46 protein-coding genes are annotated in these 49,596 nt (G+C 71.9%); 20 read left to right on the forward strand and 26 right to left on the reverse strand.

Translation table 11 applies throughout. From position 1 onward, the window contains the following. Together AB0O21_RS34975 and AB0O21_RS34980 are read left to right on the forward strand one after the other, a co-directional pair. Positions 1-831: aminotransferase class I/II-fold pyridoxal phosphate-dependent enzyme (locus AB0O21_RS34975; RefSeq protein ID WP_365178203.1), on the forward strand; the 831-nt coding region annotated here is incomplete at its 5' end. A gap of 106 nt (positions 832-937) precedes the next feature. Then, positions 938-1,339, forward strand: coding sequence for a hypothetical protein (locus AB0O21_RS34980; RefSeq protein WP_365178206.1), 402 nt, complete (start codon positions 938-940; stop codon positions 1,337-1,339). Positions 1,340-1,397: 58 nt separating this feature from the next. On the opposite strand, the gene AB0O21_RS34985 is transcribed toward AB0O21_RS34980, so the two are convergent. Continuing rightward, on the reverse strand, positions 1,398-2,453 hold the full coding sequence (locus AB0O21_RS34985) for a MerR family transcriptional regulator (protein WP_365178209.1): 1,056 nt from the start codon (positions 2,451-2,453) through the stop codon (positions 1,398-1,400). 63 nt (positions 2,454-2,516) lie between these two features. Further along, positions 2,517-2,951, reverse strand: coding sequence for a hypothetical protein (locus AB0O21_RS34990; protein WP_365178212.1), 435 nt, complete (start codon positions 2,949-2,951; stop codon positions 2,517-2,519). Between the two features lie 137 nt (positions 2,952-3,088). Here AB0O21_RS34990 and AB0O21_RS34995 point away from each other — a divergent pair, with 137 nt between their 5' ends. From AB0O21_RS34995 to AB0O21_RS35010, 4 genes are read left to right on the forward strand one after another with little or no spacing between them, the layout of a single operon-like run. Next, the gene (locus AB0O21_RS34995; RefSeq protein WP_365178215.1) at positions 3,089-4,165 is read left to right on the forward strand and encodes a substrate-binding domain-containing protein; all 1,077 of its coding nucleotides are present in this window, start codon (positions 3,089-3,091) and stop codon (positions 4,163-4,165) included. Between the two features lie 20 nt (positions 4,166-4,185). Continuing rightward, positions 4,186-5,373, forward strand: a complete 1,188-nt coding sequence (locus AB0O21_RS35000) for a toxic anion resistance protein (protein WP_365178218.1) — start codon at positions 4,186-4,188, stop codon at positions 5,371-5,373. Beyond that, on the forward strand, positions 5,370-7,112 hold the full coding sequence (locus AB0O21_RS35005) for a substrate-binding and VWA domain-containing protein (protein WP_365178221.1): 1,743 nt from the start codon (positions 5,370-5,372) through the stop codon (positions 7,110-7,112). The genes AB0O21_RS35000 and AB0O21_RS35005 overlap by 4 nt, the downstream gene beginning before the upstream one ends. Beyond that, positions 7,099-7,716, forward strand: coding sequence for a hypothetical protein (locus AB0O21_RS35010; protein ID WP_365178224.1), 618 nt, complete (start codon positions 7,099-7,101; stop codon positions 7,714-7,716). Before AB0O21_RS35005 ends, AB0O21_RS35010 begins: the two co-directional genes overlap by 14 nt. 112 nt (positions 7,717-7,828) lie before the next feature. On the opposite strand, the gene AB0O21_RS35015 is transcribed toward AB0O21_RS35010, so the two are convergent. After that, positions 7,829-9,658, reverse strand: coding sequence for a phosphoenolpyruvate carboxykinase (GTP) (locus AB0O21_RS35015; RefSeq protein WP_365178227.1), 1,830 nt, complete (start codon positions 9,656-9,658; stop codon positions 7,829-7,831). Between the two features lie 211 nt (positions 9,659-9,869). On the opposite strand from AB0O21_RS35015, the gene AB0O21_RS35020 reads away from it, so the two are divergent. Continuing rightward, positions 9,870-10,547, forward strand: a complete 678-nt coding sequence (locus AB0O21_RS35020) for a hemolysin III family protein (protein WP_365178230.1) — start codon at positions 9,870-9,872, stop codon at positions 10,545-10,547. Positions 10,548-10,565: 18 nt separating this feature from the next. Here the strand turns inward: AB0O21_RS35020 and AB0O21_RS35025 are convergent, their stop codons facing one another. The 11 genes from AB0O21_RS35025 to AB0O21_RS35075 all read right to left on the reverse strand — a co-directional run bounded on the left by AB0O21_RS35025 (position 10,566) and on the right by AB0O21_RS35075 (position 24,005). Next, the gene (locus AB0O21_RS35025; RefSeq protein ID WP_365178233.1) at positions 10,566-11,330 is read right to left on the reverse strand and encodes a hypothetical protein; all 765 of its coding nucleotides are present in this window, start codon (positions 11,328-11,330) and stop codon (positions 10,566-10,568) included. A gap of 72 nt (positions 11,331-11,402) precedes the next feature. Next, the gene (locus tag AB0O21_RS35030) at positions 11,403-11,669 is read right to left on the reverse strand and encodes a protealysin inhibitor emfourin (RefSeq protein ID WP_365178235.1); all 267 of its coding nucleotides are present in this window, start codon (positions 11,667-11,669) and stop codon (positions 11,403-11,405) included. A gap of 12 nt (positions 11,670-11,681) precedes the next feature. Beyond that, positions 11,682-12,782: a M4 family metallopeptidase gene (locus AB0O21_RS35035; protein WP_365178238.1), complete on the reverse strand. Its 1,101-nt coding sequence runs from the start codon at positions 12,780-12,782 to the stop codon at positions 11,682-11,684. Positions 12,783-12,928: 146 nt separating this feature from the next. Next, positions 12,929-15,346 (reverse strand): galactose oxidase-like domain-containing protein, encoded by a 2,418-nt coding sequence (locus AB0O21_RS35040; protein ID WP_365178241.1) that lies wholly within the window; start codon positions 15,344-15,346, stop codon positions 12,929-12,931. 22 nt (positions 15,347-15,368) lie between these two features. Beyond that, positions 15,369-16,553: a glycosyltransferase family 2 protein gene (locus AB0O21_RS35045; protein ID WP_365178243.1), complete on the reverse strand. Its 1,185-nt coding sequence runs from the start codon at positions 16,551-16,553 to the stop codon at positions 15,369-15,371. Positions 16,554-16,559: 6 nt separating this feature from the next. After that, complete coding sequence (locus AB0O21_RS35050; RefSeq protein ID WP_365178324.1) at positions 16,560-18,143, reverse strand: phospholipid carrier-dependent glycosyltransferase; 1,584 nt, start codon at positions 18,141-18,143, stop codon at positions 16,560-16,562. A 92-nt stretch (positions 18,144-18,235) separates the two neighbouring features. Next, entirely contained in the window at positions 18,236-19,618 is a 1,383-nt protein-coding gene (locus AB0O21_RS35055; RefSeq protein WP_365178246.1) for a glycosyltransferase, read from the reverse strand. A gap of 271 nt (positions 19,619-19,889) precedes the next feature. Next, the gene (locus tag AB0O21_RS35060) at positions 19,890-21,944 is read right to left on the reverse strand and encodes a thioredoxin domain-containing protein (protein WP_365178248.1); all 2,055 of its coding nucleotides are present in this window, start codon (positions 21,942-21,944) and stop codon (positions 19,890-19,892) included. Between the two features lie 47 nt (positions 21,945-21,991). Further along, positions 21,992-22,339 carry a hypothetical protein gene (locus tag AB0O21_RS35065; RefSeq protein ID WP_365178251.1) on the reverse strand — a complete coding sequence of 116 codons (348 nt, stop codon included), beginning with the start codon at positions 22,337-22,339 and terminating at the stop codon, positions 21,992-21,994. Continuing rightward, positions 22,339-23,205, reverse strand: coding sequence for a recombinase family protein (locus AB0O21_RS35070; RefSeq protein ID WP_365178254.1), 867 nt, complete (start codon positions 23,203-23,205; stop codon positions 22,339-22,341). The genes AB0O21_RS35065 and AB0O21_RS35070 overlap by 1 nt, the downstream gene beginning before the upstream one ends. A 47-nt stretch (positions 23,206-23,252) precedes the next feature. Further along, positions 23,253-24,005, reverse strand: coding sequence for a DUF4344 domain-containing metallopeptidase (locus AB0O21_RS35075; RefSeq protein ID WP_365178257.1), 753 nt, complete (start codon positions 24,003-24,005; stop codon positions 23,253-23,255). Between the two features lie 162 nt (positions 24,006-24,167). On the opposite strand from AB0O21_RS35075, the gene AB0O21_RS35080 reads away from it, so the two are divergent. Next, positions 24,168-27,404 (forward strand): tetratricopeptide repeat protein, encoded by a 3,237-nt coding sequence (locus AB0O21_RS35080; RefSeq protein ID WP_365178260.1) that lies wholly within the window; start codon positions 24,168-24,170, stop codon positions 27,402-27,404. Positions 27,405-27,955: 551 nt separating this feature from the next. Here the strand turns inward: AB0O21_RS35080 and AB0O21_RS35085 are convergent. Then, entirely contained in the window at positions 27,956-28,180 is a 225-nt protein-coding gene (locus AB0O21_RS35085) for a hypothetical protein (RefSeq protein WP_365178263.1), read from the reverse strand. Between the two features lie 2 nt (positions 28,181-28,182). Continuing rightward, positions 28,183-29,064 carry a mycothiol conjugate amidase Mca gene (gene mca / locus AB0O21_RS35090; protein ID WP_365178266.1) on the reverse strand — a complete coding sequence of 294 codons (882 nt, stop codon included), beginning with the start codon at positions 29,062-29,064 and terminating at the stop codon, positions 28,183-28,185. A 109-nt stretch (positions 29,065-29,173) separates the two neighbouring features. On the opposite strand from mca, the gene AB0O21_RS35095 reads away from it, so the two are divergent. Both AB0O21_RS35095 and greA read left to right on the forward strand, forming a co-directional pair. Beyond that, positions 29,174-29,581: a DUF4307 domain-containing protein gene (locus AB0O21_RS35095; protein ID WP_365178268.1), complete on the forward strand. Its 408-nt coding sequence runs from the start codon at positions 29,174-29,176 to the stop codon at positions 29,579-29,581. A 209-nt stretch (positions 29,582-29,790) separates the two neighbouring features. Next, positions 29,791-30,288 (forward strand): transcription elongation factor GreA, encoded by a 498-nt coding sequence (gene greA, locus AB0O21_RS35100; RefSeq protein ID WP_365178271.1) that lies wholly within the window; start codon positions 29,791-29,793, stop codon positions 30,286-30,288. Positions 30,289-30,368: 80 nt separating this feature from the next. Here greA and AB0O21_RS35105 read toward each other — a convergent pair whose 3' ends face one another. The 3 genes from AB0O21_RS35105 to ilvA form a co-directional block, all read right to left on the reverse strand. Beyond that, positions 30,369-31,226 carry an ABC transporter permease gene (locus AB0O21_RS35105; protein ID WP_365178273.1) on the reverse strand — a complete coding sequence of 286 codons (858 nt, stop codon included), beginning with the start codon at positions 31,224-31,226 and terminating at the stop codon, positions 30,369-30,371. Continuing rightward, positions 31,223-32,251 carry an ATP-binding cassette domain-containing protein gene (locus AB0O21_RS35110; protein ID WP_365178276.1) on the reverse strand — a complete coding sequence of 343 codons (1,029 nt, stop codon included), beginning with the start codon at positions 32,249-32,251 and terminating at the stop codon, positions 31,223-31,225. The genes AB0O21_RS35105 and AB0O21_RS35110 overlap by 4 nt, the downstream gene beginning before the upstream one ends. 98 nt (positions 32,252-32,349) lie before the next feature. Next, complete coding sequence (gene ilvA, locus AB0O21_RS35115) at positions 32,350-33,582, reverse strand: threonine ammonia-lyase (protein WP_365178279.1); 1,233 nt, start codon at positions 33,580-33,582, stop codon at positions 32,350-32,352. Between the two features lie 234 nt (positions 33,583-33,816). Here ilvA and AB0O21_RS35120 point away from each other — a divergent pair, with 234 nt between their 5' ends. The 3 genes from AB0O21_RS35120 (at position 33,817) to AB0O21_RS35130 (ending at position 35,102) form a co-directional block, all read left to right on the forward strand. Continuing rightward, positions 33,817-34,338 carry a MarR family transcriptional regulator gene (locus AB0O21_RS35120; protein ID WP_365178282.1) on the forward strand — a complete coding sequence of 174 codons (522 nt, stop codon included), beginning with the start codon at positions 33,817-33,819 and terminating at the stop codon, positions 34,336-34,338. Positions 34,339-34,443: 105 nt separating this feature from the next. Continuing rightward, the gene (locus AB0O21_RS35125) at positions 34,444-34,851 is read left to right on the forward strand and encodes a sigma factor-like helix-turn-helix DNA-binding protein (protein WP_365178284.1); all 408 of its coding nucleotides are present in this window, start codon (positions 34,444-34,446) and stop codon (positions 34,849-34,851) included. Continuing rightward, positions 34,848-35,102 (forward strand): hypothetical protein, encoded by a 255-nt coding sequence (locus AB0O21_RS35130; RefSeq protein WP_365178287.1) that lies wholly within the window; start codon positions 34,848-34,850, stop codon positions 35,100-35,102. Before AB0O21_RS35125 ends, AB0O21_RS35130 begins: the two co-directional genes overlap by 4 nt. A gap of 16 nt (positions 35,103-35,118) precedes the next feature. Here the strand turns inward: AB0O21_RS35130 and AB0O21_RS35135 are convergent, their stop codons facing one another. Next, positions 35,119-35,586 carry a hypothetical protein gene (locus AB0O21_RS35135; RefSeq protein WP_365178290.1) on the reverse strand — a complete coding sequence of 156 codons (468 nt, stop codon included), beginning with the start codon at positions 35,584-35,586 and terminating at the stop codon, positions 35,119-35,121. A 163-nt stretch (positions 35,587-35,749) separates the two neighbouring features. After that, positions 35,750-36,907 (reverse strand): cystathionine gamma-synthase, encoded by a 1,158-nt coding sequence (locus AB0O21_RS35140; protein WP_365178292.1) that lies wholly within the window; start codon positions 36,905-36,907, stop codon positions 35,750-35,752. 76 nt (positions 36,908-36,983) lie between these two features. Between AB0O21_RS35140 and AB0O21_RS35145 the strand changes: the two genes are divergently transcribed. From AB0O21_RS35145 to AB0O21_RS35165, 5 genes are all read left to right on the forward strand, one after another. Then, on the forward strand, positions 36,984-38,093 hold the full coding sequence (locus AB0O21_RS35145; RefSeq protein WP_365178295.1) for a hypothetical protein: 1,110 nt from the start codon (positions 36,984-36,986) through the stop codon (positions 38,091-38,093). A 269-nt stretch (positions 38,094-38,362) separates the two neighbouring features. Further along, entirely contained in the window at positions 38,363-39,964 is a 1,602-nt protein-coding gene (locus AB0O21_RS35150) for a M48 family metallopeptidase (RefSeq protein WP_365178298.1), read from the forward strand. Next, positions 39,961-41,112, forward strand: a complete 1,152-nt coding sequence (locus AB0O21_RS35155; RefSeq protein WP_365178301.1) for a hypothetical protein — start codon at positions 39,961-39,963, stop codon at positions 41,110-41,112. Before AB0O21_RS35150 ends, AB0O21_RS35155 begins: the two co-directional genes overlap by 4 nt. Positions 41,113-41,186: 74 nt before the next feature. After that, positions 41,187-41,849 (forward strand): peptide-methionine (S)-S-oxide reductase MsrA, encoded by a 663-nt coding sequence (msrA, locus tag AB0O21_RS35160; protein WP_365178303.1) that lies wholly within the window; start codon positions 41,187-41,189, stop codon positions 41,847-41,849. A 65-nt stretch (positions 41,850-41,914) separates the two neighbouring features. After that, the gene (locus AB0O21_RS35165) at positions 41,915-42,412 is read left to right on the forward strand and encodes an SRPBCC family protein (protein ID WP_365178306.1); all 498 of its coding nucleotides are present in this window, start codon (positions 41,915-41,917) and stop codon (positions 42,410-42,412) included. A 16-nt stretch (positions 42,413-42,428) separates the two neighbouring features. Here the strand turns inward: AB0O21_RS35165 and AB0O21_RS35170 are convergent, their stop codons facing one another. Next, the gene (locus AB0O21_RS35170) at positions 42,429-43,484 is read right to left on the reverse strand and encodes an NAD(P)-dependent alcohol dehydrogenase (protein WP_365178308.1); all 1,056 of its coding nucleotides are present in this window, start codon (positions 43,482-43,484) and stop codon (positions 42,429-42,431) included. Positions 43,485-43,662: 178 nt separating this feature from the next. On the opposite strand from AB0O21_RS35170, the gene AB0O21_RS35175 reads away from it, so the two are divergent. Further along, positions 43,663-44,583, forward strand: coding sequence for a helix-turn-helix transcriptional regulator (locus AB0O21_RS35175; protein ID WP_365178310.1), 921 nt, complete (start codon positions 43,663-43,665; stop codon positions 44,581-44,583). On the opposite strand, the gene AB0O21_RS35180 is transcribed toward AB0O21_RS35175, so the two are convergent. From AB0O21_RS35180 to AB0O21_RS35190, 3 genes are all read right to left on the reverse strand, one after another. Continuing rightward, positions 44,573-45,529, reverse strand: a complete 957-nt coding sequence (locus AB0O21_RS35180) for a GNAT family N-acetyltransferase (protein WP_365178313.1) — start codon at positions 45,527-45,529, stop codon at positions 44,573-44,575. The two genes, AB0O21_RS35175 and AB0O21_RS35180, sit on opposite strands and share 11 nt — an antisense overlap. Before the next feature lie 133 nt (positions 45,530-45,662). Further along, positions 45,663-46,934, reverse strand: a complete 1,272-nt coding sequence (locus AB0O21_RS35185; RefSeq protein ID WP_365178316.1) for an Ig-like domain-containing protein — start codon at positions 46,932-46,934, stop codon at positions 45,663-45,665. Positions 46,935-47,066: 132 nt separating this feature from the next. Next, positions 47,067-47,360, reverse strand: coding sequence for a hypothetical protein (locus AB0O21_RS35190; protein WP_365178319.1), 294 nt, complete (start codon positions 47,358-47,360; stop codon positions 47,067-47,069). Positions 47,361-47,515: 155 nt separating this feature from the next. Here AB0O21_RS35190 and AB0O21_RS35195 point away from each other — a divergent pair, with 155 nt between their 5' ends. Further along, positions 47,516-47,833, forward strand: coding sequence for a hypothetical protein (locus AB0O21_RS35195; RefSeq protein WP_365178321.1), 318 nt, complete (start codon positions 47,516-47,518; stop codon positions 47,831-47,833). A gap of 66 nt (positions 47,834-47,899) precedes the next feature. Here AB0O21_RS35195 and hutH read toward each other — a convergent pair whose 3' ends face one another. Then, positions 47,900-49,441, reverse strand: coding sequence for a histidine ammonia-lyase (gene hutH, locus AB0O21_RS35200; RefSeq protein ID WP_365178327.1), 1,542 nt, complete (start codon positions 49,439-49,441; stop codon positions 47,900-47,902). Between the last annotated feature and the right edge of the window lie 155 nt (positions 49,442-49,596).

Genomic DNA, 49,596 nt, shown 5'->3' on the forward strand with positions numbered 1-49,596 from the left:
CCGCTGTGGACCGCCTCCGTCTCGCTCGCCGGCGGCACCGCCGTGCACTACCGCTGCGACGAGCAGTCCGACTGGATGCCGGACCTCGCCGACATTGAGCGCAAGATCACCGACCGCACCCGCGCGATCGTGATCATCAACCCGAACAACCCGACCGGCGCCGTCTACGACGACGAGATGCTGCGCGGGCTCACGGACATCGCGCGCCGCCACAACCTGGTCGTCTGCTCGGACGAGATCTACGACCGGATCCTCTACGACGGAGCCACGCACACCAACACGGCCGCCATCGCGCCGGACCTGCTGTGCCTGACCTTCAACGGCCTCTCGAAGAACTACCGCGTCGCCGGCTACCGGGCCGGCTGGATGGCGGTCTGCGGCCCGAAGAAGAACGCGTCCTCGTACATCGAGGGCCTCACGATCCTGGCGAACATGCGCCTGTGCGCGAACATGCCCTCGCAGCACGCCATCGCCACCGCGCTCGGCGGCCGCCAGTCGATCAACGACCTGGTCCTGCCGGGCGGGCGGATCCTGGAGCAGCGCGACACGGCGTACGACCTGCTCACCCAGATCCCGGGCGTGACCTGCGTGAAGCCGAAGGGCGCGCTGTACGCGTTCCCGAAGCTCGACCCGTCCGTCTACAAGATCAAGGACGACCGGCAGATGGTCCTGGACCTGCTGCGGGCCGAGAAGATCATGGTCGTGCACGGTACGGGCTTCAACTGGCCCGAGCCCGACCACTTCCGGATCGTGACGCTGCCGAACGCGGCGGACCTGGCCGATGCGGTGACGCGGATCGGAAGGTTCCTGGACGGCTACAGCCAGCCGTAACGGCGCGGCAAGGGCCGTGACACGCCCAAGCGATCAACAGGATTGAGCTCAACTTTAGAACGGATCCAATGTAGGATGGTCTCCTGACCACGCAGGAGGCCACCTCATGTACGAGCCGATCCGCACGAAGTCGGTCGTCCACCGCGTGGGCGCCGCCGCCGAGACCAGCGACTACCCGCAGCGGAGCCGCGTCGAGGCGCTCGACATCCAGCTCGCCGGACACCTGGCGGCGCTGCTCGCCGTGACCGACGAGCTCGGCCTCGCCGAGAGCGCCGCCGAGATCGCCGGCCAGGTCGAGCGGCTGCGCGGATCCGCCCCGGCGCGGGCCGCGCAGGCCGGCGAGGCCCCGAACGCCGAGGCCCTGCACCAGCGCGCGCACGACCTCGCCGCCCGCGCGCTCCTCGTCGCCGCGTCCCGCGCCGACACCACCGTCGCGATCCTCGCCGCCGAGCGCATGGACGCCCACGCCGCCGCCCTGGAGTCCCAGGACCTGGCCGGCGCCCTCTGACGGCCCCGGTCCGGGGCCGCGGAGGCTCCGGACCGGGTGCCACACCCCTGCGGGGAGCTCAGCTCTCCAGACGGACGGGCATCAGCAGCGAGAAGGCCTCGTCCGTGTCGGTACGGCGGATCGCCAGCGGCGCCGTGGGGGCGGCGAACTCCAGGACCAGCTCGTCCCGGGCCCCGGCGGCCAGGGCCTCCAGCAGGAACTCCCGGTTGACACCGATACGGTCCCGACCCCCTTCACCGTCCGTGCAGACGGTCACCGCACCGTCGGCCGCCACCTCCAGCACGCTGAGGTCATGGGACACGCCGTCCTCCTCGCGCGCCACCGCTTCCCGGAACGCCGCGACGTCGACGAGCGCGCGGCGCCCCTCCGGCAGGCGGACCAGGCGGCGGTAGTCGGGGAAGTCGTGGTCGAGGCACTGGCCGGCCACCTGCCGGTCCCCCGCCTCCAGGGCCACGCGGCCGCCCTCCACCGAGAGCAGCACGCTCCCGTCCCCGCCCAGCACCGCCCGCATCGCGTCGGCGAGCGGGGACGGCACGATGACCTGGACCCGGGGCCCGCCGTACCCGGCCGTGCCGGCGTGCCCGACGGCCATCCGGTACCGGTCGGTGGCCACGACGCGCAGCTCGTCCCCCTCGATGTCGAACAGGACGCCGCCGAGCATCGGCAGCTCCGGGTCGGCACTGACGGCGAAGCGCACCGCGTCGAGCGCCTCGGCCAGCCCGGGGGCGGAAACGGTCGACCGGAGGGTCGTGTCACGGAGCGAAGTCATGGGGTTCTCCCTGTGTTCGAGTAGCGCTCGGACCGCGGAGAACTCGCTGCGGGCATCGGACAGCCCCCGTTCGAGCCGGCGCAGGTGCGCCTGGAGCAGCTGCCGCACCAGATCGGTGTCGGAACCCGACCAGCCGGCCAGCACCAGCCGGATGTCCGCCAGCGGCATACCGGACCGGCGCAGCCGGGCCAGCAGCCGCGACTCCTCCAGCTGCTCGGGGCCGTACCAGCGGTAGCCGCTCACCGGGTCCACCCACGCCGGGACCAGCACCCCCGCGCGGTCGTAGAACCGCAGGGCGCTCACACCCAGCCCGCTGTCCCGGGCCATCTCACCGATACTGCGCATCTCGCTCTCCACACCCAGGACTCTGGCCCCTCCACCATGTCGAGGGTCAACAGCAGTCCGAACCTACGGCGCGGCCGTGAAGTCCGCGGCGACCACCCCGCACCACGGGGTCGTCGCCGCCGGCCAGACCGGGCCCAGGGCTTCGGCGTACTCCGTCGCGCCCGGGGCCACGCCCGGGACGCCGACCAGGGAGCGGGCCGAACGGCCCGCCGGGTCGGGGGTCGCGGAGTCGCGGAACTCCACGGTGACCACGTACGCGCCCCGCCCCTCGGCCCGGCCCGTCGCCTCCACCGCGGCCAGCACGCGACGGCTCGCCGGATCGACCCGGCACGCGGTGACCCGTACGTCCTCCAGCGCCGCCCGCGGCGCGGCCTCCCGCTGTCCGCCGCCGCTCGCCCACACGTACAGGCCCAGCGGGGCGAACACCAGCAGCCCCGCCAGCGTCACCAGCCCCACCAGCCAGCCCTGCCACTTCAACGCGCTCGCGCTCACGCCCATGCCCCGATCCTCCTCGGCGACCGCCCCGCCCACCAGCACCACCGGGCCCACACAGCATTTCGAAGTGGGACCGCCTCGACACCTGACGTTCATTCAACTCATCGCGGAATGTGGGTTTCCGCGAGCACGCTGCACCCGTGAGACGCATCCTAGGAATCATCCTGGGCCTCCTCCTGATCGGCGGCGTCGCAGCCGTCGTCCTCCTCAAGGGGCAGGACCCGGAATCCACGGCAACGAAGACCGTGCGCGGCGTCATCGGCTCGGAGAAGTCCGACTTCTTCCGCGACCCCGACGTCGTCAAAGCCCTGAAGGAAAAGGGCTACACCGTGAAGGCGGAGTCCTCGGGCTCCTGGGCGATGGACCAGCTCGCCCTCAAGGAGTTCGACTTCGCCTTCCCCAGCAGCAGCGAGCCCGCCAAAGAGGTCGAGGCCGCCGCCGGAATCCAGGGAGCCCAGGAGACCAAGCCCTTCTTCTCCCCCATCGTCGTCATCGCCCGCCCCAACGCGGCCAAGGTCCTCGCCGACGCCGGCCTCGTGAAGATGTCCGGCAAGAACACCGGGACCCTGCTCATGGCCCCGTTCCTCAAGGCCGCCGACGAGGACCGCAACTGGCAGCAGCTGGCCGGGTCCTCCGCCTACCCCGAACTGACCGGCAGGGTCTTCATCAAGACCACCGACCCGGCCACCTCCAACTCCGGGGCGCTCTTCCTCGCCCTCGCCTCCAACGTCGCCAACGGCAACACCGTCGTCGCCGACGACGCCGGGATCGAGCGCACCGCGCCGCTGATGCGCAAGCTGATCTCCGTCCAGGGCTCCCTGGAGCCCAGCACCGACGGCCCGTTCCGCGCCTTCATCAGCGGCAGCGGCGAACCCCTCATCCTGGCGTACGAGTCCCAGGTGGCCTCCATGCTGCTCCAGCACCAGGACCCGGGCGACATGGTCGTCCTCTACCCGGACACCACCGTCAACACGGCGCACACCTTCGTCCCGCTGAACGACAAGGCCCGCGACCTCGGCACCCTCCTCTCCAAAGACCCCCGGCTGCGGGAGCTCGTCATGCAGCGCGGGTTCCGCCCGCTGGAGGGCGTGGCCGAGTTCACCGCCGCCACCGCCCCGCACTCCGGCTACCTCAACCCGGGCCTGACCGGCATCCGCCAGGTCGGCACGCCCACCGTCAAGATCCTGATGGCGCTCGCCCAGCGCGCCAAGGGATGAAGGGCCAGGGACCGAACACGATGACACTGACACCTCCCGAGAACGGCACCTTCGTCCTCAGCGCTCCCGAGCCCGTCGCCCCCGTCCGCCCCGAGCAGGCGTCCGGCCTGGTCCCGCTCCAGGACGGCGTACGCGAGGAGATGGCCCGCCGCGCCGACGAGTACGTCGGCCGGCTCGCCGGGATCGACACCCGCTCCCCCGAGTTCGCGACCAAGATCGGCGAGATCGCCGGGCTCGGCTCGTCCGACATCCGCAGCGCCGCCCAGCAGTCCAACCGGATGCTGGAACGGGCCGTACGCTCCCTCGGCTCGGACGGGGGCGGGGACGCCCAGGCCCGCGTCGCCGGCTCGCTCGTCGAACTGCGCCGCACCGTCGAGGACCTCGACCCGCGGGACTCTCCGACGAAGGGGTTCGGCAAGCTGCTCTCGAAGCTGCCGGGCGGCAACAAGTTCCGCGACCACGTGGCGAAGTACGCCTCCTCGCAGGCGACCCTGAACCGGATCGTCGGCGCACTGCGCGGCGGGCAGGACGAGCTGCGCCGCGACAACGCGGCGCTGCACACCGAGCGGGCCCGGCTGTGGGACACGATGGGCAAGCTCCAGGAGTACGCGGTGCTCACCGAAGCCCTGGACACGGCCGTCGAGCAGCGGATCGCGGACGTGGCCGGCGTGGATCCGCAGGCCGCCGACGCGATGCGGGCGGACGTGCTGTTCCCCGTCCGGCAGAAGCACCAGGACCTGCTGACGCAGCTCGCCGTGTGCGCGCAGGGGTACCTGGCGATGGACGTGGTCCGGCGCAACAACGACGAACTGATCAAGGGCGTCGACCGGGCCGCGACGACGACGGTGTCGGCACTGCGGATCGCGGTGATGCTGGCCTCGGCCCTCGACAACCAGAAGAAGGTCATCGAACAGGTCAACGCGCTCAGGGGGACGACGGAGGAGCTGATCCGCGGGAACGCGGAGATGCTGTCGTCGCAGAGCGGGGAGATCCAGCGGATCGCGGCCGATCCGGCGGTGGGGGCGGAGACCCTGCGGGTGGCTTTCGCGCAGATCTACAAGACGCTCGATGCGATCGACACGTTCAAGGTCCAGGCCACGGAGAGCATGGCGGCGACGGTGGAGTCCCTGACGGACGAGTTGCGGACGGCGTCGGAGTACCTGGCGCGGACGCGGACGGCCTCTGCCCTTGAGGGGGGTGCGCAGTGAGCGCGGCCGAGCGGGGCCGGGTGCGCGGGCGGCCGCTGCGCGGGGCCCACTGGGGCTCCGCCCCGGACCCCGCTCCTCAAACGCCGGAGGGGCTGGACGTTGCCCGGCGGGGCCGGACGGCGCGGCGACGCCGTACGGTGCGGCGCGGATGGGTGGCCGGGCTTGTCGTTGCCGGACTCGTGGCTGCCACCGGGTGCAGCTCCGACCAGCCCGGCAAGCCCGATGGGCCGAAGCCCACCGCCTACAAGGAGGGCACCCTGCGGGTGCTGGCCTCCAGTGAGCTCGCCGACATGAAGCCCGTGCTGGAGCAGGCCAAGAAGGCCACCGGGGTGACCGTCGAGCTCACCTCCTCCGGGACCCTCGATGCCGTCGATCAGGTCGCCTCCGGGAAGGCCGACGGGAAGTACGACGCGATCTGGCTGTCCTCCAACGACTACCTGCGGCTGCGCCCCGAGGCAGCCGGGAAGCTCGCCAACGAGACCCCGGTGATGTCCTCGCCCGTCGCCATCGGCGTCAAGCCCGAGGCGCTGACCCGGCTCGGCTGGCAGCCCGAGGCGGTGACCTGGTCGAAGGTCCACGAGGCCGTCGCCGCCGGGAAGCTGATGTACGGGATGACGGACCCGGTGCGCTCCAACTCCGGTTTCTCCGCCCTCGTCTCGGTGGCCTCGGGGCTCTCCGGAGCGCAGGCGGCGCTGACCGACGCGGACGTGAAGGCGGCGCAGCCCAAGCTGAAGGAGTTCTTCTCCGGGCAGAAGCTGACCTCCGGCTCCTCGGGCTGGCTGGCCTCCGCCTACGCCAAGCGCGGGGACGTGGACGCCCTCGTCAACTACGAGTCCGTGCTGCTCTCCATGAACCGGGACTCGAAGACGAACCTCCAGGTGATCCGGCCGCTGGACGGCGTGGTCACCGCGCACTACCCGCTGACCCTGCTGACCTCGGCCCCGGCCGGGGCCCGCGATTCGGGGCGGACGCTGACCGACTACCTGCGCGGGGCACAGGCGCAGAAGGCGATCACCGAGCAGACCTTCCGCCGCCCGGTCGCCTCCGGCGTCTCCCCGGCCGCCGGGCTGGGCGCCGAGAAGCGGCGCGAGCTGCCCTTCCCCGGCTCGCGGGCCGTCGCCGACGGGCTGCTGGCCTCGTACGAGAACGAGCTGCGCCGGCCCTCGCGGACGGTGTACGTGCTGGACACCTCGGGCTCGATGGCCGAGGAGGACCGGATCGGGCGGCTGAAGTCGGCGCTCACCGACCTGACGGGCACGGGGACCTCGGAGACCGGGCACCGGTTCCGGGACCGCGAGGAGGTCACGCTGCTGTCCTTCGGGTCGAAGGTGAAGTCGATCCACCCGTACGTGGTCGAGCCGGGCAAGCAGGCGGCCTCCCTGGACGCGATCCGCGCGGACATCAAGGGCCTGAAGCCGGACGGGGGTACGGCGGTCTACAGCAGTCTGGAGGCCGCGTACCAGCACATCGGCAAGGGCGGCGCGGACGCCTTCACCTCGATCGTCCTGATGACGGACGGGGAGAACACCGAGGGGGTGGGCGCCAAGCACTTCGACTCCTTCTACGCCGGGCTGCCCGAGGCGCAGAAGAACACGCCGGTCTTCGCGGTGCTGTTCGGGGACTCGGACCGCAAGGAGCTCACCCACATCACCGAACTGACCGGCGGGCGGCTGTTCGACGCCACCGAGGGCAACGGTTCGCTGGACGGGGCGTTCGAGGAGATCCGTGGCTACCAGTAGCGGGGCCGGGGGCCTGCTCGGCTTCCTGGAGTCGAAGAAGAACCTGGCCGGCTGCGCCTGCGGCGTGGCCGGGGTGGGCCTCGCCCTCACCGGGGCGGCAGGCGCCTGGTGGCCGGTGGTGGTCGCCGGGCTGTACGGGGCGGGCGCGCTGATCGCCCCGCCGGAGCGGGCTGCGGCCCCGGTCTTCGACCCGGACGCGGAACTCGACGTACTGCGGGCGGACTTCGGGCTGCTGCGCGAGTACCTGGCCGGGGTGGACCTGCCGCCGGCGGCCGGGGACCGGCTCACCGGGCTGCTGGGCTTCTACGAGGCCCTGCTCGATCCGGGGTGGGTGGCGAAGGTCCTGGCCGCCGACCCGGAGTCGGTGTACGCGGTGTCGCGGGCGGTCCGCCAGGACGTGCCGGAGTGCGTGGACACGTACAACCGGACCCGCTGGTGGGCACGGCTGACGCCGGGCGGCGAGTCCCCCGAGCGGCAGCTGGAGCGCCAGCTGGACCTGCTGCACGAGGAGGCGGAACGACTGACGGCCGACCTCCGCGAGGCGGAAGCCGGCCGTCAGCAGTCGCACACGAACTATCTGGAGGAGCGCGGACAACGCTCCTGAAGACGGGCCGGTGCAGCGGTGGGCGCCGCTTGGTCGGGGCTCCCACAGCGGTGGGCGCCGCTTGGTCGGGGGCTCCCACGTTCATTGACCCGGTGCTACCGGGACCGGGCGCTCAGCCCAGGCGCTCGACGAGCGCGTGGTACTGGTCCCACAGCTCCTTCGGCGTGTGGTCGCCGTAGGTGTTCAGGTGCTCGGGGACCAGGGCGGCCTCCTCGCGCCAGACCTCCTTGTCGACGGTGAGGAGGAAGTCCAGGTCCTCGGCCGGGAGGTCCAGGCCGTCGAGGTCGAGGGAGTCCTTGGTCGGCAGGATGCCGATGGGGGTCTCGGTGCCCTCGGCGGTGCCGTCGAGCCGGCCGACGATCCACTTCAGGACGCGGCTGTTCTCGCCGAAGCCGGGCCACACGAACTTGCCCGCGTCGTTCTTGCGGAACCAGTTCACGTAGTAGATCTTCGGGAGCTTGGACTGGTCCTTGTCCGCGGCCACCTTGACCCAGTGGGCCATGTAGTCGCCCATGTTGTAGCCGCAGAACGGCAGCATGGCGAAGGGGTCGCGGCGCAGCTCGCCGACCTTGCCCTCGGCGGCGGCGGTCTTCTCGGAGGCGATGTTCGAGCCGATGAAGACGCCGTGGTTCCAGTCGAAGGACTCGGTGACCAGCGGGACGGCGGAGGCGCGGCGGCCGCCGAAGAGGATCGCGGAGATCGGGACGCCCTTGGGGTCCTCCCACTCGGGGGCGATCGTCGGGCACTGGGCGGCCGGGACGGCGAAGCGGGCGTTGGGGTGGGCGGCGGGGGTCTCCGAGTCCGGAGTCCAGTCGTTGCCCTTCCAGTCGATGAGGTGCGCGGGCGCCTCTTCGGTCATGCCCTCCCACCAGACGTCGCCGCCGTCCGGGGTGAGCGCGACGTTGGTGAAGACGGTGTTCGCGTACATCGTCTTCATGGCGTTGGCGTTGGTGTGCTCGCCGGTGCCGGGGGCGACGCCGAAGAAGCCGGCCTCGGGGTTGATCGCGTACAGGCGACCGTCCTCGCCGAAGCGCATCCAGGCGATGTCGTCGCCGATGGTCTCGACCGTCCAGCCGAGGATGGTCGGCTCCAGCATGGCCAGGTTGGTCTTGCCACAGGCGGACGGGAACGCGGCCGCGACGTACTTGGTCTCGCCCTCGCCCTGCGGCGGGGTGAGCTTGAGGATCAGCATGTGCTCGGCGAGCCAGCCCTCGTCGCGGGCCATGACGGACGCGATGCGCAGGGCGTAGCACTTCTTGCCGAGCAGGGCGTTGCCGCCGTAGCCGGATCCGTAGGACCAGATCTCGCGGGTCTCGGGGAAGTGCGAGATGTACTTGGTGGTGTTGCACGGCCACGGGACGTCCGCCTGGCCCTCTTCCAGGGGGGCGCCGAGGGTGTGCACGGCCTTGACGAAGAAGCCGTCGGTGCCGAGCTCGTCGAGGACGGGCTTGCCCATGCGGGTCATGGTGCGCATGGCGACCGCGACGTAGGCGGAGTCGGTGATCTCGACGCCGATCGCGGAGAGCTCGGAGCCGAGGGGGCCCATGCAGAAGGGGACGACGTACATCGTGCGGCCCTTCATGGAGCCGCGGAAGATGCCCTGGTCGCCGGCGAAGATGTCCTTCATCTCGGCCGGGGCCTTCCAGTGGTTGGTCGGGCCCGCGTCCTCCTCCTTCTCGGAGCAGATGAAGGTCCGGTCCTCGACGCGCGCGACGTCGGAGGGGTCGGAGGCGGCGTAGTACGAGTTCGGGCGCTTGGTCTCGTCGAGCTTCTTGAACGTGCCCTTGGCGACGAGCTCCTCACACAGGCGCTCGTACTCGGCCTCGGAGCCGTCGCACCAGACGATGCGGTCCGGCTGGGTCAGGGCAGCGATCTCGTCCACCCAGGAGATCAGCTCCTGGTGGGTCGTCGGGACAGTGGGAGCCGCGTTGTCGCGCGCCACGATTGCTCCTTGTTGAGGGGTTTGTTTGGTGTGTGCCCCGTGGGGGCCGCGACCCGGACGCTTCGCGCTCCGCTCATCCGGTGTCGACCGCACTCATCTGATCATCCGGTGGATGTGCGCATATGTCCAGAGGGCCTCTCACGTGAGCATCGCCACGTCCGTCAATCTTCCGTAAAGAGGACTGACAGAAACCTACGGACCCGTAGGTAGCATGTGGGCCATGACTTCTGACGCCGCCGCCGCACCGGCAGAGCCGGAGGCCAAGCCGCTGATGCGCGGCTGGCTGCACACTGGAATGTTCCCCGCAGTGGTGATCGCGGGCCTGGTGCTGATGGCCTTCACCGACTCGACCAAGGCGCGGGTGGCCTGCGGCGTCTACATCCTCACGGCCTGCCTGCTGTTCGGCGTCAGCGCCGTCTACCACCGCGGTACGTGGGGTCCGCGCGGCGAGGCGATCCTGCGGCGGCTCGACCACGCCAACATCTTCCTGATCATCGCGGGCACCTACACCCCGCTGACCGTCCTGCTGCTCCCGCCCTCCACCGGGCGCACCCTGCTGTGGGCGGTCTGGATCGCGGCCGCCGCCGGCATCGCGTTCCGCGTCTTCTGGGTCGGCGCCCCGCGCTGGCTGTACACGCCCTGCTACATCGCCATGGGCTGGGCGGCCGTGTTCTTCCTGCCCGACTTCATGCGCACCGGCGGCATCGCCGTGCTGGTCCTGGTGATCGTCGGCGGTCTGCTCTACAGCGTGGGCGGGGTCATCTACGGGATGAAGCGGCCCAACCCCTCGCCCCGCTTCTTCGGCTTCCACGAGGTCTTCCACTCGCTGACCCTCGCGGCCTTCGTGGCCCACTACGTCGGCATCTCGCTCGCCGCGTACTCGCACTGACCGACGAGTCCGGCGCGGTCAGAGCTCCAGGTCGCGGGCGAGTGCGGTCAGCACCGCCCGGGTCTTGGTCTCACCGGACCGCGGCAGGGTGAGACCGCGCTCCCCCAGGGCCCCGCCGAGCAGGTCCTGGATCCCGGCGGCCTCGCCGAGGTCCGCGCGCAGGGACACCTCCAGGAACCGCAGCTCGTGGCCGGTGGTCCATTCCTCGATCGCCACGGCGTCGGGCAGCCCGTCCCACTCCTGCTTCCACTTGACGGCGCGCACCGGGCCGAGCGCCATCAGGCCGTCGAGATCGTCCACCGCCGCGCCGGCGGCCTCCAGCAGTTCCAGCTGCGGCTCGATGAGCGTGCCGTCGAGTCCGCGGCGCTCGGCGTCGAGCGCCGCCCCGAACTCCCGCTCGGCCTCCAGCGAGACCGACAGGACGGGCGTGAACGCGGGCCCGGCCCTGTCCTCCTCGGCCCTGAACTCCCAGTCCTCCTCCTCGCGCTCCTCCTGCCAGGAGCCCGGAAGCGGGGGGCACGGGCGCAGTTTGACGGTGAGGTCCGCCTTGCGTTTGGAGCCGGGCGCTTCCGCGTCCCGGCGCAGCCGCAGGATGAGCCCCGAATCCAGCAGGGGCAGCGAGATTCCGGCCCCGGCCGCCTTCTTCGGCCGGTCCCAGAAGTGGATGACGCGGGCCCGCCCCTCTTCGCGGTCGAGCTCCAGGGCGTCGAACGCCGCCCCGGCCTCCCCTCCGGCAAAGCTGATCTTGATCTCTGCGGCCGTGGCCGTCGGCAGCTGCCTCATGATGCCGTTATCGCACGACCGGGCGCGGCCCGCATTCCGGTGGGCCGGCCCACCGGAATGCGGGCCGCCCGGCTAGGCCCCGTCCCGGAGCACCCGCTCGACCAGCTCCTCCTGGGCGTCGCTGATGTCCGGGTCCGCGAACTCGACCGTACGGTCGTCCACGGTCACGCTGTACCGGAACCCGTCGGGCACACCGGCGGGCGGGCCCGTCCCCGACTGCGCGAGGACCTCCGTCGCGAGGCGCTCCAGCTCGGCCGCGTCGGGCCGGCCGGACGTCTCCAGCTCGGCCTTGTACGTGATCCCGGCGAAGCCGCCGCTCTTGATCACACGGATGCGCATGGCACCGCCGGATCACCCATTGTTGTTGCCGTTCACTCCCACATGGGCCCACGCCTTGAGGACCGCTTCGAGCTCCGATCCCTGCCCGAAGCGGCGCTTCGTGGCGGCGACCGTGGCCTGGGCGAACTCCTTGAAGGTGGCCCGCTTGGACAGCTCGCCGGACAGGAGCGTGTCGTACCAGATCTGCCCCGCCCGCTCCCAGGCGAAGCCGCCGAGGGCGGTCGCGACGAGGAAGAAGGCCCGGTTCGGGATGCCGGAGTTGATGTGGACGCCGCCCTCGTCCTGATCGGTCTCCACGAAGTTGTCCATGTGGTCGGGCTGCGGATCCCGCCCGCCCAGCAGGCGGTCGTCGAAGGCCGTGCCGGGCGCCTTCAGCGAGCGCAGGGCCTGCCCGCGCACCGCGGGGGTGAACAGGCCGGCGCCGATGAGCCAGTCGGCGTCCTCCGCCGTCTGCTGCCGGGAGAACTGCTTGACCAGGCTGCCGAAGACGTCGGACATGGACTCGTTGAGGGCGCCGGACTGGTCCTCGTAGACGAGGTCCGCCGTGTACTGCGTGACCCCGTGCATGAGCTCGTGGGCGACGACCGCCCTGTCGAGGGTGAAGTCGTTCCAGACCAGGCCGTCTCCGTCGCCGAAGACCATGGCCTCGCCGTCCCAGAAGGCGTTGTTGAACTTGCGGCCGAAGTGGATGGTCGCGTCCAGCGGCAGGTTGGCGTCGTCGATGGAGCGGCGGCCGTAGGCCTCCTCGAAGAAGGCGAAGGTGAGGCCGAGGGCGTCGTAGGCCCGGTTGACCGTGCCGTCGAGCACGGGGTCCTCGCCCTCGGACCTGACGAGATCACCGGGCTGCTTGCGGGTGTTGTGGGTGTCGAAGATCGAACGCTGGAGGACGGCCGGGCCGACCGGCGCCGCCCCCTGCACCTCTCTGGGCGCCTCCTTGCGCTTCTCGCGGAACATGGCGTCGATGGTGAGGGTCTTCTCGGCGGCCTCGCGGATCTTGGTGTCGTCCGCCTCGGCCAGTCTGTCGAGGATGTAGGGCGGCAGGATGCCGCAGACGCAGTGGGCTGACTTCGGCGCTCGGCGTTCGACGCCGAGGGTGCATTCAGTGTTTTCCACACCGGAGAAACTGCATGCCCCGGGCGGCGGAGGTCACGCACCACCCCCGGATCTCACCCGCCCGCCCCACCCGATTGGTCCGGATGGCCCCATGGGCAGGGGCCCGGCCGCCGAGCGCGACCGGGCCCCTTTTCCGTCACGGGCGGCTAGCAGGTATAGCCGTCCCGGTCCGGGTCGAGGCGCAGCGGGTCGCTGCCGTTGACCTTCATGCGCTTCGGGTACTGGTGGGAGGCCAGCCATTCGCAGCGGGCCTTCGTCGTCTGCTTCACCTCGGCCGGGAAGCGGGTCGGCACGCACACGTTGACCGTGCCGTAGTGCCGGTCGCAGCCCGCGACGCTCGGGGGCACCGGGGCGGAGTCCCGCTTGCCCGGGTTCTCCTTCGCGGGCGCCAGCTCGCTCGCGAAGGTGTGCTCGTGCGCGGTCGGCTGCTCGGCGGTGGCCGCGAGCGCGGACGGGCCGCCCAGGTGCACCCACTGCGCGATGGACGGGACGCCGTTCGCGTCGACCGCGAAGAGCATGTACCAGCCGGGCGGGGCCAGGTTCGGGTTGCTGGTGACGTTGAGGTCGATGGTCGTGCCGTTGACCACCGTCATCGGCAGGTCCACGAACCGCTGGTTGGGGTCGGAGGAGTGGGTGACCGCCGCCGGACGGATCAGCTCCGCCTTGGCGACCGCCCGGTTCACGGTGATCCGCTGCGTGTCCCCGTACACCCACTCCTTGTCGATCACCGAGGTGATCTGCGGGCGCGCGCCCTTGAAGAGGTACGGCGGGGTGTAGATCGACACGTTGTGGTTGTACGTGCCGTTGCCGGGGTTGTCGCCGACCGACATGACCCGGCCGTCCGGCAGCAGGAACGAGCCGGAGTGGTAGGTGCGCGGGATCGGGTCGGTGGCCAGGCCCGACTGGTAGGTGTTGGTCGTCGGGTCGAAGAACGAGGCCTCGTAGACCGGGTCGGCCCGGTCGTGCAGCCCGCCGCCCGTCTCCAGCACCTTGCCGTCCGGGAGCAGCACCGCGGACACGAACATCTTGCCCTCGGCCCCGGTCTGCGGCCGCTTGCCCTGGCCCTGGTCGACCAGGCCCTGCGGGATGTCGGGGCCGGCCGTGTAGGCGGGGCTCGGCTGCTTCAGGTCGATGATGTCGGTGAGCCGGTTCGCGGCCGGGTTGCGCTCGTTGTTGCCGCCGCCGATGGTCAGCACCCGCTGGTCCTGCGCGGGCGGCAGCAGCACGCTCGCCGACTCGTCGCGCTCGTCCTTGTTGCGCAGGCCCGGCACGTCGGTGATGGTGTTGGCGTCGTAGTCGTAGACGGAGGCGCCGGTGCCGGGGGTCCCGTTGCCGAAGGTGTGGCTGCCCGAGTAGAAGAGCCTGCCGTCCTGCATGAGGATCATCGACGGGTACAGGCCCCAGTACGACCAGGTCTGGTTGACCTCGTTCATCGGCAGCCACTTGTTCTGCGCCGCCGAGAACTTCTCCGCGGTCACATTGCCCGTGGAGTCCTCCTTCAGACCGCCGAAGGAGATCACGTCACCGTTGCCGAGGATCGTCGCCGACGGGTACCAGTGCCCGCCGTTCATGTCGTTCGTCTTCGTGTACGTCTCGGTCGTCGGGTCGAAAGTGTACGAGTCCTTCAGCCCCTGGTAGCCGATCGTGCCGTCGGCGGACGGGTAGCCCTTGTTGCCGCTCATCACCAGCACCCGGCCGTCGGACAGCTGGACGTGGCCCGAGCAGAACATGTCCACCGGCGTCGGGATCGTCTTGACCGTTCCGTTCACCGGGTCGTAGACGGCGGAGGTGAAGGTGCCCGCGTTGAACTGGGCGATGTCGTTGCCCGAGCCGGCGATCAGCAGCACCTTGCCGTTCTTGAGGACGACGGCGTGCATCGAGCGCACGGGGTTCTTGGTGGCCATCACCTCCCACTTGCCCTTGGCGCACTCCTCCGCCGTGCCCGTGCAGGTCGGCTGCGGCGGGACCGCGCCCACCTCCTCCAGCACGTAGTCGTCCGTGGTGAGCGTGCCCACCCCGTAGACCGACAGCCCCCACGCGATCTTGTCGGTGTTGGGCGGGACGGCCGGCGTACGGACCTCCGTGCGCGCCCACGCGGCGCTGACCGGCGGGTTCTGCAGGTCGGTCCAGTACTGCCAGCCCGCCGTGGTGTCGTGGCGGAACACCGTCACCGACACGTCCGGGGTGTCCGACTTGTACCAGGCGGACAGGTCGTACTGCTTGCCCGGCACGACCGTCGGCGCGCAGGTGGCGTTCTCGGTCACCAGGGCCTTGCGGTCACCGGACACGCGGCGGGTCAGCTGGACCTTCATCGCCTTGGTGCCGGTGTGCGCGTCGGCGACGGTGGCGAAGCTGAAGTCGTTGTCGCCCCAGCCGGATTTGGACCAGCAGGACGGCATGTCGGAGCCGGGTGCGCCGGCCGTCTCGAAACCGGGATTGGAGAGCAGATTGGGCGCTCCGGCCGTGGCCTGCTGCGATGCGGTCATCAGCAGGCTCGCGGTCATCGCACCGACGGCCAGCAGGGCGGTCCGTCGCCCGGCCCTCCGCCGGATCTTCAGACGCATGGCAAGTTCCCTTCTGTGCGGCTCAACTCGCGGTGCTGCGTTCGGACTTGGACGCCTTGCGCGGCAGGTAGACGAGCGCCTCGGTCGCCGCGAACCGCAGGACGAAGGTCGTGACCAGCGCGAGGGCGGTGGCCGGGAGCACCGCCATGCCGAACTTGGCGACGAACACCGCGATGAGCGGGATGCGCAGCAGCAGGTCGGCGTTGGCGATCAGCGCGAACCGGCCGATCCGGTCCGCCCAGTGCCGGTGCCGGCGGCGGTCGCGGAAGAGCAGGACCTCGATGAGGACGAAGTTCCACAGCACGCCCGCCTGGTTGGCGAGGATCTCGGCCGGGAGGTAGTGCATCCCGGTCTGCGTGAGCAGCCACAGGGCGGCCAGGTTCGGGACGAAGCCGGAGAGCCCGATCAGCCCGAAGCCGATCATCCGGGCCAGCGGGGTCGCCGAGCGCAGCGAGGCCAGGTGCGCCAGGAAGCGCACGCCCTCGCGGGCGGTGGACTTGGACTCGCCGGAGTAGCGGTCCTGGAAGACGAACGGCACCTCGGCGACCTTGCCCGGGCGGCAGCGCACCGCCAGCTCCAGCAGGATCTTGTAGCCCAGTGGTTTCAGGGCGTCCGCGGTGACCGCCGAGCGGCGCATCGCGAAGAAGCCGCTCATCGGGTCGCTGATCCCGCGCAGGGCGCGCGGGAAGAGGCCCTTGGTCAGCCAGGTCGCGCCCCGCGAGACGGCGATCCGGTAGTTCCCGGCGAGCCCGGCCCGGCTGCCGCCGCTGATGTAGCGGGAGGCCACGACGAGGTCGGCGCCGGTGCGCGTCCCCTCGCCGACGAGTTCGGGCACCAGGTGGGGCGGGTGCTGGAGGTCGGCGTCCATGACGACGATCCAGTCGGTGTCCGCCCGCTTGATCCCCTCGACGACGGCGCCGCCCAGGCCGCCCTCGGCCACCTCGCGGTGCAGGACCGAGACCCGGAAGGGGTGGCCGGCGGCGGCCTTCTCGATGGCCGCGGGGGTGTCGTCCGTGGAGTCGTCCACGAACAGCACGTCGCAGGGCAGGTCTGCGGGCAGCGCGTCACCGAGCCGGCGCAGCAGCTCCGCCACGTTCCCCGACTCGTTGAAGGTCGGGATGATGACGGTGACGCTGTCCGTCAAGGTCTCCGGAGCAGTCAGCTCCGTTTCGACGGGGGCATGGAGGGACCGCAGGTGCTCGCTCATGGCGGATCAGCTCCCGGTCGGGCGGTCGGTGCGGTCGGTCCGGCGGATCTCGATGCGGTCCTCGCCCTCGCCGAAGACGGCCACGGCGGTCGAGTGCTCCAGCGCCGCCTTCACGTTGGGCAGGTCCACCGCGTCGCGCCGCACGGTCGGCGTGGACACCACGTAGTCGATGTCGCGCCAGCCCCGTGGCAGGGTCTTGGTGACGGCGGGGTCGAGGTCGGCCTTGTAGAACCAGATGGCCCCGAGCCCCGGCTCGAAGCCGCGGTGCACGGCGTCCAGCCAGAGCGCGTCGTCGAGCAGCACCCGCGTGTGCCCGGGGTCGTCGACCTCGCTGCCGAGCCAGGCCGCGGCCTGCCGGTAGGGGGCGTTCGCGTCGACGGTGAGCGCGGTGCGGTTGCCTTCGTACCAGCGCGGCAGCACGTACACCGCGGCGGAGGCGGCCAGTACGACGGTCAGCGCCCAGCGGGCCCACAGCAGTTCGCGCCGCTCCCCCGGGGTGCGGCGGCGCCGCAGCACGGCGTGCGTGATGCTGGCCGCGCCCCCCGCGAGGACGAGTGCGAGGAAGGGGACCGCCTGGATCACGTACATCGCCGGGAGGTAACCGGAGGGCCGCATCGCGATGAGGGCCAGGATGACGCAGGCCAGCGCGGGCCCGGCGAGCGCGCGGGCGGTGACCGACCAGCGGATGGTGACGAGCAGCAGGATGGCACCGGCCAGCCCGCCGAGCGGCAGGACCGCGTCGTAGTACAGCCAGGAGCGGAAGACGCCGTTCGAGCCGGTGCCCGGGGTGAGGATGAAGCCGGAGCCGGGCCGGCTCATCTGGTAGGTGATGCCGTCGATGAGCGAGACGTGGCCGGCACCCGGCAGCAGCTCGCTGTTGAGCAGGGCGTACAGCGGGTACGACAGGCCGATCAGCGCACAGGCGGTGATGGCCCCGGTGACGGCGAACTTGCGGGTGTCGCGGTGGCTGTGGCGCCACATCGTCACCAGCAGCGCCGGCAGCACCACCAGCATCGTCTCCTTGGTCAGCACGGCGGTGGCGGCCGCCAGACCGGAACCGAAGTGGTGCCACAGGTGCCGGCTGGGGGACGCGGCCAGGCAGAAGGCCAGCAGCATCCACATCACGGCGAGGTTGTCGAGGAAGATCTCGCGCTGCAGCACGACCGAGAGCGGCGAGAGCCCGAAGAGGGCCATCGCGAGACCGGCCGCCCAGCGCGGCAGCCACAGCCGGCGCGCGAGCACGTACATCAGCACGGAACTGGCGGCGGACACCGCGAGCATCGAGAACCGCATCGGCGCGACGGTCATCGACTCGGGCACGAAGAGGGACGGCAGGTACGTCAGCGCCGCCACCTGGATCCAGCCGAGCGGCGGATGGTCGTACCAGTACGTGTAGTGGGCCAGCCCGTCGCCCTGCTGGACGGCCCAGGCCTGGGCGAGGTAGGTGCCCTCGTCGTCGCTCAGGGTCGGGAAGTTGGTGATGTTCCAGCCCTGTACGAGGACGATCACCAGCAGCAGGACGCCGCACAGCAGCAGGTCGGGACGCGAGGAGCGGAAGCGCACGAGCGGCCGGACGGGCGCGGGCCGCACGCCGAGCCCGCCGGCGCGGCTGCGCTGGGCGGGGACGGTGGCGGTGGCGGCCGTCGGGGACTGGGTATCAGTGGCCGTGGGCAGGGTGGCGGTCACTGGCGGCTGTCCTCTCGGATCGCGGTGGCGGTGGCAGTGGCTGCGCCGCCGGCGGTGGCGGCGCGCTGGGCGGGAACCGTGGTCGGGGCGTCAGCCGGAGCGGAGACGGCGGCGACGGGGGCGGGAGCGGCGGGGGCCGCGGCTTCCAGGTGGGCGCCGGTGTGGCTGGTCAGCTCCCACTCGTTGCGGCCGCGCTGCTCGCGCCAGACCGCGCGGATCGCCGCGCCCGCGAGCATGACCTGGTAGAACGGGCCGCCGACCACGAGCTTCACGTAGTGGACGAACCGCACCCGCAGCCCGTACTGGCGGCCGAAGTCGTGCAGCCCGACGACCTCGAAGACGAAGGTCACCATCGCCGCGAGCATCGGCATGAAGGTGACGAACGCGATCCCGACCGGCACGTCGAGGAAGAGCGCCACGGCGAAGTTCACCGGGATGATCACCCCGGACGCGGCCTGCAGGAACGGGCTCATCAGCGTGTAGCGGGCCAGCCAGCGCTGGCCGCGGCCCGGCAGCTGCCGCCAGTCCTGCTTGCGGTACACCTGGAGGAAGCCCTGGTTCCAGCGGGTGCGCTGCTTGAGCAGGCTCATCAGCGAGCCCGGCGTCTCCTCGCGGGTCACCATGTCGGAGTCGTACGCGACGACCACCTTCTTGCCGACGGACGACAGCCGCACACCCAGGTCGCAGTCCTCGGCCAGGCAGTTCGGGTCCCAGCCGTCGGCCTCGCGCAGCACGTCGGTGCGCACGAACACGGTGTTGCCGCCGAGCGGGATGAAGCCCTTCTCGGCGTGCAGGTGCAGCCGGGAGCGGAACCAGAAGAAGTACTCCAGGCAGTTGCGCAGGCTGTACCAGCTGGAGTGGAAGTTGATGAGCTGGACCCCGCCCTGGACCACGTCGGCCTCCGTGGAGCGGAAGGCGTGGTCGACGTGGGCGAGCAGCTCGTGGTGGACCTGGTCCTCGGCGTCGAAGACCCCGACGATGTCGCCCCGGCAGTGCGGGAGTGCGGTGTTGAGGGCCTTGGGTTTGTTCTTGACCTCGTGGTGGTCCACGACGACGCGCACCCGGTCGGGCGCGCGGCCCGCGGCGCGTTCGGCGACCGCGGCCGTCTCGGGGTCGTCGTGCCCGACGATCACGATGATCTCGTAGTCGGTGTGGCTCGATTCCAGCAGCCGGTCGATGGTGTGCTCCAGGACCGCCTGCTCGTGGCGGGCCGGGAGCAGCAGGGAGAAGGACAGACGGCCGCCGTCGTCAGGGCGGTTGAAGCGGGTCGAGGCGAGCACTTCGGGGGTGCGCCACGCGTGCATCTGCCACCAGAGCGTGAACGCCGCTATCCCGAAAAGTGCAAGCGAAATGACCGAAATGAACACAGAGGTATACACAGCGTCCCCCCAAGGCATGCCGCAACCCCAATGCGGCGATCATCAAACCCGGAGGCGAACAGCGGGCCCCCCGGCCCGCCGCTACCGCCTCCGCATCCCCCACACGCGCACCCCCCAGTGCGCGGTTCCCGGTGACCTTCCGGCCACACTCGGGTGACCGCTCGAAGACACGAGATTAGACAGTGAACATGACACCCAGGTGCTGTATCGATAAATACCCGGTTTCCGAACTATCCTACAGCCAAGCGGAATTGACGCTACTCCCGTCCCATCAGGGACGAACCGTACCCAACTGCTCGCCCAGCTCGACCGGATCCGTCGTAGGCCGCGCGCAGACGAAGTGTCGGCACACATACGCCGTCGGAAGGTCGTGCACGAGAGTGCGCTCGGCCAGAAGGGGGAACTCACCCCCGCTGCCGTCCGCCGCCCGCGGCAGCCCGACCGCGACCACGGCCCCGGGAGCCGTCCCCAGCAACGCGGTCCGGTGCAGCAACTCCCGTGCCGGATCGTCCGGATGCCCGACGACCGCGACCTCGCGCGGCCCGTCCAGCAGCGCCTCGGCGACCGCCAGCCCGTGCCCGATGAACCGCGGGGCCCGTGGCCCGAGCGCGTGCACGACCCCGAGCGCCCGCTCGGCCGCCGTACGGTGGGCCTCCGACCCGGTGTGGGCGGCGTACGAGAGCAACGCGCCGGCGGCGGCGGTCCAGCCGGACGGAGCCGCGGTGTCGGTGGGGTCCTGCGGCCTGCGGATCAGCTGCTCGGCGTCGTGCGCGGTGTCGTACAGAGACCCGTCCTCGGCGGTGAACCGGTCCAGTACGAGGTCCACGAGGAAGCCGGCGAATTCCAGCCACACGCCCTCGCCGGTCACGGACGCCAGCGCCAGGAACCCGTCGGCGACATCGCCGTAGTCCTCCAGCACCCCCGCATTCGCCCCGACGCCCCCGTCCTTGCTCGTCCGCGCCAGCCGCGCCTTCCCGTCCATGTGCACCCGCACCAGCAGATCGGCGGCCTCGGTGGCCCGCTCGACGAGGTCGGGCCGCTCGAAGTACGCCCCGCACTCGGCGAGGGCCGCGATGGCCAGCCCGTTCCAGGCCGCGACGACCTTGTCGTCCCGCCCGGGCGCGGGCCGCAGCCCGCGCGCGGCGAGCAGCCTGCGCTTGATGTCGGCAATCCGGTCGGCGTCCGCCGCCGGCCCGTCCTGGGGCAGCTGCAGCACGGACTTCCCGTGCTCGAAGGTCCCCTCCTCGGTCACCCCGAAGTACGCGACGGCCAGGTTCCCGTCCTCCTCCCCCAGCACCTCGCGCAGCTGGGCGGGGGTCCAGGCGTAGTAGGCCCCCTCGACGTGCTCGCCGCTGTCCGGGTCCTCGCTGTCGGCGTCGAGCGCGGAGGCGAACCCGCCCTGGTCGGTGCGCAGCTCCCGGACCATGAAGTCGGCGGTCTCCAGGGCGATCCGGCGGGCCAGGTCCGATCCGGTGGCCCGCCACAGATGCGCATAGACCCGGCAGAGCAGCGCGTTGTCGTAGAGCATCTTCTCGAAGTGCGGCACGACCCACTCCCGGTCCACGGAGTACCGCGCGAACCCGCCGCCGAGCTGGTCGTAGATCCCGCCCCGGGCCATGGCCTCGCACGTGTCGGCGGCCATCTGCAGCGCCCCCTCGGACCCGGTGCGCGCGTGGTGCCGCAGCAGGAACTCCAGCACCATGGACGGCGGGAACTTCGGCGCCCCGCCGAACCCGCCGCGCGCGGCGTCGTACTCCCGCGTCAGCCCGAGCAGCGCCTGCGCGAGCTCCTCGGCCCCGGGGGTCCCGGCCTTCCCGTAGTCCAGCTGCCGCCCGGCCAGGTCCCGCACGATCTTCTGCGCGACCTCGTCCACCTCCTCGCGCCGCCCCACCCACGCGGTGCGCACACCTTCGAGGACCTGCATGAAGGAGGGCATGCCGTGGCGGGGCTCGGGCGGGAAGTAGGTCCCGAAGTAGAAGGGCTCGGCGTCGGGGGTGAGGAACACGGTCATGGGCCACCCGCCCTGCCCGGTGGCGGCCTGGACGGCCTCCATGTAGACGGCGTCGACGTCGGGGCGCTCTTCGCGGTCGACCTTGACGTTGACGAAGTGCTCGTTGAGATACGCGGCCGTTAGTTCATCCTTAAAGCTTTCAGCTTCGAAAACATGGCACCAATGGCAGCTCGAATAGCCGACGCTCAGATGCACTGGCACGCCCCGCTCCCGCGCCTCGGCAAAGGCCTCGGGCGACCACGGCCACCAGTCGACAGGGTTGTCGGCGTGCTGAAGCAGGTACGGCGAGGTCTCGTTCGCGAGGCGGTTCGGCATGTATCCATCCTGCCGCACCGCCCAGCGTGCGGCTCATGACCGGGCCATCAGGCCGCAGGCGCGACGGCCTTGATGCGATCAGCCCATTTCCACACCGGGACTACTCTGGAGTAGTCCCAGGTGCCGCAGCCCTTCCGCCCAGGTTTGATCACGAGGTGGGTGAAGACGGAGGCGATCACCTTTCGCTTCTCCTCAAATCCCATCTCGCCCGACTGCCATCGCAACCGAATCGTCTCCGGCAGCCGGACCCGCCCCTGTCCGACACCGGGGAACAGCAGCCGCTCGATGGCCTCCTCCACGAGTGGACCGCTGATGGCACACCGCCCGCAGCCGCGACCCGAGACGCACATGTAGTTGTACGGGCTCCTCCGGCTGGCGGTCTTGCCGCCGCCCATCAGCTGATCGCACCTGTCGCCGCCCGCAAGCTCTGCCCCGCAGCGCAAGAATCCGCTGGCGAGATACTTCGGGCCTGCCATACCCCGACCAACGGCATCCCCGTGTCCGGATCAACCATCAACTCCCCCCGGTTGGCGCGGAAGCCGCACACCCTCGGCGCGGTGATGATCTGCGTGATCGTCTGGGGATTCGGTCGACCTCCGCGCGTTCCCGTGACTCCCAGCGCGACCCACTCCCGTGCCACCTGCCCCATGGAGCCACCGGCAATGCGGTGCTCGATCGCCTTGCGAACGAGCTCCGACTCCACCGGGTGCAGGGTCTGCCTGTCCCCCAACCACCCGAACGGCCTCGGCCCGCTATGCGGCAGTCCGTCCATGGCCCGCGACCAGTGCCAATCCTGGACCCGGCGGCTGCGCATCCCCCTCTCGGCGACAGCGCCCTGGAGGCATGCGGCTCCCTGTAGAAGTCCGGCCTTGCTGTACGGATCCCGCAGACCACCCCGGTCCACGTACACGCGGCCCGGCGCGGAGGTGAGCGCGGCCATGAACCGGATGAAGTCCTCCGGCCTCCGGTAGAGGCGGTCGTCCGCGACGGCGACGACGCCGCGCAGCGGGCCGGCGGTGAAGGCGTGACCTCGGTGCAGGTCGGCGAGAAGGTGCTCGAAGGCCGGGCGCTCCCGGTTGTCTTTCGTGGCGCTGCACGCGTTGTCCGTGTAAGTGGCGACGACTACGCAGCCGTGCTCGCGCGCAGTGCGTTCGTTGATGCGGTGCTGGTTGCGTACGCCGCGCCCATCGCCTTGCGATGAGTCCTGCGACGTGCGGGCGTACGAGGCCACAGGCATCCGGTCAATGAAGCGCTCCCCCATCGAGAGTTGTTGCGATGTTCGCTACAACTGACGAACGGACATTCGGGTTACGCCCTGAGCAGGCGCGCCAAATTGTTCAGCCACCCGTCGCGGGTCGCGGCCCAGTCGGCGGCGCAGTGGGCGCGGGACGGGGTGGCCAGGTCCGGGTGGCGGGACGGGGCTGCGCCGTAGGTCGCGCAGCGGTGGGATTCGGCGCGGGTGGCGGGTGGGGCGTGTTCGTCGGTGGGGTCGGGGGTGGGATCGGCCGCGGCTTCGAGGTCGTAGGCGCGGGCCGCGGTCAGGAGGGTGGCCTCGCCTTCCGGGCGGCCGGTGCGCAGGAGCATCAGCCGGGCGAAGGCGTCGGCGGCGTCCTCTTCGGCGCGGTCTCCCGCGTCGGGGAGGTTCAGGGCGTCCCGGAGGGCGTGGCCGGCCTCGTGGTGGAGGATCTCGCGGACGAGCTCGGCGACGTCCTCGTCCGCGTTCCGGGACCCGGCGCGCTCGAACGCCTCGCGCTGCTCGGCGAGATCGTCGTAGCAGAGCTCGATGCGGTGCTGGTCCGCGAAGTAGGCGCTGCCTTCGCCGGCGCAGGAGAGGGCGACGACGGTGACCCGGTGCGGGAGGGCGAGGTAGGCGTTGAGGTCGGCGGCGACTTCCTCGGGGATTTTCCGGTCCTGCAGGAAGCGGGCCTCGGCCAGGTCGGCGAACTCCGAGTACATGTAGCTGACCGCGAACCCCGGTGCGGGGGGATCGCCGGCGCATCCGGTCAGCACAAGGAGCAGCGCCGCCGCGGTTGCTGCCCATCGGCCGTTTCGTGCCGTCACCGGTGCCCCCCTTCCCCCGACGCGTCCGAGTAACGAACGATGGGTGCACGGAGGTTCCGAGAATGGTCAACTCCCTCTGATCTAGCTCAGATTCCCTCGCGCTCCCGACCGTACCGACGGACACTTGTGGCACGTTGCCGGAGCTCTCTGAGGGGGATGCCGATGCGGGACAGCCATCGCGGTGAGGCCGAGCGGCTGTTGGTGCGGGCCGTGGAGGAGGAGGTCCGGCGGCTGGGTGCGGGTGCGCCGGCCGTCGACCAGGCGGCCCTGCTGGCGCGCGGCAAGGAGGCGCTGGACGCGCTCGCCGCGAGTGCGGCACCGGAGTACGAGGCGTACGTGCGGGCCCTGGACGAGGCGGCGGCCGGGGACGAGTCGCTCGGGGCGGCCTTCCGACGGGGGAACACCTCAACGGCCGTGGTGGTGACGGCGGTTGCGGCCGCGACGGCGGTCGGGGCGGATATCGCGCTCGGGGTCGCGGCCGGTACCGCGCTGACCGCGGGGGCCGTCGTCGGCATCGCCGGGGCCGTGGCGACGGTGGCGAAGGCGACCGCCCTGCACCTGCCGGCCGCGAACCGGCGGGCCGGTGAGCTGGGGCGGCCGGGCGGGCCGGAGCAGCTCAGGCTGCAGTGGCTGTCGGCGCTGGAGGTGCGCGGGATCCGGCCCTTCCTGGAACAGCAGCGCAAGGTCGCGGCGGCGGCCCGGGCGCCGCGGCCCGTGACGGCCCGGCCCGTGCCGCAGCTGCGCGGCACGGACCGCAGCGCGGAGGCGCGGCGGCGCAGTGCGCTGGAGCAGTCGTTCGGGCAACTCCCGCAGCCGTCGGGGGTGTTCGCGGGCCGGCGGGCGGAGTTGACGCGGATCGCGCAGTGGGTGCAGGCGGCCCGGGCCAGTACGGAGACGCGGCCGGTGGTCGTGGTGCTGCACGGCGAGCCGGGCGTGGGCCGTACGGCGCTGGCGCTGCGGGCGGCGCACGGGCTGCGGGACCAGTTCAAGGGCGCGTGCGTGGTGGACCTGCGGGGCGGGTCGCCCGGGGCGGAGGCGCCGCTGTCGACGCGGGAGGCGCTGCTGCACCTGCTGAACCGGCTGGGCGCTCCCCGTGAGCAGCTGCTGTTCCGCGAGGGGGCTTCGGCGGAGCAGCAGGTGCGGCGCCTCGGCGAGCTGTACCACCACCATCTGCAGGGGCTTCCGGTGACGGTGGTCCTCGATGACGCGGTGGACGCGGCGCAGGTGCGGATGCTGGTGCCGGAGCGGTCCGAGAGCCTGGTGCTGGTGACGGCGCGGGAGCCGCTGGAGCTGCCCGCGGACCTGGCGGCCTGGGTGTACCAGCTGCCGGTGGAGCGGCTGGGCCGGGCGGATGCGGCGGAGCTGGTGCGGGCCGCCGGGGCGGAGGAGGGGGCGCCGGGGCGGGAGGCCGGTCCGGATGCGGTCGCGGCCGCCGTGGAGGCGAGCGGCGGGCTTCCCCTCGCGCTGCGGATGCTGGCCCCGCCGGCCCGTGCGGGCGTGGTCGCCGAGGCCGGGGGCGGGCACCCGGTGGAGGCCGCGCTGCGGGCGGCCGACGCGGGGCTCGCCGAGCCGGCCCGGCAGCTCCTGCGGCGGCTGCCCTTGGCCGGGCGGGCGTCGCTCGGCGGTGCGGCGGCGGCCGCGCTGGCCGACGTACCGGAGCAGGCGGCGCTGCGGATGCTGGAGGAGCTGTGGGAGGCGGGGCTGATCGAGCGGGTGCGCGGTCAGCGGTTCCGGATGCACGACGCGGTGCGGGCGTTCGCGGCGGCGCGGCTCGCGGCGGACGAGGACCGGGAGCGGGCGGTGGCGGCGCACGAGCGGCTGATCCGCGTGTACGCGCAGCTCGCGGACTCGGTGATCCGGATGGTCGACGGGAAGATGTCCACGCGCGCCAATCAGTTCGGGGTGCACGGGTTCACGTCGCTCGACGCGGCGCTGCGCTGGCTGGACGACGAGTCGAGCTTCATCACGGCGGCGCTGCGGCACACCGAGGGCGTCGACCAGCAGGCGGTGCTCGATCTGCTGGGCGCGCTGTGCGACTTCTGCCTGCTGCGCGGGGACCTGTACCGGCTGGGTGAGATCGACGAGCTGACGCAGGCGGTCGCGGCGGGCCCCTCGGGGGACGCCGCCGGGCGGCAGGGCCGGCTGGTGCGCTCGGTGCAGTGGCGTACGGGTATCGCGGCCCGGCAGCTGGGCGAGCTGGACAAGGCGCGCACCACGCTGACGTCGGTGGTGGACCAGTACATGGAGGCGCACCAGGAGGCGGGGGCGGCGATGGCCCTGGTCTCGCTCGGCATCACCCTGCACCACCAGGGGAACCTGCCGGAGGCCGCGGCCCGTATCCGCGAGGCGCTGGTGCTGCAGGAGCCGGCGGAGCTGGCGGGCGACCGGGCGTGGGGCCTGCATGCGCTGGCGGCCGTCGAACGGGACCTGGGCCGGCTGTCGGAGGCGGCGGCGCTGCTGGAGCGGTCCCTGGCCCTGCACCGGGAGAGCGAGAGCGTGCACGGCGAGGCGTGGGCGCACTTCCAGCTGGGCCAGGTGCACCTGCGGTACGGGGATGTGGAGCGGGCGGAGTCGGAGCTGCGCCTGGCCCTGGACCTGTACGGGCGCACCCGCGACGACCGCGGTGAGGCCTGGGCGCTGACCCAGCTGGGCCGGGCCCGGCTGGTGGACGGGGATCCGGGGGCGGCGCTGGAGCGGCTGCGGGAGGCCCTCGCCCGGCACCGGGAGGCGGAGGACGCGCGCGGGGAGGCGTGGACGCTGTACCACCTCGGGCACGCGCTGGAGGAGGCCGGGGAGCGTGATCAGGCGGTGCGGGAGCTGGAGCGGGCCCGCACGATGTTCTCGCGGATGCGGGACGTGTACGGGCTGGCGCACGCCCGCCACCATTCGGGGCGGGTGACGCGCGACCAGCGAGCGGCGCAGACGGGCAACCTGCGCAACTCCGGGTTCGCCCGGCAGCTGCTGGTGGACGCGCAGGCGGATTTCCGGCGGATCGGGCTGGCCCACGGCGAGGCGTGGACCTGCCTGGAGCTGGCGGTGGTGGACGCGGGCAACGCCCGGGTGGCGCAGGCGCTGGGCCAGTGCGAGGAGGCGGTCCGGCTGTTCATCTCGTACGGGGACCGGCGCGGGGAGGACTGGGCGCGCTTCCTGCGCTGCACGATGCTGCCGTACGCGGTGCCGTCCGCGCCGGAGGAGGCGCGGGCGGAGCTGGCCCGGCTGGTCGCGGCGCCGCATCCGGCGCGGGACGGGCGGCTGGAGGACTGCCTGGAGACGTACGGGGTGATCCTGGGCCGCGGCGTGGATCCGGCGGAGGGCTGGCAGGCGTGGGGGCTGGGGCTGGTCCCGAGCCTCCAGGCGCGGGAGGTCATGGGGGTACCGGGGCCGGCGGGGCCGGCGTAGGCGGGGCGTTGCGTTGCGGCTGCGGGCCGCTGCGCGGGGCGGAGGCCGCTGCGCGTGGCGCGGGCCGCTGCGCGTGGCGGGGGCGGGCCATCTCCCCCTCGGCCTCCCGGGCGCGATCGGCGGCTGCCCAGCCGCCCCCGGCTGCGGGTCCGGGGTGACGGTCGGCCGCGACCGAGCCGGTACGGCCGGACAAAACCCGGCCTCACCGCCGTTTGAGGCGCGGGGCGGTCCGGGGCGGAGCCCCGGGCTTTCCGGCCCCGCCCGGGCCTTCCAGCCCGTCCGGCGTTTGAGGGCGGGGGTACCCCCGGACGGAGTCTGGGGGAGGGTCCGGGCGGAGCCCGGTTTCGGGAAGGGGCGGGGTGGGGGAAGGCCCCGCGCAGCGGCCCCACCCGCCGCGCCCCGAGGGGCAAGGGCCGCCGGGGTCGGGTGTGCGCCGGGGCACCTCCTCGGGCTCCGAACGTTTCCAGGGGTCGGAGGGCCGAGGAGGGCCCAGTTCGGAGCCCTGCGGGGGCGCCCCACCGCACACCCGACCCCGGCGGGGCGGCGGCGGCCTACGGGGCCCGGGGGCCTTCCGCGGTCGCGGAATCCGGCTCCGGGGCCTCCTCGAAGTTCACCCTGCCCATGTGCCGGTTCATCGACTTCATCAGGGCCCACACGCCGACGGCGAGGGCCGCGAACACGATGAAGCCCAGGATTCCGGGGGTCACCTTGTTCTTGTCGAAGGTGTCGGCCGCCAGGGGGAGGAACTGGGTGATTGCTGCCTGCGTAGCGCTCATGTCTACGCATTCTCCCGGATGCCGGCGAAGAGGTCGGACTCGGGGAGGGAAGTGTCCACGAGCGACTTCGCCAGCTCGTACTCCTCCGTCGGCCAGACCTCCTTCTGGACGTCCATGGGCACGCGGAACCAGCCGCCGTCCGGGTCGATCTGCGTGGCGTGGGCGATGAGCGCCTTGTCACGGATCTCGAAGAAGTCGGCGCACGGCACGTGGGTGGTCAGGGTCCGCTCCTTGCGCTCGAACTCCTTCCACCGCTCCAGCCACTCCCCGTAGGGCGACTCCATGCCGCGGGAGAGCAGCGCCTCGTGCAGGGCGACGGTGCGCGGCTTGTTGAAGCCCTGGTTGTAGTAGAGCTTCTGCGGCTGGTACGCCGGGCCGAACTCGGCCTCCGGGTACTTCTGGGTGTCGGCCGCGCCGTCGAAGGCCACCATGGAGATCTTGTGGGTCATGATGTGGTCGGGGTGCGGGTAGCCGCCGTTCTCGTCGTACGTGGTGACGACGTGCGGCTTGAACGCGCGGATCTTCTTCACGAGCTCGCCGGCGGCCTCGTCGACGTCCGCGAGGGCGAAGCAGCCGTCGGGCAGCGGCGGCAGCGGGTCGCCCTCGGGGAGCCCGGAGTCCACGTACCCGAGCCACTCCTGCTCGATGCCGAGGATCTCGCGGGCCTCGTCCATCTCCTTGGCGCGGACCTCGTGGATGTTCTCCTCGATGTACTTGTCACCCTGGAGCTTGGGGTTCAGGACGGAGCCGCGCTCGCCGCCGGTGCAGGTGACGACCAGCACCGGGATCCCCTCGGACACGTACTTGGCCATGGTGGCCGCGCCCTTGCTCGACTCGTCGTCGGGGTGGGCGTGGACGGCCATCAGTCGAAGCTGCTCGGTCAAGACAGGATCCTCTGTGTTTCGGCGCGACGGTCGACTCTTATAGTGACCGAACCGGGGGGCGGAAAATTCCGGCGGGTGCCTCACCCTTCCCCAGCGAGAGGAAACGATCATGAGTGCGGTGCGCGAGGAGCTGCCCGAGGGCCGGTACGGCCGGTCGGCGGACGAGCGTGCGGACCGGAAGCTCAAGATCGTCGGTACGGTGCTGGGCGTCGTGCTGCTGGGCGTGATCGGCTGGATCGGCTGGGGTTACATGGCCGGCCGGAGCGTCAGCGCCGAGGTGATCAAGTTCCAGGTGGTCTCCGACACCGAGGTGAAGGTGCACCTGGAGGTGCGCAAGGAGGCCTCGGCCACCGGGGTGTGCACGCTGACCTCGCAGGACAAGGAGCACGGCGAGGTCGGCCGGGCCGACTTCACCTTCGCGCAGTCCCAGACGCGGGTGGACGAGGTCGTGTCGCTGAAGACCACCGGGCGGGCCGCCGTGATCGAGCTGGTCGGCTGCCAGCCGGCCGCTTCCTGAGCTGACGGGACCGTCGGCCGGTCCGTCGGATTCGTCACTCTGACCCGTCCGCCACGCCCGGGTGGGTCATCCTGGGAGGGCAGGAGCCGTAGCCTCCGGGGCGCCAAGGACCCGCTTGGGTCCTCCCCCTTTTCTTCCCGAATTGTTAGGCTCGTGGTTTCGCCCGCCGCTGGCGGCTATGTAGTCCCCTGTACCGACGAGGAGCACCCGTGACCCAGACGAGCGAGAGCGTCACCTGGCTGACCCAGGCGGCGTACGACCAGCTGAAGGCAGAGCTGGACTACCTCTCTGGTCCCGCACGCACGGAGATCGCCACGAAGATCGCAGCCGCCCGCGAGGAGGGCGACCTGCGCGAGAACGGCGGTTACCACGCGGCCAAGGAGGAGCAGGGCAAGCAGGAACTGCGCGTGCGCCAGCTCACGCAGCTCCTGGAGAACGCCAAGGTCGGGACGGCGCCCGCGTCCGACGGCGTGGTGGCCCCCGGCACCCTCGTCAAGATCGCCTTCGACGGCGACGAGGACGACACCATGGAGTTCTTGCTGGCCTCGCGCGAGTACGCGTCCGCGGACTTCGAGACGTACTCCCCGCAGTCCCCGCTGGGCAGCGGTGTCATGGGCAAGGCGATCGGTGAGGACGCCGAGTACGAGCTGCCGAACGGCAAGAAGGCCTCGGTCAAGATCCTTGACGTCAAGCCCTTCACCGGCTGATCACCCACCCTGTTCGCAAGCGCCGATGCCCGGCCGGAGTGCTCCGGCCGGGCATCGGCGTTCCCACGGGTACTACGGGCCTACGCGGTCGCCGAGCGGTACTTGCGGACCGCCAGGGTGCGGAAAACCGTGATGATCAGCAGCGACCAGAGGATCGAGGCGATCACCGGGTTCTGCATCGGCCAGGCCGCCGGGGCCTCGTAGCCCGGCGGGAGGTTGCCGAAGAGCTCCCGGCAGGCCTGGACGGTGGCGCTGAAGGGGTTCCACTCCGCGATGTGCCGCAGGAAGGTCGGCATGTTGTCGGAGGGCACGAAGGCGTTCGAGATGAACGTCAGCGGGAAGAGCCAGATCAGCCCGCCCGAGGTGGCCGCCTCCGGGGTGCGCACCGACAGCCCGATCAGGGCGCCGATCCAGGAGAAGGCGTAGCCGAGCAGGAGCAGCAGGGCGAAGCCGGCGAGCACCTCTCCGAAGCTGGTGTGGGTGCGCCAGCCGACGATCAGCGCGACCACGGCCAGGACGACCAGCGTGAGCGTGGTCTGGACGAGGTCGGCGAGGGTGCGGCCGGTCAGGACCGCGCCGCGGGCCATGGGCAGGGAGCGGAAGCGGTCGATGAGGCCCTTGTGCATGTCGTCCGCGATGCCCGCTCCCGCGCCGGCGGTGGCGAAGGTGACGGTCTGCGCGAAGATGCCCGCCATCAGGAACTCGCGGTAGGCCTCGGGTGAGGTGTTGCCGCCGACGCTGATCGAGCCGCCGAAGACGTAGCTGAACAGCACGACGAACATGACCGGCTGGATCACGCCGAAGATGATCATCTCCGGTATCCGGGACATCCGGATCAGGTTCCGCTTGGCGATGACCAGGGAGTCGTTGACGCCTTGGACGATGCCGCCGCGCGGGCGCGGTGCGGCCAGGTCCGAGGTCGGGGAGGTGAGGGTCACTTCGCCGTCTCCTTCAGTGCCGCCGCCGCGCGGCCCTTGGCCTCGGCTCCGGCCGCTTCGCCCTCGCCGTTCTCCTCCGCCTCGCGTTCGGCGGCGTGGCCGGTCAGGGATATGAACACGTCGTCGAGGGTGGGGCGGCGCAGGCCGATGTCGTCGATCTCGATGCCCCGGGCGTCCAGTTCCCGGATGACCTCGGCGAGCAGCTTGGCGCCGCCGGAGACGGGCACGGTCAGCTGGCGGGTGTGCTCCTCGACCGTGGTCTCGCCCTTGCCGAAGCCGGCGAGGACCTCGCGGGCGGTGGTGATGTGCTCGCGTTCGTGGACGACGACCTCCACGCGCTCGCCGCCGGTACGGGCCTTGAGCTGGTCGGAGGTGCCGCGGGCGATGACCTTGCCGTGGTCGACCACGCAGATGTCGTGCGCGAGGTGGTCGGCCTCCTCCAGGTACTGGGTGGTGAGCAGCAGGGTGGTGCCGCCCGCGACCAGTTCCTTGATGATCGCCCACAGCCGCTGGCGGTTGCGGGGGTCGAGGCCGGTGGTCGGCTCGTCCATGAACATCACGGGCGGGCTGACGACGAGGGCGGCGGCGAGGTCGAGGCGCCTGCGCATGCCGCCGGAGTACGTCTTGGCGGGGCGGTCGGCCGCGTCGGCGAGGTGGAAGCGTTCGAGCAGCTCGTCGGCCCGGGTCTTCGCCGCCTTGGCCTTCATCTGGTAGAGCCGGCCGACCATTTGGAGGTTCTCGCGGCCGGTGAGGTATTCGTCGACGGCGGCGAACTGGCCGGAGAGGCCGATGGCCTGGCGGACCTCGTTGGGGTGTTTGAGTACGTCGATCCCGGCGACGACGGCCTTGCCGCTGTCGGGCCGGAGGAGGGTGGTCAGGACGCGTACGGTCGTGGTCTTGCCCGCGCCGTTCGGGCCGAGCAGACCCAGGACGGTGCCTTCGGGAACATCGAGGTCCACGCCGTCCAGAGCCCGTACATCACCGAAGGTCTTGACGAGGCCTTCGGCGTAGATGGCGCCTGGCATACGAATTCTCCCAGTGCGAGTGGGGCCAGCAGAATCGGTGCATTCGGATCATATGGGTGCCGGGCATGCCTCGCTCGGCCGAACAGGGGATCTCCCGCTCAGCTCATCACCTTGTAACCGGCGCTGTGCAGCGAGCGCGCGACCTCCGCGCAGTGCTCCGGGCCCTTCGTCTCCAGGTGCAGCTCCACCTCCACCTCCGTGAGGCCCAGCCGCGGGTCGGTCCGCACGTGGCTCACGTCCAACACGTTCGCATCCACCACTGACAACACCCCCAGGAGCCCGGCCAGGGCCCCCGGCCGGTCGGCCACGCGCAGCCGCAGCGACAGGTACCGGCCCGCCGCGGCCATGCCGTGCCGCAGGATCCGCTGGAGCAGCAGCGGGTCGACGTTCCCGCCGGACAGTACGGCCACCACCGGCCCGCCTCCGTACAGTTCCGGCTCGCTCAGCAGCGCGGCCACCGGGCTGCACCCGGCCGGCTCGACCACCAGCTTCGCCCGCTCCAGGCAGAGCAGCAGGGCGCTGGAGAGCGCGTCCTCGGAGACCGTACGCACGTCGTCGAGGAGCTCGCCAATGATTTTGAAGGGGACGTCGCCGGGGCGGCCCACCTTGATGCCGTCCGCCATCGTCGTCGGGTTGTCGATGGACACCGGGTGCCCCACCAGCAGCGAGGGCGGGTAGGCGGCCGCGCCCGCCGCCTGCACGCCGATCACCTTCACATCGGGCCGCAGCGCCTTCACCGCCACCGCGACGCCCGCCGCGAGACCGCCGCCGCCGATGCCCACGAGGATCGTCCGCACCTCCGGGCACTGCTCCAGGATCTCCAGACCCACCGTGCCCTGGCCCGCGATGATGTCGCGGTGGTCGAAGGGGTGGATGAACACCGCCCCCGTGCGGTCCGCGTAGTCCTGGGCGGCCGCGAGGGTCTCGTCGACCACCTGCCCGTGCATGCGCACCTCGGCGCCGTACTCCTGGGTCGCGGCCACCTTGGGCAGCGGCGCCCCGACCGGCATGAACACCGTGGAGCGCACCCCGAGCAGGGAGGAGGCCAGCGCCACGCCCTGCGCGTGGTTGCCCGCGCTGGCCGCCACCACACCGGCGGCCCGCTGCTCGGGGCGCAGGCCCGCGATGCGCACGTACGCGCCGCGCAGCTTGAAGGAGCCGGTGCGCTGGAGGTTCTCGCACTTGAAGTGCACCGGGGAGCCCGTGAGGGAGGAGAGGTACCGGCTGCCCTCCATCGGGGTCACCCGGGAGACACCGGACAGCATCTTCTGGGCTCCGCGGATGTCGTCGAGGATGACCTGCGGGACGGGCTGGGGCACGCGGTAGTTCATGCCGCCAGTCTCGCCGGTCCGCGACGCGGTGCGCGACGCGGACACGGGCATGCCGGGCGCGGGCGTGCCGGGCGGGGGGCGCGCGGGCGGGCGAAATCCGGCCATCCCGGGACGGGCCCGGGCCCTCGTTCCGCACCGGCCGTATCAGTTGTCAAACGGGGCGTACGAGCCGCCGCACGGCCGCGTACTCTGTCCCCCATCCTTGTCGGACCCACGCGAAACGAGCCCACGGCCATGCCTTCCACCCCGGCCAATTCCGACCTGCCCGCGGCGCCGGACGCGCCCGTCGGAGCGGGTCTCCTCGACGCGCTCCAGCACCAGGTCGCCGTCTTCGCGCGCCGCGCCGAGCAGACCCGCCTGGGCGGCGTCGGCCAGGCCCGCAACTCCATGGACCGGGCCGCGTACCTGCTGCTGAACCGGCTCGACCTGGAGGGCCCGATGGGCGTCAAGGCGCTCGCCGGGGGCATGGGCATCGACTCCTCCACGGTCACCCGGCAGGTCGCGCCGCTCGTCGACAGCGGTCTGGTCAAGCGGACTTCGCACCCCGAGGACGGTCGGGCCGTGGTCCTCGCGCTGTCCCCGCGGGGGTTGACCCGGCTGGAGGAGGTCCGTTCCTCGCGGCGCGAGCTGATGGCGCGGGTGACGGAGGAGTGGACCGAGGAGGAGCGCGAGTCCTTCACGGCGCTGCTGACGCGCTTCAACCTGTCGCTGTCGGAGCTGATGGCGGCGGTGGCCGACGCCGGCCCGGCCTCCTGATCGGGCACGGCATCCGGCACGGCACCCGCCACGGCATCCGGCACGGCATCCGGCGGCGTCAGACCCCTTGACCCGGACGGTCCCGCTGCCCGCACTATGTGAACCATGCGGGCGGTGGAGCAACGCTTGGGCCCCTACGCGGAGTTCGAGGCCTTCGTCGCGGGCGCGGCGGGGCGGCTCCTGCACGTCGCCACCCTGCTGACCGGCGAACCGGAGGCGGCCCGCCGGCTGCTGGCGGGCGCGCTGGCCCGGACGTACGCGAACTGGCAGCGCGTGCGCGCGGACGACCCGTACGACTTCACCCGCCAGGAACTGTGCGGCGCGTTCGCCCGTACCGGCTGGCGCCACCACCGGGGCAGCGGGCCGCTGGCCCGGCTGAGCCCGCTGGAGCGGCTCGTGGTCGTCCTGCGGATCTACGAAGGGGTCGCGGAGGAAGTCACGGCGGCGCAGCTGGGCCTGCCCGCCGAACGGGTCCGCGTCCTGTGCAACCGGGCCGTGGCAGCGCTGCGGTGAGCGGGCCCACCGACCGCAAGGAAGCCCGGGTGCGGCGCCTGATGGAGGGCCCGTACCCGGTGGTCCCGCCGGGCCTCGCGGCCGGCGCGGCGGCCCGCGGCGACCGCCTGCTGCGGCGCCGGCGGGCCCTGCGGCGGCTCGGCTGGACGCTGCTCTTCGCGGCGGCGGTGGCCTTCACGGTCTGGGCCGCCCTGACCCGCCCGTGGGCCACCCCGCCGAGCGGCATCTCCCCGCCCCTGGAGGGCTGGTAGCCCCCGGGGCGTGCGGCTACTCCACGGCGACCGCGACCTGCAGCGCGGCCGGGGTCTTGGTGACCATCACGTTGACCTTCCCCTTGACGGCGGACGCGACACCGGCCACGGCGCCGTCCACCTCGTACCCGGCGGACTTGAGGGCGGCGGTGTAGGCGGCGAGCGCGGAGGCCGGGTCGGCGGGGCTGTAGGTGAGGACGTAGGCGCCGGTGGTGCCGGTGACCGAGGTCAGCTCGCCCTGCGGCAGCGGGAGGTCGGCCGGGAGGTCCGAGGGCTTCTGCTTGCCGTTGACGACGACGCTCGGTGTGGCGCCGGGGGCGGGGGCGGAACTCGTGCTGCCGCCCGCTGCGGGGCTGCTCGCGGGCGCGGACGACGGAGCCGGCTTGTCCTTCGACGTGTCGATGGTCGACTGCGAGCAGGCGGTGAGGCCGGATCCGGCGATGACCAGGGTGGCGAGCACACGTGCGGCGTGCTTCTGGAGCATGGGGCAGCCAATCTCGTGAAGGCGTGAACTGTCTGTGAGCCAAGTGAGATTGACATACGGAAACCGCCTGCCATGAGCGATTTCCGGACCTTTATCGCCGGACGGGGCCGCAGCCCGGAAACTGCGGCCCCGTCACCCGCGAAACGGTCGGCTTCCCCGGGTACTAGCCCAGCGCCTGGGTCAGGTCCGCCACGAGGTCGTCCGCGTTCTCGATGCCCACCGACAGGCGGACCAGGTCCGCCGGCACCTCGAGCGCCGAGCCGGCCACCGAGGCGTGCGTCATGCGGCCCGGGTGCTCGATGAGGGACTCGACGCCGCCCAGGGACTCCCCGAGGGTGAACAGCTTCGCGCGGTTGCAGACCTCGACCGCCGCCGCTTCCCCGCCCAGCACGCAGAAGGACACCATGCCGCCGAAGTTGCGCATCTGCTTGGCCGCCACCTCGTGCCCGGCGTGGTCCGGCAGGCCCGGGTAGAGGACCTTGTGCACCTTCGGGTGGCGGGTCAGCAGCTCGACGACCTTCGCCGCGTTCTCCGCGTGCCGGTCCATCCGCACGGCCAGCGTCTTGATGCCGCGCAGCACGATCCAGGAGTCGAAGGGCCCGGCCACCGCGCCCATCGCGTTCTGGTGGTAGGCGAGTTCCTCGCCCAGCGCCGCGTCCGCCGTGACCAGCGCGCCGCCGACGACGTCCGAGTGCCCGCCCATGTACTTCGTCAGCGAGTGCACGACCACGTCCGCGCCGAGCGCGAGCGGCTGCTGGAGGTAGGGGGAGGCGAAGGTGTTGTCCACGACCAGCTTGGCGCCGGCCGTCCGCGCGATGTCGGCGACGACGGCGATGTCGGTGATGCCGAGCAGCGGGTTGGAGGGGGTCTCGACCCAGATGACCTTGGTCTTCGGGGTGAGGGCGGCCCGTACGGACTCGGCGTCGGAGGTGTCGGCCACCGACCACTCCACGCCCCAGCGGGAGACGACCTTCGCGAAGAGGCGGAACGTGCCGCCGTACGCGTCGTTCGGGATGACCACGTGGTCGCCCGGGGAGAGCAGCGTGCGCAGCAGGCAGTCCTCGGCGGCGAGTCCGGACGCGAAGGCGAGGCCGCGCCGGCCTCCCTCCAGTGCCGCGAGGTTCTCCTCCAGCGCGGTGCGGGTCGGGTTGGCGCTGCGGCTGTACTCGTAGCCGCCGCGCAGTCCGCCGACACCGTCCTGCTTGTACGTGGAGACCTGGTAGATCGGGGGTACGACCGCGCCGGTCAGCGGGTCCGCCGTGTTGCCCGCGTGGATCGCGCGGGTCTCGAAGCTCTGGTGCTCGTGGCTGTCGTCGCTCATGGTCCGATGCTATGCCCAGCCCCGCTCCCGGCCCCCCTATTGGCAGTCGGCCCCCCCGGTCTGGTTCGCTTGAGGCATGGAGATTGTGTGGTTCCTGTTCCTGATCGCCTGGCTGGCGCTGATCATCGCCGTGTTCGTACGGCGCAAGCGCGGCGGTGGCCTGCGCTTGGTCTCACCGGGCAGCCCTGACGCGGCCGACCCGGCGGACTACGGATTCGACCGGCAAGAGGACCTCGACATCCGGATCCCGGGGCCCGACCAGGACCTGATGGACGCCCTCGACAACGTGCAGCGCACCGGCCAGTGGCAGGCCGCGTCCCAGCTGCTCGCCGGGACCCCGGCCGACGGCGAGCAGCGCTGGCAGCGCGTGCAGGCCTTCGGCGGGGCCGCGGCGCTGGAGCTCGTACAGCAGCCGGGCGCGGGCGCGCAGTGGCTGAAGGCCTGGCGGCTGGAGGCGGAGAAGGACGCGGGCGGGGCGCAGGTGCACGCGGAGCTGCTGGTGCAGCAGGCGTGGCGGGCCTCGGGCGGCGTCGGTTCCGACGACCACCGGATCATCCTGGAGGAGGCCCGCGAGGCCTGCCGCAGGGCCGCGCTGCTCGCGCCGGGGGACCCGGTCCCGTACATCACGGAGCTGGCGGTCGCGCGCGGTCTGGCGTACCCGGAGGCGGAGTTCGACGCGCTGTGGGCGAAGGTCATCGACCGGGCGCCGGCGCACATGGGCGCGCACCTGGCGGCGCTGCACTACTGGTGCGAGAAGTGGCACGGCTCGCGGGAGAAGGCGGACGCCTTCGCGCACGCGGCGGCGGCGCGCGCCCCGCAGGGCTCGCTGCTGGCGGCGCTGCCGCTGTTCTCGGTGTACGAGAACCTGCCGGACGTGGTCCTGACCGGCGGTTTCTACCAGAGCGCGGTGGTGACGCGGGCGGTGGAGGGCGCGATGTACACGGTGCACACGGCGCGGCCGGACGACCCGATGCTGGCGCACGTACGGCACCTGCTGCTGTCGTTCCTGGTGAACATGGAGCGCTGGGCGGAGGCGATGGAGCAGGTACGGCACGTGGACGGCTACGTGGGCGCCCTCCCGTGGTCGGCCTCGCCGGACCCGGCGGCGCACTACGCGGTCTTCCGCGCCCTGGCGGTGGCGGGCTACGAGGCGAACGGCGGCTCCCCGGCAACGCTTCCCCGCTAGTCCCGAAGCCGCGCCCGCCGGGGCCGGGTGTGCGGCGGGGTGCACCCGCAGGGCTCCGAACTGGGCCACCCTCGGCCCACCGACCCGTGGAAACCTTCGGAGCCCGAGGAGACGCCCCGCCCCGCGCCCGTCCCCGGCGCACCCCCCGCCCGCCGGGGCCCACCGCACTGGCCAGCGGAAACGCCGCGTCGATAAAGTTGCCGTAAGCGACCCCGGGGCCTCATGATGCGGATCCGCACCGCACTTCATCCCGGGGGGGATCTGTCCATATGGGCGCTTCTTTGCGCGCTCTGCGCGCCCTCGTCCTGCTCGCAGGGTTCTATCTGCTCGGCGTCGTCCTGCTCGCCGTCCTGGCCGGCATCGACTACGCCGCCATCGCGAGCGGCCTGAACGGCGCCGTCGCCGGCAAGCTCGTCATCGTCTCCGTCGTCCTCGCGATCCCGATCGTGCGCGGCCTGTTCATGCTGCGCACCCCCAAGGGCGAACCCCCGGCCGGCATCGCCGTCACCGAGGCCGGGGAGCCCGCGCTGTGGGATGCCGTGCGCGACGTCGCCCGGCAGGTCGGCACCCGCGCCCCCGACGAGATCGTGCTGATCGACGAGGTGAACGCCGCCGTCAGCGAGGACGCCCGGCTGCTGGGCCTGCTGTCCGGCACCCGCCGCCTCTACCTCGGCCTGCCCCTGATGACCGGCCTGGACGAGATGCAGCTGCGCGCCGTGCTCGCCCACGAGATGGGCCACTACGCGAACCTCGACACCCGCCTCACGCCGCTGATCGCGCGCGGCCGCGCCCAGCTGATCCGTACGATCGGCCACTTCCACGACCGCGCCGACAGCAAGGTCGCCAAGGAGCGGGCCAAGCAGGAGAAGGCCGCCGAGAAGCGGATCGCCAAGGGCAAGAAGGCCAAGGAGGTCGACACCTCGGGCGAGGGCGCGATGTACCGCGGCATGGCGAAGATCTACACGGCGTACGGCAAGCTCTACATGCGCGCCACCCTCTCCTCCGCCCGCCGCCAGGAGCTCGCCGCCGACCTCGCCTCGGTGCGGGTCGCCGGCCGCGACTCCGCCGCGTCCGCGCTGCGCGAGCTCAACGCGCTCGACTCGGCACACGACTTCTACATGCGCTCGTACGCCACCCTCGGCGTCGGCGCCGGCCTGCTGCCCCGCCCCGGCGAGGTCTTCGGCGGCCTGCGCCGGCTCCTCGACGCCCGTTCGGCCGAGCTGGAGGACCTGCGCCGGGAGCTGTCCACCGAGCCCACCTCCCCGTACGACTCCCACCCCGCGCTCGCCGAACGCGTGGCCCGCATCGAGGCGCTGCCCGACGACGGCCGCGCCGGGCAGGCCGCCCGCCCGGCGCTGGAGCTGCTGTCGGACGCGTACGGGGCGCTCGCGGCGCTGGAGCAGGTCGTCCTGACCCCGCAGGCGCTCGCGTTCGACCGGCTGGACTGGGAGGAGCTGGTCCACGCGTCGATGAGCCTGTACGTCGGCCAGGGCGCGGAGGAGATCCGGGAGGCGCTCACGGCGGAGGGCGCGGGCCCGGACCTGGGTGCGCTCCTCGACGCGGTCGACGCCGACCCGGCCGTCCGCTGGCGGATCGCCGACCGCTTCCCGAAGTCCGAGCAGGCGGCCGCCGCGACGGGCCGCGCGGCCCGCGAGTTCGCCCGCCCGGCGCTGCGGCGGGCCGTCAACCAGCTGGTGACCGTGGAGCTGACGGCCCGCGGCGCCGCCCGCTGGGAGCTGTCCTGGTCGGACTCGGCGCAGCTGCGCTACCGGTCCGAGGACTTCGAGGCCCAGCTGGCCCTGGCCCTGGACTCGGCAGTCTCGGACCAGCCCGATACCGAACCCCTGCGAAAGCTGGTGCTTGCCCCGTGACCGTCCTCATCGTGCTCGGCTGCGTCCTGCTCGGCGTCGCATGCTGGGTCCTGCGGGGTGTGTACCTCATCCGCAAGGCCAAGCGCCTGGAAGCCGAGATCGGCAGCCTGAACGCGCAGACCGAGGCCATCGAGTCCGAGCAGGAGGCCGACGAGGAGGCCGCGAGGGCGGCACGGGCCGTCGCGCTGGGCTTCGTACCGGAATCCGAGCTCGACCGGGACAACCCTGCGCCCGTCCCCCCGGAGCGGACCGCTGCCCTGGAGGCGGTCCGGTCGGGTGACTGGGAGGCGGGAGCGGCCTACGTCGAGGCGGCCGGCACGGACTGGCAGGAGCGCATGGAGCGCGTCCGCCCACTGGCCGAGGCGGCCGCCGAGGACGACGCGTGGCTGCTGGCCTGGCGTGCGGCCCGGCCCTCGGACCCGACGGCGGCCCTGGTCAACGCCGACACTTCCGTGCAGGTGGCCTGGAACGTACGCGGCTCCCAGTGGGCCAGCCACACCACGCAGGAGCAGTTCCGGCTCTTCCACCAGCTGCTGGCCAAGGCCCAGGCGGACGCCCACGAGGCCCAGCGCCTCGCCGACCCGGCGGACCCCACCCCGTACATCGCGGAGCAGGCCATCGGATTCGGCCTGGGCTACTCGCACGAGCGCTACCGGGAGCTGTGGGCGCAGATCGTCGACCGCGACCCGAAGGTGCTGTGGGCGCACGTCACCGGCCTGCAGTACTGGTGCCGGAAGTGGTGCGGCTCGCACGAGCTGGCGCTCGCCTTCGCACGGGAGTCGGCGGCGGCGGGCAAGCCCGGTGACCTGCTGTCGCTGCTGCCGCTGATCGCGTACTTCGAGCAGTTCACGAAGGAGGACGACCTCTCCGTGGACACGTACTTCAAGGAGCCGGAGATCGTCGCCGCGGTGGACGCGGCGCTCGTGGACCTGGCCGCGGCCGGCAACGAGCACCCCGGGACGCCGCTGATGCGGCACATGCTGGCGTACCTGCTGTTCTGGCAGGACCGCGACGCCGAGGCGGTCGAACAGTTCCGGCACATCGACGGGCACATCGGGGCCCTGCCGTGGTCCTACTCGGGACCGGGCCGCTACCTGTACGCCCGCAACTTCGCGGTGAGCCTGGTCGCACCGGCCTCCGACGCGTAAGACCTCCGCAAGGGGCGGGCCGGGAATCCCGGCCCGCCCCGGTCCGTTGAGGGGGTACCGAAGGAGGCGCATCCATGTTCTCGTACCGCCGCACGCCCGAGCTCCCCACCCGCGAGGAGGCCCTGACGGGCCGCGCGGAACCGCTGTTCTCGCTGCCCGAGAAGCACACGGTCCTCGGCAACCCGCTGGCCGGCCCCTATCCGGAGGGCCTCGAGGTCGCGGACTTCGGCCTGGGCTGTTTCTGGGGCGCCGAGCGCAAGTTCTGGCAGACCCCCGGGGTCTGGACCACCCTGGCCGGCTACCAGGGCGGGTTCACCGAGAACCCGACCTACGAGGAGGTCTGCTCGGGCCTGACCGGCCACACGGAGGTCGTCCGCGTCGTCTTCGACCCCTCCCAGGTCTCGTACGCGACCCTGCTGAAGCTCTTCTGGGAGTCCCACAACCCCACCCAGGGCTTCCGCCAGGGCAACGACGTCGGCACCCAGTACCGCTCGGCGGTCTACACCCACTCCCCCGCCCACCAGCAGGCGGCGGAAGCCTCCCGCCAGGCCTACCAGCAGGTCCTGACCGGCTCGGGCTACGGCCAGATCACCACGGCCGTCCTCCCGGCGGCGGCCCGCCCGTTCTGGCCCGCGGAGGCCTACCACCAGCAGTACCTCGACAGGAACCCCGGCGGCTACTGCGGCATCGGCGGCACGGGCGTGAGCTGCCCGATCGGCGTGGCCGCGGCGGAGTGACCGGGCGGGCGGCTGCCCGTGACCCGGCGCATGCTCGGAGGTGGGGCTCCCGCAGGAGGTGCGTGATGACGCTGTCGGAGATCACGGAGAGTGTGCACGTGGATGCCACGCCCGACGAAGTGTGGGCCGTCGTGACGGACGTGCGGCGGCACACGGAGTTCGCCGGGCCGAAGAGCATCACCAAGGAGATCGAGTTCGAGGGGCCACTGGAGGTCGGGACCCGCTGGATGGCCCATGAGAAGTTCGGGCCGTCGAGCTTCGACGCTCCGTCGGAGGTGACGGCGGTCGACCGGGGGCACGATTTCGGATGGGTCTCGTTCCCTCCGATGAAGGAGGAGAAGCGCGGGGCAGGCGGCCGCGCGTACTGGGACTACCACCTGGAGCCCGAGGACGGCGGCACCCGCCTGTCCCACCACATGCGCGTCGAAGAGCCGGCCAAAGGCGCGCTGTCGCTGAAGGCGATGTACAAGGTGCTGAACCTGCCCAAGAAGCAGCGCGCGGCCATCCTCACGACGCTGGGGAACGTGAAGGAGGCCGCGGAGCGGCAGCACCTCGGGCGGTGAGCCCGGCGGGGCCGTGTCAGATCGTCGAGGTGTCGATCACGAAGCGGTAGCGGACGTCGCTCGCCTCGACGCGCTCGTAGGCCTTGTTGATCTGATCGGCGGCGATCAGTTCGATCTCCGCGCCCAAAGCGTGCTCGGCGCAGAAGTCCAGCATCTCCTGGGTCTCGGCGATCCCGCCGATCATCGACCCGGCCAAGGTCTTGCGGCCGCCGATGACCGAGAAGAGGTTGAGCGCGACGGGATCCTCCGGCGCGCCCACGTTCACCAGGGCGCCGTCGACCTTCAGCAGGCCGAGGTACGCGTCCAGGCCGAGCGGCGCGGAGACGGTGGACAGGATCAGGTCGAAGGTGCCGGCCAGCTTCTCGAAGGTGGTCTCGTCGCTGGTCGCGTAGTAGTGGGAGGCGCCCAGCCTCAGGCCGTCCTCCCGCTTGCGCAGCGACTGGGAGAGGACGGTGACCTCCGCGCCCAGCGCCGCCGCGATCTTCACGCCCATGTGGCCGAGCCCGCCCAGGCCGACGATCGCAACCTTCTTGCCGGGGCCTGCCTGCCAGTGCTTGAGCGGGGAGTAGAGGGTGATGCCGGCGCACAGCAGCGGGGCGGCGACGTCGAGGGCGAGGCCGTCGGGGATGCGGACGGTGTAGTTCTCGTCGACGACGACGTGGGTGGAGTAACCGCCGTACGTGGGCTCGCCGTTCTTGTCGAGAGCGTTGTACGTGCCGGTCGCGCCCTTCGCGCAGAACTGCTCGTCCCCGCGCAGGCAGTACTCGCAGGTGCGGCAGGAGTCGACGAAGCAGCCGACGCCCACCCGGTCCCCGACCGCGAACTTGGTGACAAGCGGCCCGACTTCGGCGACGACACCGGCGATCTCGTGACCGGGGACCATGGGGTAGATGCCCTCGCCCCAGCCGTCGCGGACCTGGTGGATGTCGGAGTGGCAGATGCCGGCGAACTTGATGTCGATGAGGACGTCGTGCTCGCCGACGGGGCGGCGCGGGACGGTGGTGCGCTCCAGCGGGGCCTTGGGGGCGGGGGTGGCGTAGGCGGCGACCTGGGTGACGGGCGTGGCGGGCATGGGGGTGCTCCTCGGCGGCGGTGCTGGGCTGGGGGTGTCTTCGTGGTGACAGGTTCCACCCTGCCGGGGCCCGCGGCGGGCACCCAGCCCCCTGTCCTGCCTAGGACTGGCGTACGTACCACTGGCGGGGTCAGGCTCAGCCCCGCGCCGTACCGGGCCGCCCGGTGATACTGGCCGTATGGACCAGCTTGATCAGCGTGCCGAGCTCGGCGAGTTCCTCCGCTCCCGGCGGGCACGGCTGCGCCCCGAGGACGTGGGCCTGCCGGACTACGGGCGGCACCGGCGCGTGCCCGGGCTGCGCCGCGAGGAGTTGGCGCAGCTGGCCGGGGTCTCCGTCGCGTACTACACGCGGCTGGAGCAGGGCGGCGGGCACAACGTGTCGGCGGAGGTCCTGGACGCGATCGCGCGGGCGCTGCGGCTGGACGGCACCGAGCAGGCGCACCTGACCCATCTGGCCCGCCCGAAGCCGCGCAGGCGCCGCCAGGGCCACCGCCCCCAGCAGGTGCGGCCGGAGCTGCGGACGCTGCTGGACGCGATGGACGGCGTACCGGCGTACCTGGTGGGGCGCCGGCAGGACGTCATCGGCTGGAACCGGCTGGCGGCGGCGGTCTTCGGGGACTTCGGGAGGCTCCCGGCGCAGGAGCGGAACCTGGTGCGGCTGGTGTTCCTGGACGAGGCGACCGCCGAGCTGTACGCGGACTGGGAGTGCCGGGCCTGCGAGGTCGTCAGCAACCTGCGGATGTACGCCGGCCAGAACCCGGACGACGAGCAGCTGTCGGCGCTGGTCGGGGAGTTGTCGGTGAAGAACGAGGAGTTCCGGCGGCTGTGGGCGGCGCACACGGTGGCCGACAAGACGCACGGGGTGAAGCAGCTGCGGCATCCGCTGGTGGGTGACTTGCAGTTGTCCTTCGAGACGCTGCGGCTCCCGGACGACCCGGCGCAGGCGCTGGTGGCCTTCCACGCGGCGCCGGGCTCCCCGTCGGCGGACGCGCTGCGGCTGCTGGCGTCGTGGTCGGCCGCCGGGGAGGCGGCCAAGGCGGGGTCCGGGGCACGGCAACCGGCCGCCGGCCCCGCGTCCGGTCCGGCGGCTACAGCTTGAGCTGGAAGATGCCCGCGGCCCGCTCCCGCCGGTAGCCCACCGCCTCGTTCACGGCCCGCATGGGGGCGTTCTCGTCGGCGACCGTGGTGGCGATCTGCCGCAGCGCGGGATACCGCCCGGCCAGTTCGGCCTCCATGCGCAGCTTCACCACGCGGCCCAGCCCGTGGCCGCGGTGCCCGGGGACGACGACCGTGTCGTACTGGAGGGCGCGCGGCCCGGAGGGGTCCGCCAGGGCGACCTCCGTGTACGCGGCGACCTCGCCCGCCGCGGTCACCGCCGCGACCGTGACCATCTCGCCGCCCCGGTCGAGGATCAGCTGCTGCGCCGCGTGCAGCCGCTGCGCGGTCCAGGACTGGGTCTGCTCGTCCATGTCCCCGCTCGGCGCGTCCTCCATCGCCCCGTGGGCCGCGGCCGCCGCGGGGGCCCAGCCGTCGGGCACCAGGCCGTGCCAGGTCAGCAGCTCGTAGCCGGCGGGCGCGGCCGGGCCCGGCGCCGGGGTCCCGACCGGGAGGTCCCGTACGTACCAGGCCAGGGGCAGTACGTTCTCGAATCCGAGGGACTGCGCGAACCTGCGGCCCGGGCCGTCCAGGTCCACCATCGCCGAGACCGAGGTCCGGTCCTGCGCGAGCAGCTCGGCGCGGACCCGCTCCCACAGGGCCGTGCCCACACCGCGCCGCCGCGCCTCCGGTCGTACGGCCAGCACGTCGAGGAACGCCGTGTGGGTGTTGCCCTCGTCGGTGAAGAGGAGCAGCGCGGCGACGCCCTCGTCGGCCGCCCAGCACACGTGCCGCGCCCGGGCCGGCCGTACCCGCAGCCGCCCGGCGGTCTCGGACCGGGTGGGCGCGGGCACGTCCGGCAGGTCGGTGCTCTGCGCGGCGGCGAGGACCGCCGTCCAGGCGTCGACGTCGGTGTCGGACGGGGGCAGGGTGAGGGATCTGATCATCATGCTCGGGACCTTAATCGGGCCCCTGCTCCACCGCTCGGGGGTTTTCGTCGGTGCGGGCCGCCAACGCGGAAGGCGGGGACCCCCGAGGGATCCCCGCCTTCCGCACCGCTTCGGACCGAGCGCGCCGCAGGCGTCAGGCCGAGCCGGCCTTCCAGTCCGCCCAGCTCATGTTCCAGCCGTTGAGGCCGTTCTCGGGGGTGATGGTCTTGTCCGGGGAGTTGACCACGGTGACCACGTCGCCGATGAGCGAGTTGTCGTAGAACCAGGCCGCCGGCTGGTTCGGGTCGTTCGCGCCCTTGGCGTCGTTCAGGCCGACACAGCCGTGGCTGGTGTTGACGTTGCCGAAGACGGAGTCGGCGCCCCAGTAGTTGCCGTGGATGAAGGTGCCGGAGTTCGACAGCCGCATGGCGTGCGGGACGTCCTTGATGTCGTACTCGCCCTTGCCGTCCTCGTCCGTGAAGCCGACGGTGGCGCCGTTCATCCGGGTCTCCTTGAACTTCTCGGAGATCACCATCTGGCCGTTGTACGTCGGGTTCTCCGGGGAGCCCGCCGAGATCGGGATGGTCTTGAGGACCGCGCCGTCACGGGTGACCGTCATCTTCTTCGTCTTCGCGTCGACCGTGGAGACCTGGCTGCGGCCGATCTTGAAGGTGACGGTCTTGCTCTGGACGCCCACGACGCCGGGAGCGCTCTGCACGCCTTCCAGCGCGAGCTTCATGGTGACGGTGGAGTTCGCCTGCCAGTAGTTCTCCGGGCGGAAGTCCAGGCGCTGCGTGCCGAACCAGTGGCCGACGACTTCCTGGCCGCTGCTGGAGGAGACGGAGATGGCCGCCTGGACGGCCTTCTTGTCCCGGATCGGCTTGTTGAAGGTGATCGAGACCGGCATGCCCACGCCGACGGTCTGGCCCTCTTCCGGGACGAACGAGCCGACGAAGCTGTTCTCCGGGGAGACCGTGGTGAACGAGGCGTTCTCGTGCGCCTCGCGGCCCGCCTCGTCCTTCGCGGTCGCCGACAGGGCGTACTTCGTGGAGCGCTTCAGCGCGCCGTCGGGCTTCCAGCTCTTGCCGTCGGCGGCTATCTTGCCGGCAACGGCCGTGCCCTCGGAGGTCTTCAGCTCGACCGCGGTGAGCGTGCCGTCGCTGACGGCGACGGTGGTGGAGTCGTTGAGGCCGACGTTGGCGGCGCCGTCCTTGGGCGTGATCGTTATCTTGGCCTTGGACGTGTCCTTGGCCGCCGCGGCGTCCACGTCCGCCTGGGACTTGCTGCTCTCGCTCGCGTTCGCGTTCGGCTTGTCACCGCCTCCGCCGTTGCACGCCGAAAGCACCAGTACGCCGCCGAGCACGGCGGATATGGCCACCAGGGACCTTCTCCGCCGCTTGCTGTCCGTCCTCACACGCCACTCCATCGTTGCCGGAAACCCCGAGGCTGCCGTCCCGGGGTTGGCCGGGCAGGGGGATGGCCCCCCTGCCTCGCCATGACAACGCGGTAACGGCGCGGATCGGTTCCACATTCCGTTCGGATGTGGGCAACCACACGGTCAGGCGTTGTCGGGTTGTTCGTCGAAGTCCCCATCTTCCTCGTCGATGTCCCACTCCATTGACTCGGGGTCGTATTCGACGGGTTCGCTGCTCCAGGAGGCCTGCGCGAGCTCCACTCCGGGGATCTCGGCGACCAGGTCGGTGGGGTCGACGAGGTAGGCGAGGGCCTCCGATTCGTCTTCCCTGACGGCGGCTTCGGCGTGCCCGCGCTCTTCGTCCGGCATGAACTCGTCGGCCTCGATGTGTGCGAGCGCGGCTCCGGTGAGTGCCTGGGAGTCCGGCACTTCCAGCACCAAATCCACCCGAAGCCGTAGATAACGTGATGTCTCAGAAGGGTTCATACGACGGAGAGTAAGCCCGCGGAACCCCCGACTTTCCCACGACCCGCCCCTTTCCGTAGCATCACCGCACACGGCCAATTCGCTGCTGCCACAAGGGGGATCGCACCGTGTCCGCACGCCGTCCGCTGCTCACCGCTCTCGGAGCGACCACCCTCCTCGCCGCCCTGTGGTTCGTGCCCTCCGCGGGCGCCACCGCCCCCGGGCCCGCGACGGGCCGCTCCGGCGCGCCCGCCGCCGCCGACACCGCGCCCGCGGGCACGCCGGCCCCGCGAAGGGATTCCGCTACGGACCCGCAGCAGGCGTCCCTGACGCTGGCCGACACCGGCTCCCCCGACACCACGCCCTACCTCCTGGGCGGCACGGTCTTCCTCGGCATCGGGGCCGGCTTCGTCACCTTCTCGGTACGCCGCTCCCGCGCCCTCTGACCACACGACGCGAAGGGCCGCCCGGGATCGGATCCCGGGCGGCCCTCACGCACGTACGGCCGGACGTCAGGCGAGCGGCCCCGTCTCCGTCTCCACCGCGGCGACGAGAGCACCCGTACGGATGAACGCGTCAGCGGCGGCCAGGTCAGGCGCGAGGAAACGATCCGGCCCGGGGCCCTGCACGCCCGCCGCGCGGGCGGCCGCGATCGCCGCCCGGCTCGCCGGGGCCGCGGTGAGCCCGTGGCGCAGTTCGATGGCCCGGGTGGCCGCGTACAGCTCGATCGCGATGATCCGCGTCAGGTTGTCGACGGCCGTACGGAGCTTGCGCGCGGCCGACCACCCCATGGAGACATGGTCCTCCTGCATGGCGGAGGAGGGGATCGAGTCGGCGGAGGCCGGCACCGCGAGCCGCTTCATCTCGCTGACCAGGGCGGCCTGCGTGTACTGGGCGATCATCAGACCGGAGTCCACGCCGGCGTCGTCCGCGAGGAACGGCGGGAGGCCGTGCGAGCGGTTCTTGTCCAGCAGGCGGTCGGTGCGCCGTTCGGCGATCGACCCCAGATCCGCGGCGGCGATGGCCAGGAAGTCCAGGACGTAGGCCACGGGCGCGCCGTGGAAGTTGCCGTTCGACTCGACGCGACCGTCGGGCAGCACCACCGGGTTGTCGACGGCGGAGGCCAGCTCACGGGAGGCCACCAGGGCGGCGTGCGCCATGGTGTCGCGGCCCGCGCCGGCGACCTGCGGGGCGCAGCGCACCGAGTAGGCGTCCTGCACGCGCGGCGCGGACTCCTCCTGGAAGTGCCCGGTGAGCCCGGAGCCCTTCAGGACGGCGGCCATGTTGGCGGCGGAGGCACCCTGGCCGGGGTGCGGGCGGATGGCGTGCAGCTCGGGCTGGAGCACCTTCTCGGTGCCGAGCAGGGCCTCCAGCGTCAGCGCGGCGGTGATGTCGGCGGAGGTGTACAGCTTGGCGAGGTCGGCGAGGGCCATGACCAGCATGCCGAGCATGCCGTCGGTGCCGTTGAGGAGGGCGAGGCCCTCCTTCTCGCGGAGCTCGACCGGCTCGATCCCGGCCTCGGCGAGCAGCTCTCCGGCGGGGCGGACGGTCCCGTCGGGGCCCTCGGCGTCGCCCTCGCCCATGAGCGCGAGCGCGCAGTGGGAGAGCGGCGCGAGGTCGCCGGAGCAGCCGAGGGAGCCGTACTCGTGGACGACGGGGGTGATGCCCGCGTTGAGCAGGTCGGCCATGGTCTGGGCGACGGAGGGCCGCACGCCGGTGTGGCCGGAGGCCACGGTCTTGAGCCGGAGGAACATCAGCGCCCGGACCACCTCCCGCTCCACGCGCGGGCCCATGCCGGCGGCGTGCGAGCGGACGATGTTGCGCTGGAGCTGGGCGCGCAGCTCGGGGCTGATGTGCCGGGAGGCGAGTGCACCGAACCCGGTGGACACGCCGTAGACGGGCTCGGGCTTGGCGGCGAGGCCCTCGACGATCTCGCGGGCGCGGGCGAGCGCGTCGAGCGCGTCCGCGGACAGCTCGACCCGTGCGTTGCCGCGGGCGACGGCGATGACGTCCTCGGCGGTGGTCCCGGACGTCCCCACCACGACAGTGTGCATATCCATATTCAGCACCCTACGGATTGAATCGCTTCATGTCACTAGTGAGTTCCACCAGGACCCCTTACGGGCGGTCGGCGGGACTGGATTGCCCGCAGGGCAATTCCAGCCCCGCCGGCGTTTGAGGCGCGGGGTCTGGGGCTCCGCCCCAGACC

Origin of the sequence: Streptomyces sp. NPDC091371 (genome assembly GCF_040684275.1) — a bacterium.
Lineage (GTDB): Bacteria > Actinomycetota > Actinomycetes > Streptomycetales > Streptomycetaceae > Streptomyces.

What these genes read in the sequence shown, in the direction of transcription:
- AB0O21_RS35045 (WP_365178243.1), bottom strand. Translation starts at nt 16,553, where the DNA reads ATGAGCGAGCACCTGCGGTCCCTCCATGCCCCCGTCGAAACGGAGCTG.
- AB0O21_RS35060 (WP_365178248.1), bottom strand. Translation starts at nt 21,944, where the DNA reads ATGCCGAACCGCCTCGCGAACGAGACCTCGCCGTACCTGCTTCAGCAC.
- AB0O21_RS35125 (WP_365178284.1), top strand. Translation starts at nt 34,444, where the DNA reads ATGCGGGCGGTGGAGCAACGCTTGGGCCCCTACGCGGAGTTCGAGGCC.
- AB0O21_RS35025 (WP_365178233.1), bottom strand. Translation starts at nt 11,330, where the DNA reads ATGAGGCAGCTGCCGACGGCCACGGCCGCAGAGATCAAGATCAGCTTT.
- AB0O21_RS35110 (WP_365178276.1), bottom strand. Translation starts at nt 32,251, where the DNA reads ATGCCAGGCGCCATCTACGCCGAAGGCCTCGTCAAGACCTTCGGTGAT.
- AB0O21_RS35085 (WP_365178263.1), bottom strand. Translation starts at nt 28,180, where the DNA reads ATGAGCGCTACGCAGGCAGCAATCACCCAGTTCCTCCCCCTGGCGGCC.
- AB0O21_RS34990 (WP_365178212.1), bottom strand. Translation starts at nt 2,951, where the DNA reads ATGGGCGTGAGCGCGAGCGCGTTGAAGTGGCAGGGCTGGCTGGTGGGG.
- AB0O21_RS35185 (WP_365178316.1), bottom strand. Translation starts at nt 46,934, where the DNA reads ATGGAGTGGCGTGTGAGGACGGACAGCAAGCGGCGGAGAAGGTCCCTG.
- AB0O21_RS35175 (WP_365178310.1), top strand. Translation starts at nt 43,663, where the DNA reads ATGGACCAGCTTGATCAGCGTGCCGAGCTCGGCGAGTTCCTCCGCTCC.
- AB0O21_RS35080 (WP_365178260.1), top strand. Translation starts at nt 24,168, where the DNA reads ATGCGGGACAGCCATCGCGGTGAGGCCGAGCGGCTGTTGGTGCGGGCC.
- AB0O21_RS35150 (WP_365178298.1), top strand. Translation starts at nt 38,363, where the DNA reads ATGGGCGCTTCTTTGCGCGCTCTGCGCGCCCTCGTCCTGCTCGCAGGG.
- AB0O21_RS35135 (WP_365178290.1), bottom strand. Translation starts at nt 35,586, where the DNA reads ATGCTCCAGAAGCACGCCGCACGTGTGCTCGCCACCCTGGTCATCGCC.
- AB0O21_RS35020 (WP_365178230.1), top strand. Translation starts at nt 9,870, where the DNA reads ATGTGGGCCATGACTTCTGACGCCGCCGCCGCACCGGCAGAGCCGGAG.
- msrA (WP_365178303.1), top strand. Translation starts at nt 41,187, where the DNA reads ATGTTCTCGTACCGCCGCACGCCCGAGCTCCCCACCCGCGAGGAGGCC.
- AB0O21_RS35070 (WP_365178254.1), bottom strand. Translation starts at nt 23,205, where the DNA reads ATGGGGGAGCGCTTCATTGACCGGATGCCTGTGGCCTCGTACGCCCGC.
- hutH (WP_365178327.1), bottom strand. Translation starts at nt 49,441, where the DNA reads ATGCACACTGTCGTGGTGGGGACGTCCGGGACCACCGCCGAGGACGTC.
- AB0O21_RS35180 (WP_365178313.1), bottom strand. Translation starts at nt 45,529, where the DNA reads ATGATGATCAGATCCCTCACCCTGCCCCCGTCCGACACCGACGTCGAC.
- AB0O21_RS35030 (WP_365178235.1), bottom strand. Translation starts at nt 11,669, where the DNA reads ATGCGCATCCGTGTGATCAAGAGCGGCGGCTTCGCCGGGATCACGTAC.
- AB0O21_RS35120 (WP_365178282.1), top strand. Translation starts at nt 33,817, where the DNA reads ATGCCTTCCACCCCGGCCAATTCCGACCTGCCCGCGGCGCCGGACGCG.
- ilvA (WP_365178279.1), bottom strand. Translation starts at nt 33,582, where the DNA reads ATGAACTACCGCGTGCCCCAGCCCGTCCCGCAGGTCATCCTCGACGAC.
- AB0O21_RS35095 (WP_365178268.1), top strand. Translation starts at nt 29,174, where the DNA reads ATGAGTGCGGTGCGCGAGGAGCTGCCCGAGGGCCGGTACGGCCGGTCG.
- AB0O21_RS35170 (WP_365178308.1), bottom strand. Translation starts at nt 43,484, where the DNA reads ATGCCCGCCACGCCCGTCACCCAGGTCGCCGCCTACGCCACCCCCGCC.
- AB0O21_RS35065 (WP_365178251.1), bottom strand. Translation starts at nt 22,339, where the DNA reads ATGGGCGGCGGCAAGACCGCCAGCCGGAGGAGCCCGTACAACTACATG.
- AB0O21_RS35000 (WP_365178218.1), top strand. Translation starts at nt 4,186, where the DNA reads ATGACACTGACACCTCCCGAGAACGGCACCTTCGTCCTCAGCGCTCCC.
- AB0O21_RS35140 (WP_365178292.1), bottom strand. Translation starts at nt 36,907, where the DNA reads ATGAGCGACGACAGCCACGAGCACCAGAGCTTCGAGACCCGCGCGATC.
- AB0O21_RS34980 (WP_365178206.1), top strand. Translation starts at nt 938, where the DNA reads ATGTACGAGCCGATCCGCACGAAGTCGGTCGTCCACCGCGTGGGCGCC.
- AB0O21_RS35145 (WP_365178295.1), top strand. Translation starts at nt 36,984, where the DNA reads ATGGAGATTGTGTGGTTCCTGTTCCTGATCGCCTGGCTGGCGCTGATC.
- AB0O21_RS35040 (WP_365178241.1), bottom strand. Translation starts at nt 15,346, where the DNA reads ATGCGTCTGAAGATCCGGCGGAGGGCCGGGCGACGGACCGCCCTGCTG.
- AB0O21_RS35165 (WP_365178306.1), top strand. Translation starts at nt 41,915, where the DNA reads ATGACGCTGTCGGAGATCACGGAGAGTGTGCACGTGGATGCCACGCCC.
- AB0O21_RS34985 (WP_365178209.1), bottom strand. Translation starts at nt 2,453, where the DNA reads ATGCGCAGTATCGGTGAGATGGCCCGGGACAGCGGGCTGGGTGTGAGC.